This is a genomic window from Cryobacterium breve, assembly GCF_004402375.1.
GTDB classification, from domain to species: domain Bacteria; phylum Actinomycetota; class Actinomycetes; order Actinomycetales; family Microbacteriaceae; genus Cryobacterium; species Cryobacterium breve.
In genome coordinates this window covers 171739-227633 of sequence record NZ_SOGJ01000023.1, presented here as the reverse complement: position 1 = coordinate 227633, position 55895 = coordinate 171739, and the positions used below count along the sequence as shown (strand labels likewise).

General features: G+C 65.4%; 59 protein-coding genes, 1 tRNA gene and 1 pseudogene (2 of these 61 only partly in view). 26 read left to right on the top strand and 35 right to left on the bottom strand.

The genetic code is table 11. The annotated features are described in order from the left end of the window. The 4 genes in view from qcrB to ctaE are tightly spaced (at most 57 nt apart) and all read right to left on the bottom strand, a layout consistent with a single transcriptional unit that may run on beyond the window. On the bottom strand, positions 1–313 hold the start of the coding sequence (gene qcrB, locus E3O65_RS11025; protein WP_174722294.1) for a cytochrome bc1 complex cytochrome b subunit. The gene continues 1307 nt to the left of window position 1, outside the view; the window shows 313 of its 1620 coding nt (coding positions 1–313); its start codon is at positions 311–313; its stop codon lies off the left edge, out of view. Continuing rightward, positions 310–1383, bottom strand: coding sequence for a cytochrome bc1 complex Rieske iron-sulfur subunit (gene qcrA, locus E3O65_RS11020; RefSeq protein ID WP_134363762.1), 1074 nt, complete (start codon positions 1381–1383; stop codon positions 310–312). Before qcrA ends, qcrB begins: the two co-directional genes overlap by 4 nt. Positions 1384–1440: 57 nt before the next feature. Further along, a complete protein-coding gene (qcrC, locus tag E3O65_RS11015; protein WP_134363761.1) occupies positions 1441–2253 on the bottom strand; it encodes a cytochrome bc1 complex diheme cytochrome c subunit in 813 nt (270 codons plus the stop codon). A gap of 22 nt (positions 2254–2275) precedes the next feature. Next, positions 2276–2944: an aa3-type cytochrome oxidase subunit III gene (gene ctaE, locus E3O65_RS11010; RefSeq protein WP_134363760.1), complete on the bottom strand. Its 669-nt coding sequence runs from the start codon at positions 2942–2944 to the stop codon at positions 2276–2278. Positions 2945–3049: 105 nt separating this feature from the next. Between ctaE and trpD the strand changes: the two genes are divergently transcribed. After that, positions 3050–4102: an anthranilate phosphoribosyltransferase gene (gene trpD / locus E3O65_RS11005; RefSeq protein WP_134363759.1), complete on the top strand. Its 1053-nt coding sequence runs from the start codon at positions 3050–3052 to the stop codon at positions 4100–4102. A 24-nt stretch (positions 4103–4126) separates the two neighbouring features. On the opposite strand, the gene glpK is transcribed toward trpD, so the two are convergent. After that, the gene (gene glpK, locus E3O65_RS11000; RefSeq protein WP_134363758.1) at positions 4127–5641 is read right to left on the bottom strand and encodes a glycerol kinase GlpK; all 1515 of its coding nucleotides are present in this window, start codon (positions 5639–5641) and stop codon (positions 4127–4129) included. Positions 5642–5748: 107 nt separating this feature from the next. After that, entirely contained in the window at positions 5749–6513 is a 765-nt protein-coding gene (locus E3O65_RS10995) for an MIP/aquaporin family protein (RefSeq protein WP_277870392.1), read from the bottom strand. A 226-nt stretch (positions 6514–6739) separates the two neighbouring features. Between E3O65_RS10995 and dhaK the strand changes: the two genes are divergently transcribed. From dhaK to E3O65_RS10975, 4 genes are all read left to right on the top strand, one after another. Continuing rightward, complete coding sequence (dhaK, locus tag E3O65_RS10990; protein WP_134363757.1) at positions 6740–7741, top strand: dihydroxyacetone kinase subunit DhaK; 1002 nt, start codon at positions 6740–6742, stop codon at positions 7739–7741. Positions 7742–7755: 14 nt separating this feature from the next. Further along, the gene (dhaL, locus tag E3O65_RS17210) at positions 7756–8394 is read left to right on the top strand and encodes a dihydroxyacetone kinase subunit DhaL (RefSeq protein WP_134363756.1); all 639 of its coding nucleotides are present in this window, start codon (positions 7756–7758) and stop codon (positions 8392–8394) included. Position 8395: 1 nt separating this feature from the next. Continuing rightward, on the top strand, positions 8396–9091 hold the full coding sequence (dhaM, locus tag E3O65_RS10980; RefSeq protein WP_241985589.1) for a dihydroxyacetone kinase phosphoryl donor subunit DhaM: 696 nt from the start codon (positions 8396–8398) through the stop codon (positions 9089–9091). Between the two features lie 207 nt (positions 9092–9298). Continuing rightward, complete coding sequence (locus E3O65_RS10975; protein WP_166785727.1) at positions 9299–9895, top strand: HdeD family acid-resistance protein; 597 nt, start codon at positions 9299–9301, stop codon at positions 9893–9895. Positions 9896–9933: 38 nt separating this feature from the next. On the opposite strand, the gene E3O65_RS10970 is transcribed toward E3O65_RS10975, so the two are convergent. Further along, a complete protein-coding gene (locus tag E3O65_RS10970) occupies positions 9934–10713 on the bottom strand; it encodes an SDR family oxidoreductase (protein ID WP_134363754.1) in 780 nt (259 codons plus the stop codon). Between the two features lie 116 nt (positions 10714–10829). On the opposite strand from E3O65_RS10970, the gene E3O65_RS10965 reads away from it, so the two are divergent. From E3O65_RS10965 to E3O65_RS10950, 4 genes are read left to right on the top strand one after another with little or no spacing between them, the layout of a single operon-like run. After that, complete coding sequence (locus E3O65_RS10965) at positions 10830–11303, top strand: NfeD family protein (RefSeq protein ID WP_134363753.1); 474 nt, start codon at positions 10830–10832, stop codon at positions 11301–11303. Further along, positions 11300–12265: an SPFH domain-containing protein gene (locus E3O65_RS10960; protein WP_134363752.1), complete on the top strand. Its 966-nt coding sequence runs from the start codon at positions 11300–11302 to the stop codon at positions 12263–12265. Before E3O65_RS10965 ends, E3O65_RS10960 begins: the two co-directional genes overlap by 4 nt. Before the next feature lie 6 nt (positions 12266–12271). Next, complete coding sequence (locus E3O65_RS10955; protein ID WP_134363751.1) at positions 12272–13051, top strand: glycerophosphodiester phosphodiesterase family protein; 780 nt, start codon at positions 12272–12274, stop codon at positions 13049–13051. Between the two features lie 54 nt (positions 13052–13105). Then, the gene (locus E3O65_RS10950) at positions 13106–13471 is read left to right on the top strand and encodes an RNA polymerase-binding protein RbpA (protein ID WP_134363750.1); all 366 of its coding nucleotides are present in this window, start codon (positions 13106–13108) and stop codon (positions 13469–13471) included. 56 nt (positions 13472–13527) lie between these two features. Here E3O65_RS10950 and lnt read toward each other — a convergent pair whose 3' ends face one another. The 9 genes from lnt to E3O65_RS10905 form a co-directional block, all read right to left on the bottom strand. Next, a complete protein-coding gene (lnt, locus tag E3O65_RS10945; RefSeq protein ID WP_134363749.1) occupies positions 13528–15072 on the bottom strand; it encodes an apolipoprotein N-acyltransferase in 1545 nt (514 codons plus the stop codon). A gap of 9 nt (positions 15073–15081) precedes the next feature. Continuing rightward, a complete protein-coding gene (locus E3O65_RS10940) occupies positions 15082–17535 on the bottom strand; it encodes a DEAD/DEAH box helicase (RefSeq protein WP_134363748.1) in 2454 nt (817 codons plus the stop codon). A gap of 9 nt (positions 17536–17544) precedes the next feature. Continuing rightward, positions 17545–18297 (bottom strand): twin-arginine translocase subunit TatC, encoded by a 753-nt coding sequence (gene tatC / locus E3O65_RS10935; RefSeq protein WP_134363747.1) that lies wholly within the window; start codon positions 18295–18297, stop codon positions 17545–17547. A 47-nt stretch (positions 18298–18344) separates the two neighbouring features. Beyond that, positions 18345–18566, bottom strand: a complete 222-nt coding sequence (gene tatA / locus E3O65_RS17430; RefSeq protein WP_134363746.1) for a twin-arginine translocase TatA/TatE family subunit — start codon at positions 18564–18566, stop codon at positions 18345–18347. Positions 18567–18906: 340 nt separating this feature from the next. Continuing rightward, on the bottom strand, positions 18907–19932 hold the full coding sequence (locus tag E3O65_RS10925) for a helix-turn-helix transcriptional regulator (RefSeq protein WP_134363745.1): 1026 nt from the start codon (positions 19930–19932) through the stop codon (positions 18907–18909). Further along, positions 19929–20978, bottom strand: a complete 1050-nt coding sequence (locus E3O65_RS10920; protein WP_134363744.1) for a helix-turn-helix transcriptional regulator — start codon at positions 20976–20978, stop codon at positions 19929–19931. The genes E3O65_RS10925 and E3O65_RS10920 overlap by 4 nt, the downstream gene beginning before the upstream one ends. Positions 20979–21013: 35 nt before the next feature. Next, positions 21014–21982 carry an FKBP-type peptidyl-prolyl cis-trans isomerase gene (locus tag E3O65_RS10915; RefSeq protein ID WP_134363743.1) on the bottom strand — a complete coding sequence of 323 codons (969 nt, stop codon included), beginning with the start codon at positions 21980–21982 and terminating at the stop codon, positions 21014–21016. Between the two features lie 79 nt (positions 21983–22061). Continuing rightward, positions 22062–23093, bottom strand: coding sequence for a tRNA (adenine-N1)-methyltransferase (locus tag E3O65_RS10910; RefSeq protein ID WP_134363742.1), 1032 nt, complete (start codon positions 23091–23093; stop codon positions 22062–22064). A 26-nt stretch (positions 23094–23119) separates the two neighbouring features. Then, positions 23120–23839, bottom strand: a complete 720-nt coding sequence (locus E3O65_RS10905; protein WP_277870393.1) for an HAD family hydrolase — start codon at positions 23837–23839, stop codon at positions 23120–23122. Between the two features lie 82 nt (positions 23840–23921). Here E3O65_RS10905 and E3O65_RS10900 point away from each other — a divergent pair, with 82 nt between their 5' ends. Continuing rightward, on the top strand, positions 23922–24866 hold the full coding sequence (locus tag E3O65_RS10900; protein ID WP_241985590.1) for a proteasome assembly chaperone family protein: 945 nt from the start codon (positions 23922–23924) through the stop codon (positions 24864–24866). Positions 24867–25373: 507 nt separating this feature from the next. Here the strand turns inward: E3O65_RS10900 and mshC are convergent. Genes mshC through E3O65_RS10885 form a run of 3 tightly spaced genes read right to left on the bottom strand, consistent with a single transcriptional unit; the run spans position 25374 to position 28890 of the window. Beyond that, positions 25374–26678 carry a cysteine--1-D-myo-inosityl 2-amino-2-deoxy-alpha-D-glucopyranoside ligase gene (mshC, locus tag E3O65_RS10895; RefSeq protein WP_134363740.1) on the bottom strand — a complete coding sequence of 435 codons (1305 nt, stop codon included), beginning with the start codon at positions 26676–26678 and terminating at the stop codon, positions 25374–25376. Positions 26679–26691: 13 nt separating this feature from the next. Next, positions 26692–27546, bottom strand: a complete 855-nt coding sequence (locus E3O65_RS10890) for an undecaprenyl-diphosphate phosphatase (protein ID WP_134363739.1) — start codon at positions 27544–27546, stop codon at positions 26692–26694. A gap of 18 nt (positions 27547–27564) precedes the next feature. Further along, positions 27565–28890 (bottom strand): M20/M25/M40 family metallo-hydrolase, encoded by a 1326-nt coding sequence (locus E3O65_RS10885; RefSeq protein ID WP_134363738.1) that lies wholly within the window; start codon positions 28888–28890, stop codon positions 27565–27567. Between the two features lie 116 nt (positions 28891–29006). On the opposite strand from E3O65_RS10885, the gene E3O65_RS10880 reads away from it, so the two are divergent. Then, positions 29007–29089, top strand: a tRNA-Leu gene (locus E3O65_RS10880). A gap of 270 nt (positions 29090–29359) precedes the next feature. On the opposite strand, the gene E3O65_RS10875 is transcribed toward E3O65_RS10880, so the two are convergent. Together E3O65_RS10875 and E3O65_RS10870 are read right to left on the bottom strand one after the other, a co-directional pair. Continuing rightward, the gene (locus E3O65_RS10875) at positions 29360–30694 is read right to left on the bottom strand and encodes a class I SAM-dependent methyltransferase (protein ID WP_134363737.1); all 1335 of its coding nucleotides are present in this window, start codon (positions 30692–30694) and stop codon (positions 29360–29362) included. Then, a complete protein-coding gene (locus tag E3O65_RS10870) occupies positions 30691–32067 on the bottom strand; it encodes an FAD-binding oxidoreductase (RefSeq protein ID WP_134363736.1) in 1377 nt (458 codons plus the stop codon). Before E3O65_RS10870 ends, E3O65_RS10875 begins: the two co-directional genes overlap by 4 nt. 240 nt (positions 32068–32307) lie before the next feature. On the opposite strand from E3O65_RS10870, the gene E3O65_RS10865 reads away from it, so the two are divergent. After that, entirely contained in the window at positions 32308–33240 is a 933-nt protein-coding gene (locus tag E3O65_RS10865) for a cytochrome b/b6 domain-containing protein (RefSeq protein ID WP_338419184.1), read from the top strand. Between the two features lie 28 nt (positions 33241–33268). Here E3O65_RS10865 and E3O65_RS10860 read toward each other — a convergent pair whose 3' ends face one another. The 3 genes from E3O65_RS10860 to E3O65_RS10850 form a co-directional block, all read right to left on the bottom strand. Beyond that, entirely contained in the window at positions 33269–34294 is a 1026-nt protein-coding gene (locus E3O65_RS10860; RefSeq protein ID WP_134363735.1) for an agmatine deiminase family protein, read from the bottom strand. Next, positions 34291–35283 (bottom strand): nitrilase-related carbon-nitrogen hydrolase, encoded by a 993-nt coding sequence (locus E3O65_RS10855; RefSeq protein WP_134363734.1) that lies wholly within the window; start codon positions 35281–35283, stop codon positions 34291–34293. The genes E3O65_RS10860 and E3O65_RS10855 overlap by 4 nt, the downstream gene beginning before the upstream one ends. Before the next feature lie 149 nt (positions 35284–35432). Beyond that, positions 35433–36275, bottom strand: a complete 843-nt coding sequence (locus E3O65_RS10850) for an alpha/beta fold hydrolase (RefSeq protein ID WP_134363733.1) — start codon at positions 36273–36275, stop codon at positions 35433–35435. Between the two features lie 436 nt (positions 36276–36711). Between E3O65_RS10850 and E3O65_RS17200 the strand changes: the two genes are divergently transcribed. From E3O65_RS17200 to E3O65_RS10825, 6 genes and pseudogenes are all read left to right on the top strand, one after another. Next, positions 36712–36945: a hypothetical protein gene (locus E3O65_RS17200; protein ID WP_241985591.1), complete on the top strand. Its 234-nt coding sequence runs from the start codon at positions 36712–36714 to the stop codon at positions 36943–36945. After that, entirely contained in the window at positions 36917–37288 is a 372-nt protein-coding gene (locus tag E3O65_RS10840; RefSeq protein WP_241985592.1) for a MoxR family ATPase, read from the top strand. Before E3O65_RS17200 ends, E3O65_RS10840 begins: the two co-directional genes overlap by 29 nt. Next, positions 37281–37667 carry a hypothetical protein gene (locus tag E3O65_RS17195; protein WP_241985593.1) on the top strand — a complete coding sequence of 129 codons (387 nt, stop codon included), beginning with the start codon at positions 37281–37283 and terminating at the stop codon, positions 37665–37667. The genes E3O65_RS10840 and E3O65_RS17195 overlap by 8 nt, the downstream gene beginning before the upstream one ends. After that, a pseudogene (locus E3O65_RS17190) lies at positions 37652–37999 on the top strand (VWA domain-containing protein); the annotation flags it as partial. The gene E3O65_RS17195 and the pseudogene E3O65_RS17190, both read left to right, overlap by 16 nt. Continuing rightward, the gene (locus E3O65_RS10830; RefSeq protein WP_134363732.1) at positions 37999–38730 is read left to right on the top strand and encodes an SRPBCC family protein; all 732 of its coding nucleotides are present in this window, start codon (positions 37999–38001) and stop codon (positions 38728–38730) included. The pseudogene E3O65_RS17190 and the gene E3O65_RS10830, both read left to right, overlap by 1 nt. A 33-nt stretch (positions 38731–38763) precedes the next feature. Continuing rightward, on the top strand, positions 38764–39918 hold the full coding sequence (locus tag E3O65_RS10825; protein WP_134363731.1) for an XdhC family protein: 1155 nt from the start codon (positions 38764–38766) through the stop codon (positions 39916–39918). Positions 39919–39943: 25 nt separating this feature from the next. Here the strand turns inward: E3O65_RS10825 and E3O65_RS10820 are convergent, their stop codons facing one another. Beyond that, the gene (locus tag E3O65_RS10820; RefSeq protein WP_134363730.1) at positions 39944–40147 is read right to left on the bottom strand and encodes a hypothetical protein; all 204 of its coding nucleotides are present in this window, start codon (positions 40145–40147) and stop codon (positions 39944–39946) included. Positions 40148–40425: 278 nt separating this feature from the next. After that, a complete protein-coding gene (locus tag E3O65_RS10815; RefSeq protein WP_134363729.1) occupies positions 40426–40788 on the bottom strand; it encodes a hypothetical protein in 363 nt (120 codons plus the stop codon). 243 nt (positions 40789–41031) lie between these two features. Between E3O65_RS10815 and E3O65_RS10810 the strand changes: the two genes are divergently transcribed. Next, complete coding sequence (locus E3O65_RS10810) at positions 41032–41907, top strand: Cof-type HAD-IIB family hydrolase (RefSeq protein ID WP_134363728.1); 876 nt, start codon at positions 41032–41034, stop codon at positions 41905–41907. A 46-nt stretch (positions 41908–41953) separates the two neighbouring features. Here the strand turns inward: E3O65_RS10810 and E3O65_RS10805 are convergent, their stop codons facing one another. Next, entirely contained in the window at positions 41954–42889 is a 936-nt protein-coding gene (locus tag E3O65_RS10805) for a DnaJ domain-containing protein (protein WP_134363727.1), read from the bottom strand. 142 nt (positions 42890–43031) lie between these two features. On the opposite strand from E3O65_RS10805, the gene E3O65_RS10800 reads away from it, so the two are divergent. Beyond that, entirely contained in the window at positions 43032–43679 is a 648-nt protein-coding gene (locus E3O65_RS10800; RefSeq protein ID WP_241985594.1) for a DUF1345 domain-containing protein, read from the top strand. On the opposite strand, the gene E3O65_RS10795 is transcribed toward E3O65_RS10800, so the two are convergent. The 3 genes from E3O65_RS10795 to E3O65_RS10790 form a co-directional block, all read right to left on the bottom strand. After that, on the bottom strand, positions 43680–44525 hold the full coding sequence (locus E3O65_RS10795) for an SMP-30/gluconolactonase/LRE family protein (RefSeq protein WP_134363726.1): 846 nt from the start codon (positions 44523–44525) through the stop codon (positions 43680–43682). Between the two features lie 32 nt (positions 44526–44557). Next, positions 44558–44722, bottom strand: a complete 165-nt coding sequence (locus E3O65_RS16725; protein WP_166785726.1) for a hypothetical protein — start codon at positions 44720–44722, stop codon at positions 44558–44560. Positions 44723–44791: 69 nt separating this feature from the next. Beyond that, positions 44792–45505: an SOS response-associated peptidase gene (locus E3O65_RS10790; RefSeq protein WP_134363725.1), complete on the bottom strand. Its 714-nt coding sequence runs from the start codon at positions 45503–45505 to the stop codon at positions 44792–44794. Between the two features lie 104 nt (positions 45506–45609). Here E3O65_RS10790 and E3O65_RS10785 point away from each other — a divergent pair, with 104 nt between their 5' ends. Both E3O65_RS10785 and cspE read left to right on the top strand, forming a co-directional pair. Further along, the gene (locus tag E3O65_RS10785) at positions 45610–46494 is read left to right on the top strand and encodes a DUF3097 domain-containing protein (RefSeq protein ID WP_241985595.1); all 885 of its coding nucleotides are present in this window, start codon (positions 45610–45612) and stop codon (positions 46492–46494) included. Between the two features lie 244 nt (positions 46495–46738). Further along, positions 46739–46942, top strand: a complete 204-nt coding sequence (gene cspE, locus E3O65_RS10780) for a transcription antiterminator/RNA stability regulator CspE (RefSeq protein ID WP_035840308.1) — start codon at positions 46739–46741, stop codon at positions 46940–46942. A gap of 103 nt (positions 46943–47045) precedes the next feature. Here cspE and E3O65_RS10775 read toward each other — a convergent pair whose 3' ends face one another. Beyond that, the gene (locus tag E3O65_RS10775) at positions 47046–47525 is read right to left on the bottom strand and encodes an Lrp/AsnC family transcriptional regulator (protein WP_134363724.1); all 480 of its coding nucleotides are present in this window, start codon (positions 47523–47525) and stop codon (positions 47046–47048) included. Positions 47526–47643: 118 nt separating this feature from the next. Between E3O65_RS10775 and E3O65_RS10770 the strand changes: the two genes are divergently transcribed. Beyond that, a complete protein-coding gene (locus E3O65_RS10770) occupies positions 47644–48864 on the top strand; it encodes a trans-sulfuration enzyme family protein (RefSeq protein WP_134364097.1) in 1221 nt (406 codons plus the stop codon). Between the two features lie 16 nt (positions 48865–48880). Here E3O65_RS10770 and E3O65_RS10765 read toward each other — a convergent pair whose 3' ends face one another. Next, positions 48881–50770 (bottom strand): DEAD/DEAH box helicase, encoded by a 1890-nt coding sequence (locus E3O65_RS10765; protein WP_134363723.1) that lies wholly within the window; start codon positions 50768–50770, stop codon positions 48881–48883. Between E3O65_RS10765 and E3O65_RS10760 the strand changes: the two genes are divergently transcribed. After that, a complete protein-coding gene (locus tag E3O65_RS10760; protein WP_134363722.1) occupies positions 50753–51541 on the top strand; it encodes an SGNH/GDSL hydrolase family protein in 789 nt (262 codons plus the stop codon). The two genes, E3O65_RS10765 and E3O65_RS10760, sit on opposite strands and share 18 nt — an antisense overlap. 21 nt (positions 51542–51562) lie before the next feature. Here the strand turns inward: E3O65_RS10760 and E3O65_RS10755 are convergent, their stop codons facing one another. Next, positions 51563–52795 (bottom strand): D-alanyl-D-alanine carboxypeptidase family protein, encoded by a 1233-nt coding sequence (locus tag E3O65_RS10755; protein ID WP_134363721.1) that lies wholly within the window; start codon positions 52793–52795, stop codon positions 51563–51565. Between the two features lie 28 nt (positions 52796–52823). Beyond that, entirely contained in the window at positions 52824–53627 is an 804-nt protein-coding gene (locus tag E3O65_RS10750) for a TrmH family RNA methyltransferase (protein WP_134363720.1), read from the bottom strand. 101 nt (positions 53628–53728) lie between these two features. Between E3O65_RS10750 and E3O65_RS10745 the strand changes: the two genes are divergently transcribed. After that, positions 53729–54580, top strand: coding sequence for a Sir2 family NAD-dependent protein deacetylase (locus E3O65_RS10745; RefSeq protein ID WP_134363719.1), 852 nt, complete (start codon positions 53729–53731; stop codon positions 54578–54580). A gap of 46 nt (positions 54581–54626) precedes the next feature. Further along, the gene (locus tag E3O65_RS10740) at positions 54627–55226 is read left to right on the top strand and encodes a histidine phosphatase family protein (protein ID WP_134363718.1); all 600 of its coding nucleotides are present in this window, start codon (positions 54627–54629) and stop codon (positions 55224–55226) included. Here the strand turns inward: E3O65_RS10740 and E3O65_RS10735 are convergent. Further along, positions 55214–55895, bottom strand: partial view of a glycosyltransferase family 4 protein gene (locus E3O65_RS10735; protein ID WP_134363717.1) — the 3' portion only. Its footprint extends 443 nt past the window's final position; 682 of the gene's 1125 nt are visible here — the last part of the coding sequence; the start codon falls outside the window, past its right edge; its stop codon occupies positions 55214–55216. The genes E3O65_RS10740 and E3O65_RS10735 overlap by 13 nt on opposite strands.

Here is a 55895-nt window from a genome sequence, read left to right as displayed (position 1 = left end):
CCAGAGAGGACGCCATCGCCGCCGACATCTCCACGCCCTTAAGGGGCATGTAGGAGCCGTCGTATTCGACCGGCGTCATGGAGGCGTGGAAGAAGAACGTCAGGAATGACCCGGACAGCAGGATGATAACGAAGCTGTAAAGGGCGACCTCACCGAGCAGAAAAGACCAGTGGTCAGGGAAAATCTTGCGACCCAGTTCCTTGACCGCCGTGGAGATGCTCGTGCGCTCGTCGATGTAGTTCGCGGCAGCCCCGGTGAGGCCTCCGGACTTCTTTGTTTCGACCAGCTCAGTGGTCGTAGTTGCTGTGCTCAATTCCGCTCCCAGAAACTCGGCCCGACGGGTTCAGTGAAATCGCTCTGTGCTATCAGGTACCCCTCGGAGTCTACCGTGATGGGCAGCTGGGGGAGTGGGCGCTTGGCCGGCCCGAAGATGACTTCACACTGGTTGGTGACGTCGAACTGGGACTGGTGGCAGGGACACAGAAGCGTGTGCGTTTGCTGCTCGTAGAGGGCAACGGGGCATCCGACATGGGTGCAGATCTTGGAGTACGCGACGATGCCGTTATACGACCAGTCCTTCTTGTCGGCCGGCTCATTGATGTCCTCCGGCTTGAGGCGCATCAGCAGAACGGCGGCCTTCGCCTTCTCCTCGAGCTTGCCGTGTCCGAGATCCTGCAAGCCTTCGGGAATCACATGGAAGGCAGAACCCAGGGTGACGTCGGAGGCCTTGATCGGCGTGCCCGTCGGGTCGATCGCGAGCCGGGTGCCTTTCTTCCACATGGTGTGCTCCAGGAGCGCCGACGGGTTGGTATCCATCGGTCCGAGACCGCGGAACAGAACCACCGCAGGCAGAGGGAACGCGATCAAAGCACCGATGAGGCTGTTGCGGATGAGCGTGCGACGCCCGATACCCGACTCGACATTGGCCTCGTGGAAGATCTCCACTGCACGTTCACGAGTTTCATCAGATCCGCGTACGGGGTGCCGTTCGTCAACACCCTCATGGTCGAACATGAGCGCCTTGCCCCAGTGAACTGCACCGATACCGATGGCCAGGAGCGCCAAGGTCAGCCCCAGGCCGATGAAGAGGTTGTTCAACCGAACCGAGCTAGGGTCCTCCTCGATGATCGGGAACGCCATATAGGCGATGATCGCGAACACGCTTCCGACGATTGACAGGTAGAACAGCGTGTAGACAGTTCGCTCCGCCTGCCGCTCCGCGCTGGGGTTCAGGTCGGTGACCCGTGGGCGGTGCGGGGGGAACCCCGGATTGGCCACGGCATCGCGTACGACGACAGCCGTACCTGCAGGAGCCCCCTCATGCCCGACGGTCGACGAGTCAGCAGCGGTCAAGTCCTTGCCGCTGTTATCGTCCTTGGCCATTGTTCTCCTTCATCGGAATTCTCATAACAATAAGTTCGCTTCAGATTTGAGCGTCGGTCAGTTCGACTTCGCCGTGATCCACACCGTCAAGGCGACGATGGAACCCAGGCCGAAGATCCACAGGAAAAGTCCTTCCGAGACTGGTCCGAGGGCGCCGAGGGCAAATCCGCCGGGCGACGGGTTGTTGTCGAGGTACTTCAGGTACGTGATGATGTCGCGCTTGCTCTCCGGGGAGATATTCATGTCGTTGAACACCGGCATGTTCTGCGGGCCGGTGACCATGGCCTCGTAGATGTGCACTTCGTTCACACCACTCAGCGCCGGAGCGTACTTGCCCTGCGTGAGTGCACCGCCGGCCCCGGCAACGTTGTGACACATTGCGCAGTTGATCCGGAAGAGTTCGGCACCCTTGGCCGCATCGCCCTCGCCGTCCAGGAGTGACGCATCCGGTAGGGAAGGCCCTGGAGCCAACGAAGCAACATAGGCCGCCAAAGCGGCGGTCTGCTCCTCAGTGAACTGAACCGCCTTCTTTTCCGCCTGTGGGCCGTTGATCTGCATGGGCATGCGCCCGGTACCGACCTGGAAGTCCACGGCAGCGGCGCCCACGCCGATCAGGCTGGGACCGCTGCCGGTACCTTCCGCTGCCAGTCCGTGACAGGTAGCGCAGTTGGCAGCGAAGAGCTTCTGTCCTTCACCGACGGTCTGCTGTGACGCAGCGGTGGTCTCGGCGCTGGCGGTGCTGGTGCTGAAAGCGGCGTAGGCACCGCCCGTGAAGAGGAGGCCGATCGCAATGAGGGCGACGCTGGCAAGCGGGCCGCGGCGGCCGGTTTTGCGACCACCGGACTGCTTGGGTGTGCTAATCGAGGTCATACGTGGTGTCCACTCAGACTTTCTATTTAAGAACGTAAATGACGAAGAAGAGCCCGATCCAGACAACGTCGACGAAGTGCCAGTAATACGACACGACGATGGCGCTGGTGGCTTCCTTGTGGCCGAAGTTCTTGACGGCGAATCCACGCCCGATGACGAGCAGGAACGCGATCAGCCCTGCCGTCACGTGAATCCCGTGGAATCCGGTGGTGAGGTAGAACGCGGAACCGTACGCGTTGCTGGTGAGCGACACGCCCTCGGAGACAAGAGTCGCGTATTCGAAGACCTGCCCGGAGACGAAGATGGCTCCGAGGGCGTAGGTCAGAAAGAACCACTCGACCATGCCCCACTGGCTGGGCTTCCAGCCGGTTGAGCGGGACTGCAGGCGTTCGGCAGCGAAAACGCCGAACTGGCAGGTCACCGACGACGACACCAGGACTAGCGTGTTGACCAGAGCGAAGCTGAAGTTGTGCTTCTCCGTTTCGAACAACCACAATTCGGGCGACGTCGACCGAAGCGTGAAGTAGATGGCGAAGAGCCCGGCGAAGAACATGACTTCGCTGCCCAACCAGACTATGGTGCCGACAGCTACGCTGTTGGGCCGGTTAACAACGGGCGCAGTGGCCGTATAAGTAATTGATGGGCTCGTCACCGTTCCATTATGGCCGATATTCGGCGCTGTTTTTCTCATCCGAGCGGGCTTGTCGCCCATTTGCCGGAATGACTACCGGATTGAAACAAATACGCCTCCGGATGCGAATTCGGGACCGGCCAGTGAACTCGCTAAAATCGTTCCATGCTTGATATTCAGTCCTGGCCCAACGTCATCAGCGCGCTGCTTTCCGGCGAGGATCTGAGCGTGTCGGATGCCGCGTGGAGTATGGAGCAGGTCATGCTCGGCCAGGCCACCCCGGCTCAGCTGGCCGGGTTCCTGGTCGCCCTGAGGGCGAAGGGAGAAACCGTGGACGAAATCGTTGGATTCAGGGACGCCATTCTCGAGCATGCCGTGCCCCTCCCGGTGAATCCGATGGCGCTTGACATTGTCGGAACCGGGGGAGACCGATTCGGCACAGTCAACATTTCGACAATGGCCTCCATCGTGTGTGCCGGCGCCGGAGTTCCGGTAGTCAAGCACGGCAACCGGGCGGCGAGTTCCGCATCCGGGTCATCGGACGTGCTTGCGGCGCTGGGCATTGACCTGACGCTCTCCGCCGACAAGGTCGCGGCTATCCTGGACGCCGCCGGAATCACATTCGCCTACGCGGCCGCTTTTCATCCTGGCTTCCGTCACGCGGCCGCCGCCCGCTCAGAGCTCGGCATTCCGACCGTCTTCAACTATCTTGGGCCGCTCTGCAATCCTGCCCGGCCCGAGGCGTCAGCCGTGGGTGTCGCCAATCTCGATCGTGTCCCGCTGATCGTCGGGGTCTTCCAGACTCGCGGGGCGACGGCCCTCGTCTTCCGTGGGGACGACGGCCTCGACGAGTTGACCACCACCGGCCACAGTCACGTTTGGGAGGTTTCGCGGGGACTTGTCACGGAACACGACATCGACCCGCGCGATCTCGGACTGCGCCGTTCTTCGATCAGTGAACTCGTAGGCGGAGATGCCGACCACAACGCGAGTGTTGTGCATTCCATGCTGGCCGGCAAGGTCGACGCAGTGCGGGACATCGTGCTTCTCAACGCCGCCGCCGGGCTGGTGTCTTTTGACCTTGCCAATGATCCGTCTCACGCTCAGATCAATATTCTGGACCGCTTCCGCGACAAGATGGCCGTGGCCGCGGAGGCAGTTGACTCCGGTGCGGCCACGGCCAAGCTCGCCGACTGGGTTGCAGCCAGCCGGATTTGATCTGGCGGGCCGCGGAGGTGCTTGCTAGACGACGTCCTCGTCCACCCACCCGAAGGTTTTCGTGACTGCCTTTTTCCAGTTGCGAAGCTGGCGATTGCGTTCTTCCTCGTCCATCTGCGGGGTCCACCGGCTGTCTTCCTGCCAGTTGGCACGCAACTCATCGAGGTCGCTCCAGAACCCCACCGCCAGGCCAGCCGCGTAGGCCGCGCCGAGGGCAGTGGTTTCAGCAACCACCGGACGCACGACGGGAACGCCGATGATATCTGCCTGGAACTGCATGAGGGTGTTGTTGGCAATCATGCCACCGTCCACTTTCAGCTCAGTCAGTGGAACCCCAGAGTCGGCGTTGACGGCGTCCAGCACCTCCCGAGTCTGGAAAGCAGTGGCCTCAAGCGCTGCGCGGGCGATATGGCCCTTGTTGACGTACCTCGTCAGACCAACCAATGCGCCACGGGCATCCGACCGCCAGTACGGGGCGAACAGGCCCGAGAAGGCCGGAACGAAGTAGGCACCGCCATTGTCGTCGACCGTTTTGGCCAGTGTCTCGATTTCCTCGGATGTAGTGATCATTCCGAGGTTGTCCCGCAACCATTGTACGAGGGCGCCGGTGACGGCGATTGATCCCTCGAGTGCGTAGTGCGGAGCGTTGTCACCGAGTTTGTAGCCCAAAGTTGTGAGCAGGCCGTTCTTCGAGTGCACGATCTCGGTTCCGGTGTTGAAAATCAGAAAGTTGCCGGTGCCGTAGGTGTTCTTGGCCTCGCCCTGATCGAAGGCAGCCTGGCCGAACGTTGCGGCCTGCTGGTCGCCGAGGATTCCCGCGATCGGAACCTCCCGCAGCAAGCTGTGCTCGTTCACGAAACCGTAGACCTCCGAAGAGGAGCGAATCTCGGGCAGCATCGACCTTGGCACGCCGAACGCCGCGAGGATCTCGTCGTCCCACTGCAGAGTGCCCAGGTCCATGAACATGGTGCGGCTGGCATTGGTGACGTCCGTCGCGTGCACACCTCCCTCAAGGCCGCCGGTGAGGTTCCACAGCACCCACGAGTCGGTCGTCCCGAACATCAGGTCGCCGGCGTTGGCCTTGGCGCGCGCCCCCGGAACATTTTCGAGAATCCAGACGATCTTGGTGCCGGAAAAGTACGTCGCGAGGGGGAGTCCCACCTTTGCCTTGAACCGTTCGACGCCCCCGTCGGCGGCGAGCCGGTCCACGATCGGTTGGGTGCGAGTGTCCTGCCAGACGATGGCGTTGTAGACGGGAATGCCGGTGTAGCGGTCCCAGACCACGGCGGTCTCGCGCTGGTTGGTGATTCCCACGGCCTCGATGTCATGCCGGGTTAGATTCGCCTTGGACAGGGCCTGTCCGATGACCTCACGGGTGTTGTTCCAGATCTCCATCGGGTCGTGTTCGACCCAGCCGGCGCGAGGAAAGATTTGCTCGTGCTCATGCTGACCGACGGCGATGATGGACCCTGCCTTGTCGAAGATGATCGCACGCGAACTCGTCGTTCCCTGGTCGATTGCGATGACGTACTTGGCCATGAAATGCCTCCTTGTAGATGATCGATGGGTGCTGGGTTTCCGGGTTGCCGTCGTTCCGACAGCACAAAGCGGGCCGATTCAGACTCTGAACCGGCCCACTCACTGCATTAGGTGAGGATTGGCAGAAGGAAGAGCGAGGCCCAGCCGGCGAGGACACCGCCGATTACCGGCCCGACCACGGGTACCCAGGAGTATGCCCAGTCGGAGGGCCCCTTCCCTGAGATCGGCAAAACGAAATGGGCAATGCGCGGTCCCAGGTCACGGGCAGGGTTGATGGCGTAACCGGTCGGCCCGCCGAGCGAGGTGCCGATGACGAGAACGAGCAGAGCGACGGGCAGTGCTCCGAGTGCTGCCAGACCGCCATTTTCGCCCTGACGCCCGCCACCGAAGGCCAGGACGACAAACACGAGCACGAAGGTGCCGATGATCTCGGTGACCATGTTCCAGGCGTACGAGCGGATGGCAGGGCCTGTTGAGAAGACACCGAGCTTATTGGCCGGATTCGGTTCAGCGTCGAAGTGCTGTTTGTAGGCCAGCCAGCAGACGATGGCCCCGATGAACGCGCCGAGGAACTGGGCTGAGATGTACGTGAGGACGGACAGGAAGTTGACGGGAACACCCGAACCGAATTCCGTTGCACCCGAGGCAACGAGACCGAGGGTCACGGCCGGGTTGAGGTGGGCGCCGGAGTTGTAGGCCACGATGACACCGGCGAAGACAGCGAAGCCCCAGCCGATGGTCACCATGAGGAACCCGCCGCCCAGGCCCTTGTTCTTGGCCAATGCGACGTTGGCAACTACACCGGTTCCGAGGAGGACGAGCATTCCCGTTCCGAGAACTTCCGACAGAAAAACGACTCCAATATTGTCCACGTTGACCTTCCTTGGTGAGGCTGGAGGTGCCGGAGCAACCCTTCGCGGTGAGCGATCGGCAACAATATAGCGCGGCCATTTCAGTAGCGGAATGGGCAGGTAGTCGAGGAAATCCCGCCGCCCTATACCGGAAGCGGGCTGCGCGCGTAAGTTGAGGACCGAATCTGCTCGCTCCGGCCCGGCGCGTCGACCGTGCCGTTCGTCCATCCCGATCGAAGGAAGAGCCATGAAGAAACTGGTCAATGATCCCAAGAACGTCGTCATTGAGGCCGTTGCCGGTTTCGGCGCCGCCCACGCTGACATCGTGAGGGTCTCGACGGACCCGGTATATATTGCGCGTAGTGACGCCCCGATCTCTGGGAAAGTGGGTCTGGTCAGCGGAGGAGGTAGCGGGCACGAGCCTCTGCACGGCGGATTCGTCGGGTTCGGCATGCTGGATGCTGCGGTGCCCGGCGCGGTGTTCACCTCGCCGACGCCCGATCCGATCCTGGCCGCTACGAAGGCAGTAGATGGGGGAGCCGGGGTGCTGCACATCGTCAAGAACTACACCGGAGACGTCCTCAACTTTGAGACGGCCGCCGATCTCGCCTTGGCGGAGGGGATCGAGGTGCGGTCCGTTATTGTCAACGATGACGTCGCTGTGAAGGATTCCCTGTACACAGCGGGACGACGCGGGGTGGCCGGGACCGTCCTGGTGGAGAAGATCGCCGGTGCCGCAGCTGAACGAGGCGACTCTCTGGAAGCAGTGACTGCGGTTGCGGAGAGAGTCATCTCCCAGGTGCGTTCTATGGGCGTGGCGCTGACCCCCTGTGTGGTGCCGCATGCCGGCGAGGGCAGCTTCACTCTGGGCGAGGATGAAATCGAGATCGGGATCGGGATCCACGGCGAGCCCGGACGAGCGCGGATAAAGCTCGAGCCGGCCGACGCCATTGTCGACCGGCTTCTCGGTCCCATCCTGGAGGACATCCCTTTCGTCCGCGGGGACCAGGTCCTCCTGTTCGTCAATGGGATGGGCGGTACGCCGCAAATCGAGCTGTACATTGTTTTTCGCCGCGCTGCCGAGGTGCTCGCCGAGCAGGGGATAACCGTGGTCAGGACACTGGTCGGCAATTTCACAACGTCCCTCGAGATGCAGGGAGCGTCGGTCACAGTCCTGAAACTCGATGCTGAATTGACGTCGCTATGGGATGCACCCGTGCAGACGGCGGCGCTACGGTGGGGACGCTAATAGAAGGAGAAGCAATGAACTTGAACGCCACTTGGGCGAAAGCCTGGATTCGGAGCAGCGCGCAGGTCATGAGCCAGCACCGAGTCGAGTTGATCAATCTGGACCGCGACATAGGCGACGGCGATCACGGCGAGAATATGGATCGAGGATTTCAGGCGGTCCTGCTCAAGCTCGATGACCTTCCACCCGAGGCCAGCCCCGCTGACGTCTTCAAGCTCGTTGCGACCACGCTCATCTCCACTGTGGGCGGGGCCGCTGGACCGCTCTACGGAACCGCGTTTCTCAAGGGGGCCGCCGCTGTCGCGGGATCGGCCGAACTGGACGGCACAGCCCTCGTGGCCTTCCTGACAGCCGCACGAGACGGCGTTGTCCTGCGCGGGAAGGCGGAATCGGGGGACAAGACCATGGTTGACGCCTGGACCCCAGCCGTCGATGCTGCGGAGGCGGCCCTTGCTGGTGGCGCACACGATCGGGCAATCCTGTCGGCCGCGGCGGTCGCGGCCGAGGCAGGAGCGCTGGCGACGGAACCGTGGATCGCGCGTAAGGGACGGGCCAGCTATCTCGGGGAGCGTGCCATTGGCCATCGAGATCCGGGCGCCCAATCCTCTGCCCTGCTGTTGCGCGCCGCCGCTGACACCGCTGCGACGGCCTGAGGTGGCCGCGGCTGAAGGCCGAGTCGGCCTCGTTTTCGTTTCACATAGCGCAAAAATCGCCGAGGGCCTCGTCGATCTCGCGCGTCAGATGGCGCCCCACGCGCGAATGATCGCGGCGGGAGGAACGGATGACGGGGGGATCGGGACCAGCTTCACGAAGGTTCTCGGCGGCATAGAACAGGCCGACCTTGACGATGGGGTTGTTCTCCTCTGCGATCTGGGGTCGGCAATTCTGACGTCCGAGACCGTCCTGGACTTCCTTGCTGATGATGTGCGCGCCCGTGTGCGCATCGTGGACGCGCCTCTCGTAGAGGGCGGCATCGCTGCTGCGGTCGCCGCCGAAGCCGGGGGAGACCTCGAATCCGTGGTGCGTGCGGCACGCTTGGCCGCCGGAGCCGAACCAGCAGATCCGGCAGTTCCCTCGGGACCAGCGGCCCCCTCGATGGCCATCCGTACGGTCACATTGGTGAACAAGGACGGCCTGCACGCACGCCCGGCAGCCGACTTCGCGAAGCTGGCGAGCACGTTCACGGCCAGGGTGACCGTGAACGGGAAGGATGCGTCCAGCCTCCTGGCCGTTATGTCACTCGGACTCACCCGCGGCATGACCGCGGAGATTTCGTCCACGGACGAGAACGGTGCAGACGCCGTGGCTGCTCTGGCAGACCTTCTGCAGTCCGGTTTTGGGGAGAAGTAGTTCCATGCGGGGGCGGGCGGAAGAGGCAAAATGCTTCCGGCTCGGACGATCGCCGAAGCACATCTCCTGACATAATGTGCATTATCGGTCATGTGTGAGACGGGGCTGGACGGGCCGTTCCTGGCCGACTACGTTGTGGAACACAGGTTTCCGACGGGCACATCACCGCTGTGGTGGTGCACGCTCCTCACCCGAGAGGCGGCTGAAATGTCCGACAGCGTCACGACCTTCGATCTCTCGATGAATTCGAGAGTACTCAGTGACGGCGAGATCACCGTGGTTCGCCTGGGAATAGCCGGAACTGGCTTGCTCGCTCTGGTCGTCGGCATCCTGATCCTGGTCTGGCCGGACACCACGGTCGCCATCCTCGGCGTACTGTTCGGCCTGTACTTCCTGATCAGCGGGATCGTGCATGTGGCCAGAGGACTGTTGTTACACGGGGCATCCGGCGGCAGCCGGGTGCTGAACATCCTGCTGGGCGTGCTGCTGATCGTCGGCGGAATCGTAGCCATCCGGAATCCACTGAATTCGCTCGCCATCCTCGGGATGCTCATCGGCATCTCATGGATCGTCGAGGGAGTCGCCGGACTGGTAGAAGCGGCGCCGGACTCCAGCAGATGGTTCGGCACGGTCTTCGGTGCCGTCGCCATCGTGGCTGGCGTTGTGGTGCTCTTCTCCCCCGTCGAGTCGGTGACCGTTCTGGTCGTGATCGGCGGCGTCTTCCTCGCCCTGTCCGGGATCGTCCAAATGGTGCAGGCCATCATGTTTGGCCGAGGTCAGCGCGCCGCGCCCGACCCGGTCTAGCCGCCGTCCGTCGACTGATCAGGTCAGATCAGGTCAGGTCAGCCCTGGACGGCTGCTTCGCCGACGTAGTCCGCGATGTCCCCGACGTAGCGGGTGTTGTTCTCCGGAATGGCTTCTACGGCGGCCAAGGCGACTTCGGCCCCGAATTCACTCACGTTGTACAGTCGCCCGGCCGCGTCCTTGCGTGCGTTCATGGTCCCCGGGCTGGCCCGCTCGAGGAGGACCGCCGTGACCGTTCCCTCAATGATGTCCCCGGAGACGACGACGAATCCGATACCTGACTCGGCCAGCTCGGGGATGAGCGCGCGCAGAGCGTCCTCACCCGCGCGCTTGCTGCGTGCGACGGGCTCGTACTCGGCCATCGTTACCGTCGTTTCGACGAAATGAGCTTGGTGGCTGGTGACGAAGACCACGCGGCCTCCGGGAGCCAGCAAACTACGTGCGGCGGCAAGCAGGTTGGTCTGTGCATCCCGGTTGAGCTGCATGGCGTAGTCCTCGGCCATCCCGCTTTCCATACCCCCGGAGGCGTTCATGACGAGGATGTCGAGGCTCCCGAACTCGCTGCGGATAGTGTCGAACATCGCCGCGACGGACTGCGCGTTCGTCAGGTCTGCACCGACCGTGATGGCCGTGCCGCCCTGTGCCCTGATGGCGTCCGCGACCTTGATCGCACGTGCCTCCTTATTGCGGAAGTTGATCGCCACACTCGCACCGGCGGCGGCGAGATAGCCCACCGTCGCCGCACCGACGCCTCGCGACGATCCAGTGACGAGAACGCGCTTGCCGTCCAGTGAACCTGCTGCAAGTGGATTGATCACGCGAACTCCTAAAAAATAGCTGACTGGGTCTAGCTGACGACCTTACCAAGAAGCCTCCCTCCCCCGGTCAACTCACCTGCTAGTTTCGAAGGAGTAGACATGTCAGGAGGGACGCCATGGACGCATTCGCAACGGACTACGCGTGGATTGTGTGGCTGGTCCTGATCCTCATTTTCGTCACCATCGAGATGACGACCCTGGACCTGACGTTCCTGATGATGGCCGGCGGCAGCCTTGGCGGACTCCTCTCCGGGCTCGTGGGCGCACCGTGGTGGCTTCAGCTCCTCGTGGCTGCCTCGCTCACCATGGCCCTTCTCTTTGGAATCCGGCCTCCTCTACTGCGTGCTCTCAGGCGGGGCGGCGACCCCGCGAAGTCGAACGTGGATGCACTTCTCGGTATGGACGGACACGTGGTCAGCACGGTCGGTCGATCCGGTGGACAGGTTCGCCTGGCCAATGGGGAGACCTGGACCTCCCGCCTATCCCCCGAACTCGAACAGGCATCCGTCGAGCCGGGCGTACGAGTGCTCGTCACAGCTATCGATGGGGCGACCGCTGTAGTCATCCCCGCGGAAAGGAACGTCACATGAACAATCCAGGATCGATCATCGTGCAGGTGATCGTCTTCGCCGCTCTGGCGGCAGTTGTTCTTTTCGTCATCGTCACGCTCGTGAAGTCCCTGCGCATCATCCCGCAGGCCCGTGCCGGCGTCGTGGAGCGCCTCGGGCGCTACCACAAGACGCTCATGCCGGGGCTGAACATCCTGATTCCCTTTGTCGATCGGCTGCGACCGCTGATCGACATGCGCGAGCAGGTGGTGTCCTTCCCGCCGCAACCCGTGATCACCGAGGACAATCTCGTGGTCTCGATCGATACCGTCGTGTACTTTCAGGTGACGGATGCACGCGCGGCCACCTACGAGATCGCAAATTATCTGGGCGCTGTCGAGCAGCTCACCACGACAACCCTGCGCAATGTGGTTGGTGGGCTCAACCTTGAAGAGGCTCTGACCAGCCGGGACAACATCAACGGGCAACTGCGCATCGTGCTGGACGAGGCAACCGGCAAGTGGGGAATCCGAGTGGGCCGGGTAGAGCTGAAGGCGATCGACCCGCCCGTTTCCATCCAGGACTCGATGGAAAAGCAGATGAGAGCCGAACGCGACCGGCGCGCCGTCATCCTGACAGCCGAGGGCACGAAGCAATCGGCTATTCTGACGGCCGAGGGCGCGCGGCAAGCGGCCATCCTGTCGGCGGAAGGTGATGCGAGGGCGGCTGTCCTCCGCGCTCAGGGTGAGGCCGAGGCCATCGCGACGGTATTCAAGGCCATCCACGACGGTGACCCGGATCCGAAGCTCCTTGCCTACCAGTATCTCCTGACGCTCCCGAAGCTGGCAGAGGGCAGCGCGAACAAGCTGTGGATCGTGCCCAGCGAGCTCACCGCTGCGATGAACGGCATCGGCGCGGCATTCGGTCACGCCACTGCCGGCAGCTCGGACGCACCCCCACCTGCCGCCACCGCCCGTCCCTCCCCCGCCACCATGGAGCCCTAGGCAAACATGTTCCTCGAGGGGGTCGGGCCTCGGGTATTCGCCCATCGCGGCCTCTCCCTCGACGCGCCGGAGAATACTCTCCTGGCTTTCCGGCATGCCCTCATGGCCGGCGCGACCCACATCGAAACGGACGTTCACGCTAGCGCCGACGGAATCGCCGTCCTCAGCCACGATGCGGATTGCAACGTTGCGGGTACGCGCATCCGCCTTGAACGGCTCACAATGGAGGAGCTGCGCCGGGTCGGCCTCGGCAAAGGCCAATCGTTCTCCTCCCTGCGCGAGGGACTCGACGCGTTCCCGGATGCCCGATTCAATATCGACGTCAAATCGGCGGCAGCCGCGCAGGCCACAGCTGCCGCGGTCAGTGCCGCCGGGGCCATCGGCCGGGTGCTGATCACGTCTTTCTCAGAGAATCGACGCCAACAGACCGTCGGGTTACTACCCGGGGTTGCCACCTCCGCATCCGCCTCAGTCATAGGGCGTTCCGTCCTGGCCGCCAGACTGGGCATGGCCGCTCCGCTCCGGCTTTTCCTGAAGGGCATTGTCGCCGTACAGGTGCCCGAGTCGGTGCGTTCACTCCGAATCCTCACGCCGCGGTTCATCCGCGCCGTGCACGCCGCCGGAGTCGAGGTGCATGTCTGGACCGTCAACGATCCGGACGACATGAACCGGCTTATGGATCTGGGAGTCGACGGCCTCGTTACCGACCGGTGCGACCTTGCCGTGTCGGTGATCGCCGCCCGAACCTGGGAGTCCCCTCCGAGAAATGACGTAACGGAAAGATAACGTCCAGCTTGATGGTTTATACCTAAGAGTTGCATCGCGAGAGGAGACCACACGATGGCGGATCGCAGTTTGCGTGGCATGAGGTTAGGCGCACAAAGCCTTCAGAGCGAAGAGGGTGTCACCTTTTCACCACGAGTCAGTCACACGTACCTGTGTGCAACGTGCGCACGGGAGACGGTCATGATCTTCTCGGCAGAGGCGGAAGCCCCTGACGAGTGGGAATGCCGCTTCTGTTCACAGACAGCAACCCGGCTGGTTGATTCCAAGCCGGTAGTCGTCGACCATTCCGACGAGAAAGTACCGCGCACACACTGGGACATGCTCCTGGAACGTCGCACTCGCGCCGAGCTCGAGGAACTCCTCGAGGAACGTCTGACGTTCTTGCGCGAACGTCGCGGACAGCAGAAGATCGGCGCCTGATCGGCCCTCTCTCGACCCAACAGATCCGGCCTGAATTTCCAGCCTGATCCATCAGTTCACAGCCTACGCGCCCGATCTGTTCGGGCGCGTAGTGCGTTAACGGAACACAGTACCAAGCCGGCCAGTCCGAGGCCGGATACCAGCCATTCGATTCCCCGCCCGGCAGCCATGGCCGGCGTCACCGTATCGCTGAGCGGCACCGTTTGCACCATCGCACCGGGTAGCCAGGTGGGCAGGCTGTCCAGGGTGGCGCCGTCGGGGGTGATTATGGCACTTGTCCCGACGGTTGAGATGTTCACGACGGTGCGTCCGGTCTCGATGGCGCGCAACCGTGCAATGGCCAGCTGCTGAACGCTCTCATCGGTGCGGCCGAAGTCCGCGTTGTTGGTTTGGGCAAGGATGATTTCCGCCTGGTCGTCGACCATCTCGTTCACCAATTGATCGTCCGCGATATCGAAGCAGATTGCGATCCCCGCCATGATCCCGTCGATGTCGAAGACGTTGTCGCGCGTGCCGATGGCGTAGTCCCGGGCGACCAAATCGATCAACTCGGGGGCGAACGGGCGCCAGAATGCCCGGTCGGGCATGTACTCAGCGAACGGAACCGGGTGCACCTTGTCGTAGATGTCCACGGCGCCCTCCCCCGAATTCCACAGCAGGGAGCTGTTGTAGATCTTGTCCTCGCGCTCGGTGATCGTGCCGACGACGAAGGGAACATCCATGGCCCGGCTGAGATAGTCGAGGTTCCTCGCCGCATCCAACGAACGGAGTGGGTCGATGTCGCTCGCGTTCTCCGGCCACACCACAAAATCAACGTCCTCGTCAATCACGGCCAGGGTTGCCGACGTGTGGTCGGACAGGATCTGGCCGGGCGAGTAGCGCGCGAACAGGCCCGCATCGGAGGCCCCCTGCACGGCGGCCAGGCGTGCCTGACCGCTCTGCACGGTGGGCCAGGCCGGGACGACCAGCAGGAAGGCGCAGGCGGCCACGGCGATGCCTCCCCGCAGCGGGACGCGCACGGAGGCCTCGCGCACCAGTTGCAGGCACAGGGCGCTGAGCCAGACCAGAAGGAAACTGAGTCCGGACATGCCGACCCAGGCAACCAGAGAGTTGAACGGGCTCTCCGACTGGGAGATGGCCAGGCGCCCCCAAGCGAAGCCGCCGTAGGGCCAGACCGACGAGATCGCTTCCCGCGCGGTCCACAGCCCTGCCACGACCACGGGAACCATGCCGAGGCGCCCCCAGGCCGACGGCCAGACCCGGGGGCCGGACTGCAGCACCACGCCGATCAGGGCGAGGCTGATGCCGAAGAAGATGGATTGGAGACCGGCCAAGGCCAGCCATGGGACGGGACCCAAGTACAGTGTCAGCCAACTTATGTGAATCAGCCAAAAGGACGACCCGGACACCATGCCGATCAACAGCCCCGACCACAGACTGCGACCAAGCAGGGTCAGAAGCATCAGGAAGACTGCAATCGGGGCCAGAATCCACCACGAACGGTCCGGGAATCCCGCATCGAGGATGGCCCCGGCAACCGCAGCGAGCAGGATGGCGGCCGGCAGCGGCAGCGCCAGCCGTCGTTCGGTACCCGGGATCACCTCACCAGCCTAAGCGACCGACGAGTAGGCAACGATTCCACGGCGAATGGCGTCCATGGCCTTGCGAGCAGTGTGACCGACGGGATCATCGGCCACGACCGAGAGCTGGTCCAGCAAGTCGATGGTCTGCTTGGTCCATCGTACGAAGTCTCCCGCGGCCATCTCGGCCTCGTCGAGGACATCGACGAGCGAGCCGGCCCTGGCCCACTTCCACATAGCCAGGCTGAGCCCGACCGCCAGAGGGTTGCTACCCGGAAGTTTATTGTCGCGTTCCAGGTCGTCCAGGCGACTCCACAGTTCCTGGGTCTCGTGCAACGCCTCCCGGAACGGGCCCGTCGGCAGGTAGCGATCGTCGATCAATCCTTCGTCACGACGCGGCTCGAAAACCAGTGCGCAGGCCATCGCCGCGATGCCAGCCGGATCTAGGTCGTTCCACAAACCGCGGCGCAAGGATTCCGCGACGAGCAGGTCCCTGTCCGCGTAGATGCGCCGGAGAATGAGGCCGCTCGCGCTTAGGGCCACCACTCCCGCGGCGCTTTCGACCAGGTACCCGTACCCGAGGAGGACATCGGTCACCCGGTCGAAGACGCGGGCAACGGCACCGGTGCGGGTCGAGATCTGCTGGCTGAGCGCATCCGTGTCGCGCTTCAGCTTCCACCAGCGTTGCCCCCAGCGGGCGTGCTGCTCCCGCTCGGGACAGCTGTGGCAGGGGTGCTCGCGCATGCGCTTGCGCAGGCTCCCCAACTCACGTTGGCGCCGTTCACGGGCAGCCCGGGCGCCGGTCTCCCCCGCTGCACTCTGCCGTTCTACCTCGGTGAGGGCGCGACGGATGGCTGAATACTCGGTGAAGTCGCCCAGGTGGCAGGCCATGGAGCGGGCGAATCCAGTGAGGGACTCCTCCTGCTGACGCACCTTGCGGGCCAAGTCGACCACGGCCCGGTCAGCTTGAAACTGGGCAAAGGAGGACTCGAGAACGTCTCGGGTGCGGTCCCGCCCAAACTGCTCGATCAGGTTGACCGCCATGTTGTACGTCGGCTTGAAGCTGGAATTGAGGGGATAGGTGCGGCGGGAGGCGAGGGAGGCGACCGTCTGCGGGTCGAGCCCGGACGCCCACTGGATGACCGAGTGGCCCTCGATATCAATGCCGCGCCGGCCGGCGCGACCGGTGAGCTGGGTGTACTCCCCCGGCGTGATGGGGACCCGCGCCTCGCCGTTGAACTTCTCGAGCTTGTCGAGCACCACCGTGCGGGCCGGCATATTGATGCCGAGAGCCAGGGTCTCCGTGGCGAAGACAGCCTTGACCAGCTTCTTCTGAAAGAGTTCTTCGACTACCTCCTTGAAGGCCGGCAGCAGTCCCGCGTGGTGGGCGGCGACGCCGCGTTCGAGGCCGTCGAGCCACTCGAAGTAGCCGAGCACGCCCAAATCTTCGTCGAGGAGGGTGCGGCAGCGGTCGTCGACGATCTGCCGGATTTCCTCGCGTTCCTGCGCGTCTGTCAGGCGAACACCGGCACGCAGAACCTGTCGGACAGCCTGATCGCACCCGACCCGGCTGAAGATGAAGAAGATGGCCGGGAGGAGGTGCTTGCCCTCTAATAGGCGCACGATATCGGATCGGTCCATGCGCCCGGCCTCGAAGCCGCCTCGCGACTGGGTACCGCGCCCGCGGTCACGATCACCACCGCGGCGCCCGTTGCCCGAGCGTGCTGCCACGGAACGCCCACCCGACTGGGCCAGTCGAACCAGTTCCGGGTTCACTCGGTGTGTCCCGGCGAGGCCGGACGCGTCGAAAAGGTCCAGCATCTTGCTTTTGACCAGCACATGCTGTTCGAGCGGAACCGGTCGTTCTTCGGACACGATGACGTCAGTCTCGCCCCGGACGGCCTGCAACCAGTCGCCGAATTCCTCGGCATTGGAGACGGTGGCGCTGAGCGAGACCATGCGCACGTCCTGCGGAAGGTGAATGATCACCTCTTCCCAGACTGCGCCGCGGAAGCGGTCGGCGAGAAAGTGCACCTCGTCCAGCACGACGAACGCGAGGTTGGTGAGCAGATCCGAATCGGCGTAGAGCATGTTGCGCAGGACCTCGGTTGTCATGACCACGATGCGGGCCTGCGGGTTGACGTTCGTGTCTCCCGTGAGCAGACCCACCTCGTCCGACCCATATTCGGACACCAGCTCCTGGAACTTCTGGTTACTGAGCGCCTTCATCGGCGCGGTGTAGAAGACCTTCTTCTTCGCACTCTGCATCGCGAGGTAGATCGCGAACTCGGCGATGAGGGTCTTCCCTGCTCCCGTGGGCGCGGCGACCAATACACTGTTGCCGTCTTCGAGGGAGGCACAGGCCGCCACTTGGAAAGGATCCAGCTCGAAGCGGAGCCCGGCCCGGAACGCCTCCAGGCGAGGCCTTCCGGCACGGGATCGAGAGGCTGCGTACCGTTCGGCGGGCGATTGAAGGTAGGTCATCTGGTGCGCTTAAAGCGCCAACTCCTGTTCGATGGTGCGGGTACGCCGGGCTGCGCGCCGATCGTGGAGGAAAGCGATGGCGTACGCGGCGAAGTACAGCACCACCATGGGGATGGCCAGCAGGAACATCGACACCAGGTCGGCCGCGGGGGTGGCAATGGCGGTGAAGAGCGTAATCAGGAGGACAGCAATCCGCCACGATTTGATGATCGACTGAGCACTGATCACACCGGCGAAGTTGAGCAACACGATGAAGACCGGCAACACAAACGCCACACCGATGGCGATCATGAGCTTGAGCACGAAGTCGAGGTAGTTCTGGGCCACGATCAGCGCGGCGTCCTCCTGAGGCGCGAAACTGGTCATCAGGCCCACGAGATTCGGCAGCACGAACCAACCGGCCGCGCAGCCCGCCAGAAACAACGGAATAGCCGTGAAGATGAACCCGAAGGTGTACTGCTTCTCGATACGGGTGAGGCCCGGAACCAGGAACGCGAAGATCTGGTAGAGCCAGACGGGGCTGGACAGGACCAAACCCACGTAGAAGGAGATCTTCAGCTTCAGATCGAAGGCACTTGTGATATCCGGGTAATTCAGCTGGGCGGTTCGGTTTTGAGCCTCGATGATGGCGTAGATCGGCTCACGCAACGCATCCCAGACGAAATCGGAGAGGAACCATCCGACGATCGCACCCACGAGGATTCCGGCTGCAGCAAGGAAGAGTCGTTTGCGCAGCTCAAGCAGGTGTTGCCCCAGCGACATTTTCCCGTCAGTGGCCGTGCGCCGAGGAATTCGCCCCGCCACGGGACTTACGACTTCGTCGAGGGGTCGGCTGTGCCGGCTGCCTTCGAAGAGTCGCCAGCGGTGCCGGTGGTGTCGGCGTCGTCCTTGTCGCTCTTGATCTCGTTCTTAAAGATCTTCATCGACTGCCCGAGGCTCCGGGCGAGGCCGGGAAGCTTGGGCGCACCGAACAGAAGCAGAACGATGACGAGGATGATCAGGAAGTGCCATCCGGTCAGGTTGTTAAGCATCAGTGTCTGTCCTCTGGGTCACGGGTCGGGTGGATAACAGTTTACCTCTAGCGATCAAGGAATCCCGCCGCCGCTGCCGACGCTGCGCACGTTCGATCCGCCGGAACTCGAGTGCGGCGTAGAGGGCACCGGGATCCTGGAGGACCGCAGATCGGAACGTCGCCAGTTGCGGCGCCCCGGAGCCCTGGCCAACGGCGGCGATGCGGTCACTGAGTTCAGCGAGCGCGGCGACCGTCGCCATGGCCTGTCTGAACAGCCTGAACCCGAACCAGACCAGCGAGCCGATCAAGGTGAGGACCAGGCCGGTCCAGATGAGAGGCCACGACCACCAGGGCATTGTCTACGTCCCCACGATCATCGGGTCAGGCTCGTCGGCGTCGACGTTGTCGGCGTCCAACTCGTCGTAGCGGGCAATCCCCGCGGCAGCCCAGTCGCGCACAACCACCCGCGCCTCAACCGGGGCGACGACCGTCACGACACCGGCGAGACCGGCGACGAGGCGTTTGAGGCCGTGGTAGTGCGCCACTCGAAGCGTTCTGCCAACGCGATCCGCACTCCGTCCGCCGGCACCCTGCGGCGCGTAGTCCGCGAGCAGAGACACGGCCGCCGAGGGAAGCTCGACCGTCACCTCGAGGTCGGAGGCTGAGCCCTCGAAGAGCGCTTCGGGCTGTTCCGCCTCCAGACGCCGAGGGCTGCTCGGTTGCGTCGTCACGTGCAGTCCACTCATTCGATCAAGCCGGAAGGTGCGGGCCGCCTCGCGAAGGTGGCACCATCCGCGCAGATACCAGTCGCGGTCCACGGATTGAATCCGCCAGGGCTCGACCAGGCGCTGCTCGTGCTCGCCACGGGCGCTCAAGTAGTCGAACTCGATCAGCACCCCATCGCGGACAGCGGCCCGCACGACCGCGATGGTGGTGCCGGCATCCGTGCCCGAAACGGCGACCTGGCTGGGGGCTTCCGAGGCGCTGCGCGTGAGCTTCGCCATCAGTGAGGCGATGGCGTCGACGTCGGCGTTCTCGGGTAGTGACGACAGATACTGCAACCCGGCGATGAGGGCCGCCGCCTCCCGGGCGGAGAAGCGCGGGGAATCGTCGATGGCGACGAGGTGGGTGAGCACGATGAGGTCGTTGACTTCGAGTTCATCCCACTGGATGTCGAAGAGGTCGCCGTGCAGGTACTGGCTCGTCTCCCCCGGGATACCGGAGATCGCAATCAGGTTGACAGCTTCGCGGACCCGCTCGGACGATACCCCGAAGTGCTCGGAGACGGCCGTCACGCTGATGCGGTCGTGGTCCATCAGGAACGGGACCAGCGACAGCAGGAAGGTCAACTTGTCGGATGCTCCGAAGGCCGGACCGGCGCTCATTCGCCCTCCTCCGTCAGTCCGATCGTGGGCGCGTCGGTGTGGGATTCCCGCACCGCTATGAGGCGGGACCGCACGGCAGAGCGCAGCGCAGCGGGCGAGCGCACCAGAACCTCCGGGCCGAAGCCCGCGAGCTCGTCCGCGAGCACGTTCAGGTCGGTGTAGTGCAGGTACACGGCAGTGTCGAGCTCGTGCAGCCGAACCGAGCCCGCCGAGTGTCGCTTGGACAGGCGCACCGCGGCATCGCTGCCCGACTGCACGCTGACCGAGGCGATGTTGGCGTTCCACAACGCATCCAACTCACCAATGGCCTCCTGGGCCTGGCCTTCCCCTGGGGGAACAAACGTCGCCCCGGGCACGGCCACCACCGGGCCGGCGATGCGGGAGAGCAGGAAAGTACGGTTAGCCGCGGCATCCCGGTCGGTGCCGAAGAGGTGCCACCGGCCGTCGTAGAGCACCACAGCCCGGGGCTCGACCTGTCGGCGGCGCGGCGCGGCCTCACCGGGCTTCAAATACAGGAACGCGACGACTTGACCGCGATCCATGGCCTTGCTGAGGGGCTCGAAGGATGCCTCGCGCACTCTCAGAGACGGGGAATAGCCGAGGACAGGGTCGCTCGCGTCGATCCCGAGGGCGTTGAGCTTCGTCATCGCTCGTCGCGACTCCGCGGAGAGCGATCCTTCACGCCAGACCGTGGCGGCGAGCTTGAGGAGCATCAGTTCATCTGCGGTGAAGGACACGTCGGCTGGGAGGTCGTAGAGCCCCTTCGGGATGCGATAACGCAGGTGATGGTTGCTCCCTGGATCGTCCGGCGGCTCCACCACTTCGAGCGGTATCCCCAGTTCGCGGATGTCGTCTTTGTCCCGTTCGAACTGGCGCTCGAGGCTGGCGTTGTTCCCCCCGGGGACATAGCGCTGGCGGTATCCCTGAACTGTGGACAGGATGTCCGCCTTGGTCAGACCGATCTCCGTGGCGATGAGCGCGAGTACGAGGCTGAACAGGCGCTCTTCGACGGAGACGCGACTGGTCTTCTCAGTGGTGGACGACACGCTGCAAGTCTATCCGTCGGGCGACCCGTCGCGGCTTAGTTGACCCCGAGGATGTCGATGACGAACACAAGGGTTGAACCTGCGGGGATCGTCTGCGACGCCTGATCGGCGTAGGCCTGATCAGGCGGGAGGACGGCGATGATCTGCGAACCCACCGTCTGGCCGATGAGGGCCTTGGCGAATCCGGGGATCAGTCCCCCCTGAGTCTTGGAACCATCCACGACCAGGAACTGCGCCGGCTCACCCTTCGCCCAGCTGGAGTCGAAGACGGTCTTCTCGTTCCACAGGACGCCGGTGTAGTGCAGGGAGGCCGTGTCACCTTCGGCGACCGTCTCGCCGTCGCCCTTCTTCAGAACGCCGATCTGAAGCTCGGTCGGCGGCTTGCCGGAGGGAATGGTCACGCCGGGTGTGCCGTCAACCGCCAGGACGACAGACGGGAGACCGCTTGCCACGGGCTGGTTCGTGCCGTCGGCACGAGCCAGAACGGACTTCACAACGTCGATCACGATGACCAGGGAATCGTCTGCGCCGATGCCGCTGTTCGCGTCGCCGTCGGCCGGTCCGAGCCCGTCGTCCGGAGAGACAACGAGGGACAGTCGGGAACCGACCTGGGCGCACTCCAGACCGCTCACCAGCCCGGGCAGGGTCTTTTCCTTGTCCAGAATCAGAGTCGTCAGCGCGGTGCCGTCGTACGTGGCCTCACTGATCACCGCACCGGTCGTCCCGTTGTAGACGCTCAGGTCTAGAAGCGCGGATTGACCCGCACGGAGCACGGCACCTTCGCCGGCGATGTTCTCGGTGACCTGGGTGGTGTCGGTTTTCACGGGGGTCGGGAAGTCCACCATCGGCGCGGAACCGAATTCACCCGACACCGAGACGAGCTTCGAGGCTGCCCCCTCCCCGACCGGTGCTTCGCAGTCCGCGGCGTCGCCGGGCGCGCTGCAGCCGGTGAGGACCGCGACCAGCAGGCCGGCAGAAGCGATGAGTGCAGGAGCTCTACGCACGGGATCTCATTTCAGTGTGGGGCAAGTGAATATGCGGAACAGAGGCAATTTTGCGGCCAGCCGCGGGCCGAAGCCAATCCTAACGGGCGTCGGGTGTCAGAGCGTCGGGCTCGACCGCATCGAGCTCGCGAGCCTTGGAGATGGCCGCCCCGGTCTCGGCTATCCGAACGCGCTTGCGCATGACCTTGGAACTGACGCTGCGCTCGCCCAGAGCGCCGGGCGTCCAGGCCTCGACGTCGGCATCAGAGAAGTCGGACTTCGACGGCCGGCGCTTCAGCTCCGGCAGAACCGTGTTCGGTGCGAGGCGGCGCGCCGTGATCAGGAATCCAGTGTGGCCGATCATGCGGTGATCCGGTCGCACAGCGAGACCCTCGACGTGCCAGCCTCGAACCATGGTCTCGTTGGAGTCCGGGTTCGTGTACAGGCCCGTGCCACGGATGGCCTCCGCCACCCGCGAAAGCTGGGTTACCGTCGCCACGTAGCAGAGCAGCACCCCGCCGGGCTTGAGAGCGTCCGAGACGACGCCCAGGCACTCCCACGGCGCGAGCATGTCGAGCACGACCCGGTCGACGCTCTGGGCGGACATCGTGTCGGGCAGGGTGTCGGCCAGGTCACCGAGGGTGATGCTCCAATTGGCGGGGTCGGACCCGAGGAACGTGGCGATGTTGTCGCGTGCGACATCCGCGAATTCGCTGCGGCGTTCGAAGGAGGCCAAGCGACCGGCCGGCCCGATGGCACGCAGCAGCCAGAGGGACAACGCCCCAGAGCCGACGCCGGCCTCAACCACAGTTGCGCCCGGGAAGATGTCGGCCTGTGCCAGGATCTGGGCGGCGTCCTTGGGGTAGATGATGGCGGCGCCGCGCGGCATGGACATCACGAAGTCGTTCAGCAAGGGTCGTAGCGCGAGGTGCTCCACGCCGACGTTGTTGGCGACAACCGATCCGTCGGGTAGGCCGATGATGTCATCATGGGCCAGGATTCCCCTGTGCGTGTGGAAGACCTTGCCGGGTTCAAGGGTGATCGTGTTCAGCTTGTTCTTGGGTCCGGTCAGCTGCACCCGGTCGCCGATTCGGAAGGGGCCGCTGTTCTGGATGACCTGATTTTCACTCATGCGTGGAATACGTCCTTGTTCGTGGGTCATTCGGAATCGGGCAGAGTGAGTGCGAGGGCGCCGGGACCGCGTCGAGCGCTGAACAGGTCCGTGAATCCGTCGAGGGTGCGACCCGACAGAGTCGGCCACAGGTCGTAATGCGCGCTGGCGGGCAGGTCAACCATATGGGGCACGCCGAGGACGACAGCGCCCGACGCAACCGCCGCGGCAATGCCCGGAACGGAGTCCTCCACAGCCATGCACCGCTCACTGTCGACGCCGAGCAGAGCGGCCGCCGTCAGGTAGGCCTCGGGATGCGGTTTGCTGAACTCAACCATGTCCCCGGCGACGATGACGTCGAAGGCGGCGAAACCGACGAGGTCAGCGATCTGTCGGGCCATCCGCTCGACTGAGGACGTGACGAGAGCCAGCGGAATGCTCGCGGCCTTGAGCTCGGTGAGCATGTCGAGAGCTCCCGGGCGCCATGGTGCGCCGAACTCCTGAAGGAGTTCCTGCACCCGGCTGGTCAGTGTCTGAACGATCGATTCGGCGTCTAGGTTGACTCCGCGACCCTGCAGGATGGAGGCCGATCCCCACAGGCCCGCACCCACCAGCAGCATTCCGTCGTCATGGCTCCACACCCCGCCGAAGGACTCGACCAGTTCCGTTTCTGCCCGCATCCAATACGGCTCGGAGTCGACGATGGTGCCGTCCATATCCCAGAGCACGGCTGCGGGCAGGGGGAAATTGGTTCGGATCGCGTTCACGGAGATCAAGTGTAGAGGGCACCGCCTATCCTTGACTGATGGTGCGCCACGCGGGGCACCCTGCCGAAAGAGGTTTCAGACAGTGACAGAGGCTAATGGGTTCCTCAACGGGCGTCTCCTGGTGGTGGCGTTCGAGGGTTGGAATGACGCCGGCGAGGCGGCTACCGGTGCAGTGGGCACTCTGAAGGATCTGCTGCACGTCGCACCCCTACTGGAGATCGACCCGGAGATCTATTTCGACTACCAGTTCAACCGGCCCACGATCTCAGCCGGCGGCGAAGACGGCCGGCGGACGCTCGAGTGGCCCGATGCGGTGCTCTACGGCCCCACCGTCCCCGCCGAGGCAGGGACTTCGCTCGCCGCGGACGCGCAGCTGCGTGTGAGCGGTACGAATGCCGGCAACATCTACCTCTTGCTCGGCACCGAACCGTCCCGGAGTTGGAAGAGTTTTGCCGCGGAGATCATCGACGCAGCCCTGGCGGCGGATGTCGGGGGCATCGTGTTCCTGGGAGCGATGCTCGCCGATGTTCCGCACACCCGCCCGATTTCCATTTTCGTCTCCAGCGACAACCCGCAGGTGCGGGCCGAACTGCAGATCGAGCGCAGCACGTATGAGGGACCGGTCGGCATTCTGAGCGTCCTGGCGATCGCTGCGGAGGAGGTCGGCATTCCCACCCTGTCCATTTGGGCATCCGTGCCGCACTACGTGCACAACGCGCCCTCGCCGAAGGCGATGCTGGCGCTGATCGACAAGCTCGAAGAGATCATCGACGTGGTCATTCCGCGCGGCGAACTCGTCTCCGAGGCTGAGGAATGGCAGAGCGGGATCGACACTCTCGCCGCCGAGGACGACGAGATGGCCGCGTATATCGCTCAACTAGAGCAGGCCCGCGACACGGTCGACTCCCCTGAGGCCAGCGGCGAGGCCATCGCCCAGGAATTCGAGAAGTACCTGCGCAAGCGCGGGGATGGCCGGGACGGCCCCGGCGAGGGCCGCCCGGGGCTCGACGGGCCTCGACAGCCCTAGAAGGTCGTTGATTCATCTGATGGTCGGGGCGCGCCTTCGTCGGTTTCGGTCGTCGTGCTTCTGACTCGATGTCTGCAGAGCCGTGGTGGTCGTCACCGTCAGTTGTTGGATGTCGGTGCGCTGCCGGGCAAATGTCGACGGCTGGGTCGGTGTACGCGTTCAACGCTGAGTTCCGGCATGAGGTGTTGCTCGATGACGCGGATGCGAATTCTATTCGTCAGCTCGAGGCCGCCCGTCGACTCCTGCAGACCTGATCGCACCCATGATGGTGTTGTAGACCCTGCGCCCGTTGTCAGAACGGAGCAGCCGGGAAGGCCTAATAGGTCACGGGATGAATCGACGGCCCGGGGCGAACGTGATCCGCTCTCGTCACGGACGTGTTGGAGTCGCTAGCCGCAATCAACGCAGCGAACCGCCCGACACACAGCCACACACGACCCAGAAAACAGTCAACCCTGCTCAACGGGCGCACTGCGACCACCACAATCAGCCGGTTCCTCGGGCACGTCAGCCCCGAGGTGATGAATCCTTGAAGCGCTGGAGCGATACACCGAGCAGCGCGTCGACGGCCAAGGCAACCAGGGCAGGGTCGTCCACCCCTCCGCCGGCGACCGCGTCCACTGCCGCCAAGGCGGTGGGTGTGTCGAGGTCCGCCGCCAGGGCCGCTCTGAGCTGGTCGAGGACGTGCTGGGCGTTCCCGGTACCGGCCGTGGCGGCTGGACCGAAGGCTTCAGTCCAGGACGCGAGCCGTGATTCGGCCGCGCGCAGGTGGGCATCAGTCCATTCCCAATTGCTCCGATAGTGCTGGCTCAGCAGGGCTAGGCGAATGGCACGCGAGTCGGTGCCACCGGCACGCAGCACGGACACGAGCACGAGGTTGCCGAGCGATTTGCTCATCTTCTCACCTCGATAGGCCACCATGCCGGTGTGACTGTAGACGCCGGCCAGCGGATGCCCGGAGAGAGCCGCCGCGTGCCCGGCGCTCATGTCATGGTGCGGGAAGATCAGGTCGCTGCCGCCGCCCTGCACCGTGAAGTCCGTGCCGAGTTCCTTCAGGGCGATCACCGAACATTCGATGTGCCAGCCGGGCCTTCCGGCGCCAACGCGGGAATTCCAGGACGGCTCACCGAGCCGGGTGGAACGCCACAGCAGCGGGTCCAGCGCGTCCCGCTTGCCGGGGCGGTCGGGGTCTCCCCCGCGCTCGGCGAACAGGGTGTGCATGGTGTCGGCATCGAGGTTGCTCTCGTCGCCGAGGGACCACGAGGTGGAGCGTTCGGCGGCGGCGATGTCGAAGTAGATGTCGGAACCGGCGGCGACCGTCGGCTCGGGAGCGTCGGGCGCGGGTGCAACGACGGGTACCGCGTAGGCGAGACCGGCGTCCCAAAGCCGGGACACGGCCTCCGCGATCTCGTCGATGACCTCGGTGACGGCGACGTAGTCGTGCGGGGGGATGATTCCGAGGGCAACCATGTCGCTGCGGAACAGCTCCACCTGGGACGCGGCGAGCACTTCCCAATCCACGCCGGTGGCGGCGGCACGCTCGAGGAGCGGGTCGTCGATATCCGTCACGTTCTGCGCGTAGTGCACGCGGTAGCCACCGTCCAACCACACGCGCTGCAGCGTATCGAAGGCGAGGTATGTGGCGGCGTGGCCGATATGTGTGGCGTCGTAGGGGGTGATGCCGCACACGTACAGGCGGGCGACATCGTCCGGCTTGGCCTCGATCAGGCCCGCGGAGGCGGTGTCGTGCAGCCAGGGTGCACCGGACTGACCGGGGAGTCGTGGAATTTGGGGTCGGTTCCAGGCACGCATCCTTTCAGCTTAGCTAGGCCGGGATGGTGTTGGTCACCAGCAGACCGATGAGCACAAGACCGAGCAGGATGCGGTAGATCACGAACGGCAGAAAGCTGCGCTTGGATATGTAGCTCATGAAGAATTTGATCACGAACAGGGCGACGACGAAGGCGAGGACCGTGGCCGCCAGGGTGTCCCACGGCCCGAAAATCTCCGGTGTGCAGTTGGTCGCGCCCTCTTGGCATGGCTTGGCGATCGACTTGTACATCTGGTAGAAACCGCTGCCTAGTACGGCGGGGATGGCGAGCAGGAAGGCGTAGCGGGCGGCGGCGGCACGCTCATAGCCCATGAACAATCCCGCGGTGATAGTGCCGCCCGAGCGGGACACTCCGGGGATCAACGCAAGGGCCTGAGCTAGGCCGTAGACGATTCCGTGGGGCACCGTCAGGTCGCCCAGCCTGCGGCGCTTGGCCCCGACGTAGTCGGCGATGCCGAGCAGCACACCGAAACCGATCAGCACACTCGCGGTGATCCACAGGTTTCGAAGCGAGGACTCGATCTGGTCCTGGAAGAGCAAGCCGAGCACCACGATGGGCAGGGACCCGAGAATGATGAGCCACCCCATTCGCGCGTCAGGATCGGCGCGCGGGACCTTGCCGACGAGGGACTTCGACCACTGGCCGATGATGCGCACGATGTCACGCCAGAAGAAGATCACCACGGCAGCCTCGGTGCCGATCTGGATGATCGCGGTGAACCGGGATCCCGGATCGCCCCCGGTTCCCAGAAATTCTCCGACGATTCGGATGTGGGCGCTGGAGGAAACCGGGAGGAATTCGGTTAGTCCCTGCACGAGTCCCAGGATGAGTGCGTCGATGAAGTTCACAAAAAACCCTTTTGCTGATCAGTAGTTCGAGAGCAGGTCGGTCAGGACCTGCCTGCCAAACACTAACGCGTCGAGTGGGACACGTTCGTCGACGCCGTGGAACATGGCCGGGAAATCTAGGTCGGCGGGGAGTTTGAGCGGTGCAAAACCGTATCCCTTGATGCCCAGGGTGCTGAGCGCCTTGTTGTCGGTGCCGGCCGAAAGCAGGTACGGCAGCACGGGGGCACCTGGATCGTGCTGGCCGAGGGTTTCGATAACAGCGTCGACGAGGGGCCCGCCGAACTCGGTTTCCAGACCGATGTCACGGTGCATGATCACGATCTCGATCTCAGGCCCGACCAGTGCGGCAACCTCGGCGAGCACGGCGTCTTCGTCACCCGGCAGAGTGCGAATGTCGATGAGCGCCTCGGCACGGTCGGGGATCACATTGTGCTTGTACCCGGCCTGCAGAACGGTGGGGTTCGTCGTGGTGCGCAGACTCGCTTGGATGAAGCCCGAGGCGGTGCCCGTGGCGAGGGCAAGGTCGTCGGGGCCGACGCGTTGCGGGTCCACGTCGAGAACCCGGGCCAGTTCGGCCAGCAGCTGAGTGGTGGTGTCGGTGAGCCGGATCGGCCACTCGCGACGACCGACCTTGGCGACCGCCTCGGCGAGCCGGGTAACGGCGTTGCTGTGGATCAATCGGGATCCGTGGGCCGCGTCGCCCCGCGCTACCAGCTTGATCCAGATCAGGGCCTTTTCTCCGGTTTGGAGGAGGTAGGCGCGCTGGCCCCCGAGTGTGATCGAATACCCGCCGACCTCGCTGATGGCTTCGGTGGCGCCGTGGAAGAGCTCCGGGTGGGTGTCGACAAGGTAGTGCGAACCGAGCACTCCCCCGGCTTCCTCGTCGGCGAAGAAAGCAACGACCACGTCGCGTGCGGGTTGGCGGCCGGCCCCGAGGATATCCTGGAGGGACGCCAGAATCATGGCGTCCATATTCTTCATGTCAACGGCTCCGCGACCCCAGAGCAAGCCCTCCTTGATCACGCCCGCGAACGGGTCTACCGACCAAGCCTCGGGGTCTGCGGGAACAACGTCGAGGTGGCCGTGGACCACCAGTGCCCCACGGCTGCTGTCACGGCCGGGTACGCGTACGACGACACTCGTGCGGCCCGGTTCAGAATCGAACAGCTGCGGGGCGAGGCCGAGAGCCCTCAGGTTGGCCTCGACATACTCGGCGGCATCCGTTTCGCCGTTGGAGCGGCCTTCGCCGTAGTTCGTGGTGTCGAAACGGATGAGGTCGCGAGCGAGTGTGGCCGTGAGGTCCAGTGCAGCGTCGGCCGGGGTGTCTTCAGCAGAGGTAAGCATGCCTGTCACGCTACCGGGACTCGTGGCCGACCGGAGACGATGGGCGCGGCGGAAGGGGCTCAAAATCCGTGCTAGATTATCTATTCGGCGGCCGGGAACGACTGCTGAAACACCCGGCCCGGGTGGCGGAATGGCAGACGCGCTAGCTTGAGGTGCTAGTGCCCTTATGGGCGTGGGGGTTCAAGTCCCCCCTCGGGCACAGAGAGAAGTTCGGAGCATTTCGGACTGGTTTGAGAAATAGGTCGTGACAACGAAAGCCTTGTTGTACGGCCTTTTTTCATGCCCGGATGCGGACGCCTGACGCTGCGATGACCCCTGCGTGGTGTATTCTAGGAACACCTAGCCATGGTTCAGAATGGCGGCGACACATCCACCACCACTACCTGCCTGAACGCATGACGGGCGACGAGTGAGACGGCAGCTGAATCCGATCCGGGTGCGACGCCCGGTCCGCGCGGTCAACGGCATGTCAGGGAGTCCACCACGGCCGGAGCGGCATCTCACCGGCGCCGCCGTCGTCGGGCCTGACCGCCAGAACCTGATGCAGTTGGATGCCCCCGGTCTCGAACGCGAGCCGCGACCCGGCCATGTACAGTCCCCATACCTTCGCGGTGTTCAGTCCCACCTCCGCGACCGCCTCATCCCAGTGCTCAACGAGGTTGGCGGACCAGTCACGCAGTGTCAAACCGTAGTGCTGGCGCAGGTTCTCCTCGTGCACAACCTCTAAGCCGACATCCTGTGCGGCGCTGATGATGCGCCCCGACCCGGTGAGCTCTCCGTCGGGGAAGACATAACGGTCGATGAACCCGCGAGTGGAGGGTTCGGATCGATTGTCCGGCCGAGTGATGCAGTGGTTGAGTAGCAGTCCGGCGGGGCGCATCCGCGATTGCAAGAAGTCGAAGTACGACGGATAGTTGCGCACTCCGATGTGCTCAAGCAACCCGATCGATGACACGGCGTCGAAGCCTGTCTCCGGGACCTCGCGGTAGTCGCCGTAGCGGACCCGGGCCAGGTCCGTGAGGCCCTCGTCGGCGATTGCCTGCCGCGCCCAGGCGGCCTGCTGCTCTGAGAGCGTCACGCCGGTGGCGTCGACTCCACGGCGGGCGGCGTAACGCACCAGGCCGCCCCAGCCGCACCCGACGTCGAGCAGCCGGTCACCCTCGTGAAGCCGCAATTTCTCGAAAACCAGCCGGTACTTGTTCTCCTGGGCCTCGTCCAGCGAAGCGTCGGGGTTCGGGTAGCACGCGCAGGTGTAGGTCATCGACGGCCCGAGCACCCAGCCGTAGAAAGTATTCGAGACGTCGTAATGGTGATGGATCGCCTCGGCGTCCCTCGCCTTGCTGTGCCGGAGTCCCCCGACGACGCGGCGCCAGCGCGGTGCCCCCTCCTGCGGCGGCGGTGCGATCGGGCGAAGGTGCCGGGTGCCGATGGAGCGGATGATCTGGGCCGTCACGCGCGGCGGAGGCAGGGTGAAGATCAGTTCGCCGGTGAGCGCCTTGAGGAGCTCGTAGGGGTTACCGGGATGCACACCGTGCATCTCGAGGTCGCCGGCGATGTAGGCGCGGACCAGGCCCAGATCGCCTCGGCCGGTAGCTAGGTAGGTGGTGCCCCGGGGCGTTCTCAACTCCAATCCGAGCGGTGCGTCCGGCGGACCGGCCGAGCTCCCGTCGTACGCTGTGAAATTCAGCGGGAGCCGACCGGCGACGAGTATCTCCACGACCTCGGCGAGGGTCAGTTTCCCCTGTGCCTCTGATTTTCTTGCCGTTCTTGCCTTTTTCGGAAAGCGGTCCTTAAACGTGGTCATCGTCGCTGCACCACCTTCGCATACAGATCGAGGAGACGCGCGTCGGGGTCAAAGCGTTTCTTCACCCGCCGATATGTCTCCCCGCCATAGAGCTCACTGAATTCCTTCTGGGAGTAGTACGCGTCGGAATATAACGACTTATGGCCGCGAACCTCGGTGACCTTATGTTCGATCAACCGGTTCGTCTCTCCCTCGGTCGCCCCCACGGGCACCGTCGACCAAAAGCCGACGTTGACATAGGTTTGCAGGGGCCGAAGCGGGTAAAGCGGCCAGGCGTCCCCCCGCAACCGGAGCGGGCAGAGCCAGATCGGCGCGATCGGGACGGTAGTCAGGAACCAGTCCAGGTATTCCGCACACCGATCGATCGGCACCTCGACGTCCTGCACGACGCGTTCCCGGGGCGGACGACGGCCCAGCCTCTCGATCCGATCGCCGATGTCGAATCGCCGCTCGAACCGCATCAGCTTTCCGTAGAAACTGCTGCACCGAAGCGATCGCGGCCAGAGCCGGCGGATCCACGGAAGTTGCGCGCCGAACGTCGCCGAGCACCAGAACCAATCCGTGTCCCACCGCCACAGGTAGTCCCGAACCGTGAGGCGGTCGTGCGTGATGCCGTCATCGTGCCGGATGGACCGATAGTAGATCTGCTGGCCGGTGTAGTCGCTCACCGGACCGGATTCCGCGGTCCGCGTGCCCGCGCACAGGTAGCTCTCGCCCGCACTGAACACCACGCCGTCGAGGTAGTCCACACGCTCACCGTCCAGCGCGGGGGTCTGGACGATGCGGTCCATCGCCGACACCAGATCGGCGATCGAGTGGAACCTCAGGTGCCGCAGAGCGACGAACGGTTCGACCACCTCGAGTTCGATGCGCAGCCGTACCGCGTAGCCGAGCGTGCCGTACGAGTTCGGGAAGGCGCGGTACAGGTCATCATTCTCACCGGGCGAGGCCGTGACCACCTCTCCGGCTCCGGTGAGGATGTCCATCTCCAGCACGGACTCGTGCGGCAGGCCGTTGCGGAAGGCGGTCGACTCGATGCCGAGGCCGGTGACCGCACCCCCCAGAGTGATCGTCTTCAGTTGCGGCACCACCAACGGTGCCAATCCGTGGGGCAGTGTCGCCGCGACGAGATTCTCATACGTGCACATCCCGCCCACGTCAGCCGTGCGCGCTTCCGGGTCGACCGCGAGAACGCCCACCAGACCAGACGTCACGAGTCCCCTGGCGTTCGGTTTCACGCGAGTCCGGAACAGGTTGGAGGTGGGCTTGGCGAGTCGCACAGAAGCCGTCGGCGGCACGGCCCGGTAACTCTCGAGGAGGCGCTCCACGCCGGCGGCGTGGGTGGACCGTGGGTCGATCACCGGAGAGGACACGCCCTTAAGCTAGTCCTCGGGCCCTCACCCCGCATCGGCTGATGGTAATTTCGCCGCTCAGTGTGCACCCCTGACGACCTTTGCTCAGGTTGCGACTCTTTACGTCCGTGACCACAGGGCTCGGGAAATGGTCGATGATGGCAGAGCCGCGATTGAACGGGTTGACACCCGCACGGCTGACTCCTGACCAGAAAGACATACCCCCATGCCGCAATACGCGTTCGCCCTCCAGGGCGACCGGTGACAGCCACGAAGCCCGGCCGGATTCTTCCAGGCCGAAGCCTCTGGATCACGCTGGCCTGGGTCGTTCCCCTTGCGACCATCGCCCTTGCCGCCGCCGTGCTGGCCGCCCAGAGCATTCGTGCGCTCCCGACCGTGCAGTCGTTCCTGGTGCAGTTTCCAGGCGCCTCCACCCTGCCGGAGTGGGCACCAATCGGGTTTCCTGCTTGGCTCGCCTGGCAGCACGGCCTGAACGCTTTTTTCATTCTCTTCGTCGTGCGCTCGGGCTGGCAGATCCGCACGGCCGGACGACCGACCATGTTCTGGACACGGCGCAATACGGGCCTCCTTCACACCAGGAACGCCCCGACCCGGATGAGCATCAATGTTTGGCTTCATATCGCGCTCGATGCGCTTTGGGTAATCAACGGCCTACTGTTCTACGTACTCCTCTTCGCCACCGGGCAGTGGGTGCGCATCGTGCCCGTCAGCTGGGACATCTTTCCCAACGCTCTTTCCGCAGTGCTCCAGTACGCTTCCCTGGACTGGCCGGTCGGTGACGGCTGGGTGAACTACAACGCCGTCCAGACATTGAGCTACTTCAGCATCGTGTTCGTGGCCGCTCCGCTCGCCCTGGCCTCCGGCATCCGCCTGTCACCCGTGTGGACTTCACGCCGTCTCCGTCAACTGCTTCCGCTCCGCGCCACCAGGGCCGTACACGTGGGCGTGATGGTTTTCTTCCTGGTCTTCATCGTGGTGCATGTCACTCTGGTCTTCGCGACCGGCGCCCTCCGTAACCTCAACCACATGTACGCAGTCTCGAGCGACGACGGCTGGACCGGTTTCTGGATCTTCGCCGCGTCCCTGGCCGTGATGTTGGTGGCCTGGTTCGCCGCGGGCCCCCGCCTGCTCAAGGCGGTCGCCTCGATCGGGGGCACCGTCACCACGCGCTGACGGGCTCACGCGCCATTTTTCTGCAACGTCACCGGGCCGACGGCTGCTGCTGTGTGATGCAGTGGATGCCGCCGCCCCGCGCGAACAGCGGCCGCACCTCGACGGTCACGACAGTTCGACCTGGGTACACCCCGGATAGGACCTCGCGTGCGGCCCCGTCGGCCCGTTCCTCACCGAAGCCGCAGGCAATCACACCGCCGTTGACGACAAGGTGGTTCACGTAGTTGTAGTCCACGAAGCCGTTCTGGTCCGTGAGCGTGGCCGGCGCCGGCAGGTCCACGACAGTGAAGGTGCGGCCCGCGGCATCCGTCGATTCGGCGAGCACGGCACGGAGCTCGCGCGTCACGGCATAGTCGGGGTGTGCCGGGTCATCCTGGGTATGAACAAGCACCGTTCCCGGTGAGGGGATGGCCGCCACCATATCGATATGGCCCCGGGTGCCGAAGCGCTGCTGGTCGCGGGTCAGGCCGCGCGGAAGCCAGACCACGTGAGTGGCGCCGAGAGTGCGGGCGAATTCGGCTTCGACCCGCGACCGGTCGGCATAGGGGTTACGACCGGGGTCCAGTTGCACGGTCCGGGTGGCCAGCACCGTCCCTTCGCCGTCGGTGTGAATGCCGCCGCCCTCGTTCACGAGCACCGAGGAGATGGCGCACGCGCCGGACGCGCCGGTGACGACCCGGCCGATCTCCACGTCCTTGCCCCAGCGCGCCCAATCCTGGGCACCCCAGCCGTTGAACGTCCAGTCCACCGCCCCCAGCCGGCCGTCGTCGCCGAGCACGAAAGTCGGGCCGATGTCCCGCATCCAGGCATCGTCAAGCGGCGCCACGACGATCTCGATCTCCGCGGACAGGTACCGACGGGCTGTCGCCACCTCGGCCGGGTCAACGACCATTGTGACGGGTTCGAAGTCAAGGACCGCGTGGGCCACCGCGGACCAGGTGCGGCGCGCTTCATCGGCGAAATCCGCATCGGTGCCGAGTGTGTATCCGGCCACCGGAAACGCCATCCAGACCCGGTCCTGCGGCGCCGTCTCCGCCGGCATCCGCCAGGTCACGCCGGCACGGCCGTCCCGGTCGCACCGAAAGGATGAACCGGGTCGACCGGCGCGATCAGCCCCGCGTAGCTGTCCGGCCGACGGGTGGCGAGGAAGGGGAACAGGGTGAGCCACTCCTCCCGCTGCGCCAGGTCGAGGTCGGCGACGAGCACCGCGGATTCGTCTCGGGGAGCTTGCACGAGCACTCGTCCGTATGGGTCGGAGATGAAGGAGGAGCCGTAGAAGGTCAGATGACCCTCGTCGCCGTGGCGATTGGGCACCACCATGAACAGCCCGCTGGTGATGCCGTTGGCCACGATTACCGTCTGCCAGAGGGGCTGCGTGTCGAATGCCGGAAAGCCGGGCTCCGAACCGATGGCTGTGGGATAGACCAGTAACTGGGCCCCGCCGAGCCCGTACAGGCGCGACACTTCCGGAAACCACTCGTCCCAGCAGGTGGGCAGCCCGATCCGGGCCCCGCCCAATTCCTCCGGAGCGTAGACGGGGTAGGCGTCCCGGGCCGGTCCCGGCCGAAACCAGGTGTCTTCGTAATAACCCTCGGTGACCGGAATGTGCAGTTTACGGGTGCGTCCGAGCAGCCGCCCGTCCGGCGCTACCAGGATGGCCGTGTTGTACCCACGCGGGTCCCCCGGAGCGTCGTCACCGCGCGGCCGCTCGAAGAGGGAGGCATGCACAACGACCCCGCGCAGCCCAGCCTGTTCCGCCGCGAAGGCCAACGTTGGTCCGGTCAACAGATCCTCCGCCGACTGCTTCGGCACACCCTGGGCCCTCGTGTGGGCGGGGTATTTGAGCAGCGTCAATTCGGGCAGGAAGACGACGCGGGCACCCTGTTCGGCGGCCAGACGGATGCCGTCGGCCAGCTCCGCGCGCAACGCGTCCTCGTCGGCGTGCCAGCGGTGCTGCACGAGAGCGACCCGAAGCGGCGTCCCGTTCTCGCCCGACGTGCGGGTCAGCGCATCGACGATGCCGGGGGCGTTGATCACAAGCATGATGAGACCTCTCTACGGGATGAATCACTGCCCTGTATGCTGAGTCACAGACTTCCGGCCACTGTTTTACTGTGACCGGACGAGCGCTGGTTGAGACAGTGCACAAGGCCCCGGCGATTCGTCTCCGGGGCCTTCTCGTATTGTGGCGGCTAACGGGCCAGGAAGGCCAGCAGAATCCGGTTGATGTCGTCCGAATGGGTCCAGAGCAGTCCGTGCGGCGCTCCGGCGATCTCCACGTATTCCGCTTCAGGCAGCGCTGCGTGGAAGGGGCGCCCAGTGGAGTCGATGGGCAGGATCCGGTCGGCGTCGCCGTGCACGATCAGGGTCGCCAGCTGAGACGCTCGCACCGCGGCCACATCCGGGCGGAAGTCCTCGTACCAGGTGGGCACGACGGCGTAGGCCGCGAGGGCCGCGCTCCGCGCGGCAGCGTTCCAGCTTGACCGCACGGCCTCCTCGCTGACACGGCTGCCGAGGTTCTCGTCGAGATTGTAGAAGTTCCCGAAAAAATCGGTGAACCATGCGTACCGGTCAGCCGTCGCCGCGCCGACAATCCCATCGAAGACGGATTTCGGCACGCCGGACGGATTGTCATCGGTCAGCAGCAGGAACGGCTCGAGGGAAGCGAGGAAGGCGAGCTTCGAAACCCGGCTCGTTCCGTAGGTGCCCACGTACCGACCGAGTTCGCCGGTGCCCATGGAAAATCCTACGAGCACGACGTCCCGCAGGTCCAACGTCGTCAGCACCGTGTCGAGATCGGCCGCGAAGGTGTCGTAGTCGTATCCCGCCGTGGGCTGGCTAGACGCACCGAATCCACGTCGGTCGTAGGTGATGACGCGGTAGCCAGCCTCGAGGAGCACCCTGGACTGCTTCTCCCAGGAATGACCGTCGAGCGGATAGCCGTGAATCAGAACGACGACCTGGCCAGTGCCGTGGTCCTCATAGTAGAGCTCGATGTCCGTGCTGTTTTCCTGCCCGACCGTGATGAATGCCATTCGTCTTGTTCCTTTCCCTGGTGGTGGAACGCCGATCCGAATTGAGCGGCGCGACATCAGCCTGTCAAGGCCGAAGACAATACTCAAGGGCCTGCGGCGTGGAGCCCGGCGACCGGCTCGCCGGCAACTCGGAGAGCGCACCGATTCGCGTTGACACCCCGCAGGCCCCGGAGCACTATGACTTTCAATTCCGCGCCCGTCCCTGCCGCCGGCCCCCTTATTGAGGTGGAGGCCCCTGTGCAGATTCCAGCTCCCTTCGACTTTGTGCGCGCCAGCACTGTCGACGATGCGATCAGCCTTTTGGAACGTCACGGGCTGGAGTCCCGGGTCGTGGCGGACCGATCCCTCTCGAGATCGACACCGAGGCGAATTATCAGCGGGCGCTCGCCGAATCGGGGCAGGCACGGATGGGGCAGGCACAACTAGGACGGAAACAATGAACGGCGCCGCTCGTATGGGTGCCGAGGACGATGTTCGCCGGCTGACGCGGGTGCTGGACACTCCACTGTTCCGGCTGCAGTGCTCTGAGGGCATCGATACGGGAGAGGCCCTCTACGAGTGGACCTACCCCCGCCAGTTGCTGGGAATCAGGCTGGCCGAGGCCCGAGCTGGGCACGGTGCGGGCCACGCATCCACCGATCGTGATCCTGACCTCCACTCGAACCCGTGACCTGCACGATGCCCTGACCCGGCGGTGCCTGTACCACTGGATCGACTATCCGACGCCGCAGCGGATCGCCGAGATCGTGCGCTGCCGGGTGCCGGACAGCGCCGCACCGATCGCACTGCAGGCGGCGTCGGCCATCACCCGGCTGCGCTCCCTGGACCTGGCGAAGCCGCCCGGCATCGCCGAGGCCATCGACTGGGTCTCGGCCCTGACCGTGCTCGGCGTCGACCAGCTCGACGCCGGCGGTGTGGACCGTACCTGGGGGTCGGTCCTGAAGAACCGCGACGACCTCGACCTCGCTGTCGGCCGGGGAGCCGCGTGGCTGGTCGGGGGTGATCATGGCTGACCGGGGATCACCAGGAATCCGGCGTGCCCATCCAGCCGGGGCAGGCCGGACGAGCGTCGAAGCAGCGGCGTTGGCGGCCGGGTTCAGCGCGGCACTGCGCCGCGCGGGCGTGCCGGGTTCTCCGGATCGGGCCGCCCGGTTGGCTGAGGCCCTCCCACTGGTTCCGCCCCACGCCCGCGACCCGTTGTCTTGGACGTGCCGGGTGGTCTTGGTCTCCTCCCGGGAGCAGGTGTCCGTGTTCGACGCTGTCCTCGACGCCGTGCTCACCAGAACGCTCGACCCGTCGGACTTCCGCGGTGACCAGAACGCTCCGCCGTCGACCGGTTCCGAGCCTCGCACTCGGCCGACCGCCGTCGAGCGGCGGGCGGCACGCGGCTAACGGAGAGCATCCGTCAATTCGTAGATGCCTGGGGCCGGCGCGCACTCGCCCGCGGGGCGGTCATCGTGATCATCTCGGACGGGTGCGCCCTCGACGACCCGGAATTGGTGCGCGCCCAGATGGCGAGGCTGCGTCGCCCTTCCTACCGCATCGTCTGGGTCAACCCGAGGAAGGGCGCCGTGGACTACGAACCGGTTGTGGGCGGAATGCAGGCCGCATTGCCCTCCCTGGACGCGTTCGTCGGCGGGCACAGTTACGCGGCCCTGGCAGAAGTAGCGGCGGCGATCCGCGCCGACCGCTCGGAAACACTCGAGAATATGAGGACCCGATAATGGACATCAACAGCACGTTCTCCGTCGTCGCACCGATCGACGAGGTGTGGAAGACTTTGATGGACTCCGAACGTGTTGCCGGCTGCGTACCGGGAGCACAGGTGCTGAACAAGCTTTCGGACGACGCCTATCAGGTGGGAATGAAAGTGAAACTGGGTCCGGTGACCATGCAGTACAGAGAACAGCTGACGGTGGTCGAACGTGATGCGTCCGGTCATCGGGCCGTGTTCGAGGGGCGCACGCAAGAAACCCGCGGCCAGGGGACCGCGCAGGGCACAGCCGCGCTCACGCTCGTCGAGGCGGACGGCCAGACCCAGGGCACGGTCGCCGATGTCGCCCTCTCCGGCAAAGTGGCCGCAATGGGGCGCAGCATAATCGGCAGCGTGACAGACCAGATGATGACCCTTTTCGCCGAGAACCTGCAGGCCATGGTCGCGGGTCCGGCAGCCGAACCGGCGGCGGGGCAGGTCACCGAGTCGGTCGCCGAGACCAGGACCGCCTCGGTGCAGCCACCGGTAGCGACCCCGGATGACGCAGCGAAGTCCACGACCGCCGGGTGGGCACCCGAACCCAGCGCACCGCAGCCGGCCGCCGAATCTAGCCTGAGCGCCCTCGATCTGGCCCGGGGCATCGTCATAGACCAGCCCAGCAGCCTGCCCAAGCTCCTCGGGCTGATCGCCGCGGTGGCGTTCATCGACCATCACATCGGGCGCCGAGCGAGCAGCCGGTAGCCCGGATGAGCCAACCTGGAAAGGTCTCCACTTGTGCGTGAGGTTCTGAAACCGCTTGTGGCGGGATGGCAGGACGGCGCCGTCGTCGGCCTGGCGACCGTTGTGCGGACCTTTCAGTCCGCCCCCAGGCCTGCGGGAGCGTCGATGCTGGTCACCGCGGACGGAGAGGTGGTTGGGTCGCTGTCCGGTGGCTGCGTGGAGGGTGCCGTCTACGATCTCGCCGCCCAGGTCATCGAGCATGGCGTTCCGGTGCTCGTGCGCTACGGCATCAGCGACGATGAGGCCTTTTCCGTGGGACTGACCTGCGGCGGCGTCCTCGATGTCTTCGTCGAGCCGGTCAGCCAGCAGAGCTTCCCAGAGCTGGCTGAGGTGGAGCAGGACATCGCCGTATCCGCTGCGGTAGGGGTCGCCACCGTGATCGAGCACCCCGATCCCAGCCGACTGGGCCGCCACCTGATCATCCGGCCGCACGGTTCCGACGGGGATCTGGGCTCGGAACGAGCGAACCGGGCCGTGAGCGACGATGCCCGCGGACTGCTCGCTGCCGGGAGCAACAGCACCCTCACCTACGGCCCCGACGGCGAACGGCGCGGTGAGGGGATGCGGGTCTTTGTCAACAGCTACGCGCCGCGGCCACGGATGCTGGTGTTCGGCGCCATCGATTTTGCCGCTGCCCTGGCCCGGCTGGCTTCCTTCCTCGGCTACCGCGTCACGGTGTGCGACGCCCGGGCGGTCTTCGCCACTCCAGCCCGGTTCCCGGAGGCCGAGGAAGTCATCGTCGGGTGGCCGCACCGCTATCTGGCTGAACAGGTCACGGCCGGGCTCGTGGACGAGCGCACGGTCATCTGCGTGCTCACCCACGACCCGAAATTCGACGTGCCGCTCCTCGAGGTGGCCCTGACCCGTGGCCCGTTCGCGTACATCGGCGCCATGGGGTCGCGGCGCACCCACGAGGACCGCCTGACCCGGCTGCGCGAGGCCGGTCTAGCCGAGACTGACCTGGCGAGACTGCACAGCCCGATCGGGCTGGACCTCGGCTCCCGCACGCCGGAAGAAACGGCGGTGTCCATCGCCGCGGAAATCATCGCCGAGCGGTGGGGCGGTAGCGGTGAGCCGCTGAGCAGGCTGGCCGACCGGATCCACCACGACGACCTGGACGGGCAGTCCCTGTCCGTCGGGCGGGATTGACCGGCGAATCCGGCGTAACCGCCTTCTACACGCGCCTCCCGAAGCGAGCGTGGATCGGATGCCTCCACCGGGGCGCCCACCACGGGCCCTTCTCGAAGTCGGGCCGGTCGTACCGGATCTCCCGCACGACGGCCGGACCCTCGCTCTGCTCGACGCCGACCCGTGACACCCCGTAGCCGTTGACCTTCAGCGGCGGTGTCGTGCCCGTGACGTTCAGCAGCGTCGCCACCGCCAAGGCCAGGGCCGCGTTCCGGAGCTGACAGGTAGACCCCGTGGATGAGCAGGGACAACGACTCCGTGTCCTTCCCGTCATCACCCCGCAGCAGGTCGGCGGCCCGGCCTGCCTCACCCTCCACCGTGGGTCCGGCGCTGGAGAGCCGCTGGAAGAGACTCTCCCCCGTCGCCCCGAACAGCGCCGTCGGCACGCATGCGGCGATCGTGATCGCCCAGACCTCAGCTCGTGAGCGTTCCCCGGCTTTCGCCGCGCTCGAATGTCCGGGTGAGAGTTCAGGGTGCTTCGTCGACGATGCCGATAAAGGCGTTGCCGATGCCGTCGACCTCGGTGCGACTCAGACCGGCGGCAGGACCTGGGAGCTCTTCGGGACCGTGGTAGTCGCAGGTCAGGTACGTGAACGCCGGCCACCATTTCTTGGGGCGCGCGGCCTCGGAGAACCCGCAGACTTCGCAGCGAAGTTCCACCCAGACCGGCTTCCTGCCGGTGCGGTTGGCACGGGACTGAACGAGCCACGCCGGCGGGGTGCGCTCGATCTCAGCCAGCTCGGCCTCGGACATCCGGGCGGGCAGATCGTGGCGCTGCGCCATTTCGAGCGGAATATCGAGGCGCAGTGCAGCCATTCGTCGCGTAATCATCTCGGATAAGAATAGTTGCTCCCGCACCGGTCGCGGTTACTCTCGTGGACAAGGCCGCGCACCCTGCAGGTCGACCGCCAGGAGGACTGCCACCGCTCCAGACACCCGCGCCCGCAGAGCGGTGCCGCCCAGGGACTCGACCACGAACGGCACAGTGACGATGGAGGTACGCTGATCCCGGCGCCGCGCGCCGAGCCGGACCGGCACGGCGCGCAGAAATCTCAGCCCGTGAAAGACTGAGGCATGCGCGATATTGTCTCCCCTCTCGGCCTGCTCCTCGACGTGGACGGGCCGATCGCCAGCCCCGTCACCCGCACCATCGCCACGCCCAGCATCATCACGGACCTCATCCGGCTGGCCGGAGCCAACGTTCCCATCGCCTTCATCACCGGCCGGTCGTCAACCTTCATCCGCGAGCAGGTTGTCGCGCCGCTTCGGGCTGCCGGCCTTCCTGAATCGATGCGAATGTACGGCGTCTGCGAGAAGGGCGCCGTCTGGTTCCCGATCACGGCCGAAGGCATAGGCGACATCGTCATCGACGAAACAGTGGCCCTGCCCGTTGCTGCCGTCGAGCTGCTGCGCACCCTCGTGGCGGACCGTTTCGCCGACACGATGTTCTTCGACGAGACGAAGCAGGCCATGGTATCCGTCGAGCAGCGCACGGATGCCGATGACGCCCGGTACCAGACGGCCGCCGCCGAGTTCACCGAGGCCGCATTCTCGGCGCTCGTGGGACTCGGGCTGGGCATCCGTTTCGGTGATCGCATCGTTTCGGACGCTGCCGGCGCCGTGGGGTTTCGGATCGACCCGACCATCATCTCCACCGACATCGAGTCGGTCACCCTCGACAAGGACCGCGGTGCGGAGCGGGCCCTGGCCTTCTTCTCCGAATCGGGTTCGCTCCCCCTGGTCTGGCGGTCGGTCGGGGACTCGCGTAGCGACTACCTGATGGCGGACCATCTGCACACCGCCGGGTACGACGTGGCTCACGTGGACGTGCGGCCGTCCGACGGCATCCTCGACCGCCCCTACCCAGTGATCGTTGAAGGGGACTTGATCCACGATGCGGCGGGTGCCAAGTTCCTCCGCCACTGGGTTGACAAGCTCGGCCTGCGCTGAGGCCTCCGCTGCGGCTAGCGCTGCGACTTACGGACACGTGCCCGGGTCAGTCGGAGGTGAACCGGATACCGTCCTGCAGGCGGCTGCGCACCTCGAACACCTTCTCGAAACTGCCACGGTCCATCCCGGGTAGCCCGCTCCGGAGCACTCCGATCAGTCGCGACCGGGGCAAGGTGATGACCGTCGGTCGGCGGCCGCGTCCGGGAACGGCCAGCGGCTCCGTGAGGGCATCGTCAGGCAGCACGATCAGGACCGCTGTGAATCGGATCCGGAGCGACTTCGCAAGGGCCCGCACGGCGCCTTCGACCTCCTCGATGGGCCGATCGTCGGGCCCGAGGGCCTCACCGACGAGCTCTCCGCGGCGAAGCTGAACCGCTCCGCCCCAGTCCTCGGAGAGGACCGCGAACAGTCCGGCCGGTCCGAGGACGACGTGGTCCACCTTCGCCTGGTGAGTGCCTGCCACCACGTCGTGCCAAGCCGTGAAGCCGATACCAAGACCCGAGACGAGCTGCGCGGTCGATTCCTCGGCCAGCGCCTTCGCCAGACAGTGCCGGATCTCCCGAGGCGCGGAACGAATCAGCGCGGGTTCGTACGGGTCGTCAATGGCGCGCCCACGCCCGACCCACTCCCGGAGGAGGTCCAGGTAGCGCTGGCGCGCCTCACCGCCCGGATGGCCGTACATACGTGCGCGCGGTCCGGCCTGGGTGGCCGGGCTGCGCCCGGTACCGGACGCGTACGCGGTTCGCACCGGCTCGGCCGTGGATTCCGGGTACCGACGGCGGTCGTAGTCGGCCCGGCTTCCCGGACTTCCGATGCGTTCCCACGCAATCTGCACGGCGTGGAAGGAAGCGGCGTCTCCGCCGACATCCGGATGCGTGTGGCGGAGCAGACGACGGTAGGCACGACGGAGTTCGTCGTCGGTTGCCGACGGGCTGACGCCGAGCACCTCGTAGGGCGACGCCGCGGTCGGGCTCTCTGACATCCAGCGATCTCTTTCAGCGTTAGTGCGGCCTGCAGTGGAACCGCCGTTCATTCGTTACCTCACACTACCGACCCAGGCTGGCATCTCGCCTGACGGTCTTGGCGCGTCCCGGGACATCACGCATACGTGGCACGATCGGCATATGACAAGGCAGAATCGTCGGCTGCACCGCTCGAGCACCCGATTGCTCGGCATGTTCTCGGTGGGTGTCGTAATCGGCGCTGCAACCGGAGTATCCGCGGATTGGACTCTGGCTCCGATCGTCGGCTGGGCGGCAGCGTGCGTCACCTACGTCTCCTGGGTGTGGTTGACCATCGGACCGATGGACATCGCGAGCACGGCCCGCCACGCAGCCGGGGAGGATTCATCCCGGGGCGCGGCCGACATCCTGATCCTTCTCAGCAGCCTCGGAAGTCTCGGCGCCCTGGTGGTGCTTCTGGTTGGGACCCAGGCCACAACTGGTGCGCAGCGCGGCATGCTCGCGGCGGCAGCCGTTCTCAGCGTCGGGCTCTCCTGGACGCTGGTGCACACCCTCTTCACTCTCCGGTACGCGTCGCTGTACTACTCGGGCACGCCCGGCGGTGTGGATTTCAACCAGGCCGAGCGGCCGAGCTACGGGGATTTCGCGTACCTCGCGTTCACCATCGGGATGACATTCCAGGTGTCCGACACGACCTTGCAGTTACACGCCATCCGGATGACCGCCCTACGCCACAGCCTGCTGTCGTACCTGTTCGGGTCTTTCATCCTGGCGACCCTGATCAACCTTGTGGCCGGTTTGCTGCGCTGATCAGCCCGCAAATTTCCGGACCGGGCGGCCGGCCACGCCGACGTCGGCCACGAAGAGTGACCCTGCCAACGGGTCCTGCCCCGGCCTGAGGTTCTCTCGCGTGGTGGTGATGATGAGCTGCTTGAGTTCTTTGCCGCCGAACGTGCACGCAGTCACGTTGGTGGCGCCGACGTCCACGATTCCGTCGAGCCGGCCGTCCGGCGTGTACCGGCGCACAGCGCTTCCTCCGTAGAGAGCCACCCACACACCTCCCTCGCTGTCAACGGTCAGGCCGTCGGGAAACCCGTCTTCGGATGGGATCTCCGCGAAGCGGCGCAGCCCGGTCAGGCCGGACTCGCGGCAGTAGTCCAGCACGGCGATCCGACCGCTAGGGGTGTCGTTGAAGTAGGCGAGGGAGCCGTCCGGGCTCCACTCCAACCCGTTCGAGATGGTGAGGCCCTCCAGGACGACAGTCACCGTGCCGTCCGGATCCAGCCGGTACAACCGTGCCGCCCCGGGCGACTGGTCGTAGGCCATGGTTCCGCAGTAGAAGCGACCATGCGGGTCGCAGCCACCATCGTTCATCCGCAACCCGGGGTCAAGCTCCAGCGCACCGAAATCGGTGATCGTGCCCGCAGCGTCTTCCAGTGCGAAACCGCTCTCAAGAGCGATCACGGCACCGCCCGAGCGCCGTGGACGAAGTGCCGCCGCAATACTGCCGACGTGCCGGCGGCTGACAGTGTCACCCTGCAGGGAGAGCACATCACCGGCGTACAGATCAACCCAGCGCAGTCCGCCCCAACTCTCGGACCAGACCGGACCTTCACCGTGGAAGGCGACCGGGTCGGTCCTCTGTGTGGCGTGCACGGATGCTGCTGTCCGGCCGGAAAACGAAGGTGTCAGTCGCGGAGAACCTGGACCGGAATGGCCACGGCCAGGGAAACGCAGAGGATTCCGCTGAGGAAAATGGGCAACTGCCAGGCCGTCACCTCGAATGCGAACCCGAACAGCCAGAGACCGAAGACGAAAATGGCCATTGCGACGGTGAAGGCGACGGCGTTCATGGTGCGATCCTTTCGAGCGATGCCCGCACGCGGTGCCGGGCCGATGAATCGAGCGTACCGGTTCGCTCGTCAGATGGTAGACGGCTCCCCGACGGGCTCGATCAGTTCCGGTCCATCGCCACGCACGGGAGCCACCTCGTGGTACCGCAGGCTTTCTCCCGATTCACGGGATGCGGCCACTGCCGCGTTCACCAGGTCCTGGTCTCCGACCGTATGGGGGTCGAGCCACTGGTCCCACCACTCCTCGCCGACGATCACCGGCATGCGGTCGTGCAGGGCCGCCAGCGATCCCTCAGCGTCCTGGGTCAGTATCGTCGCCGACAGAACCCAGCGGGCCGGATCGTCGTCGGACAGTGCCGGATTTCGCCACCACGAGTACAGGCCGGCGAAGGAGAGCGGCAACCCGTCATCCGAGTGGATGAAGTACGGGGTCTTCACTGTGCCGGACGTGCGCCACTCGTAGTAGCCGGTGGCAGGCACGAGTGCTCGTCGGGAGGCGACCGAGGTGGCGAACGTCGGCTTGGCCGCAGCGGTTTCTGAGCGCGCATTGAACGTGGGGAAGCCGCCCTGGAGCTCGGTTGCGAATGCGGGAACGAGGGACCACCGCGCGGATTCGAGACGCCGCACGACCGACCCTGATTTCGCCGACTCGAGCACGATGGGGATCTGTTCGGTGGGCTTGATGTTCCACGACGGTGCAGGGAGATTCTCGCCCTCGTGCTCGACGTCGAACATCGCGGCGAGATCGGACGCCGTATCCGTGATGATGAATCGACCGCACATAGCGCTTAGGTTACTACCGCCCGCCGACACCGGTTCGATTGCGCCGGGCATCCGCTAGCGTCGATTCCGGCGTCGGCACGGCGCAGGAGCGAGATTGGCCAGGAATGGACGAGCGGAATATGCAGGAACGTCACGGCGCGGACCAGTACGGCGCAGATCGGTACAGCGCGGATGTGCTCTCCCCGGGTTGGCGCGAGAGCGGTCGAAAGGTCATTCCGAACCGGGAGGCTGTGACCGATCTCGTTGTCGAAGAAGTTGCAACCGGGTTCTGTGGCGCCGTGGTGCGGGTCGAGAAGAAGATCGTCACCCTGGAAGACCGCCATGGCAAGCTGCGGCTCTTCCCGCTCGGGGGCGGCTTCCTGATCGACGGCGAGCCCGTGGTCCTCGTCGTACCGGCACGCTCCACTTCGCACAGCCGTGCACGCACGGCATCGGGATCCTTAGCCGTGACGGATGCTCCGGCTCGCATAGCCAGGGCCAGCCGCATCTTCGTCGAGGGCCGGCACGACGCAGAACTGGTCGAAAAGGTTTGGGGCGCTGACCTGCGCATCGAGGGCGTCGTGGTCGAGTACATCCAGGGCGTGGACAACCTCGAGGTGCTCCTGAAGGAATTCCGTCCGGGACCCACCCGACGCGTCGGGGTATTGGTCGATCACCTCGTCGCCGGCTCGAAGGAGAGCCGGATCGCCCAGGCCGTGGCGCACGGGCCAAACGCACGCAATGTGCTGGTGGTCGGACATCCGTACATCGACGTCTGGCAGTCAGTGAAACCGGAACGCCTGGGAATGGCAGCCTGGCCCAGCATTCCGCGCAGCATCGAGTGGAAGCACGGTATCTGCGAGGCCCTCGGCTGGCCCCACGAGGAGCAGGCCGACATTGCCAGGGCCTGGCAACGGATCCTCGGCCGGGTGCGCACCTACGCCGACCTTGAGCCGCAGCTTCTGGGCCGGGTCGAGCAGTTGATCGACTTCGTCACCACAGAGAACTGAGCACTTCCACGGATTTGGGCAATTCTTGCAAGAAACGTAACGCTTTGGAACCGAATCAGCGCAGAATCCGGGTGCAACCGAGCGATGTGGGCTAGAGTTATCCCAGTAGTTGTAGTGCTTGCACGTCTTAAAACGTGGTGACTCCGGTTGCCGCGGCGTATTCCTTTCGGAAGCGGACGACGAATACCGCGACGAACGGCCTCGAAAGTCGGGGCCTTTCTATTACTCCTGGAGGAGTTTCATAATGGCAACAGGTACCGTGAAATGGTTCAACGCTGAAAAGGGCTTCGGCTTCATCGCTCCCGACGACGGAAGCGCTGACGTGTTCGCGCACTACTCCGCGATCGCTTCGAACGGCTACAAGTCGCTCGACGAGAACCAGAAGGTCGAGTTCGAGGTAACCCAGGGCCCCAAGGGTCCTCAGGCCGAGAACATCCGCGCCCTCTAAGCTGCGGAACTGCGCGCACAGCGCAACTGCTCACCGAGCCTCACAGCTCACGAGCTTCCAGAACGCCCCTGCTTCGGCAGGGGCGTTCTGTGCGTCACCGGCCCTACTTGACGAGATCCTGCCAGCCGTCGCCATCGACATACTCGAAAATGAGGTTGGTTTCAGTGTGGGCGACGGCCGGATGCTCTGCGAGATGCTCGAGCACGAAATCGCGCAAGTCAGAGGCGTCCGCCGCGGCCACGTGCAGCAGGTAGTCATCGGCACCGGCGGTGTGGAAAAGGCCGATCACGCCCGGCCAGTGCGGCGCCGCAGAACGGAAGTCGTCGATCTGCACTCGGGCGTGCTTGACCAGTCGCACCGAGATCAGCGCCTGTAAAGATGCACCCAGCGCCGCGAGGTCGATATTCGCCCGGTAGCCTCGGATGTGTCCCAGCTGCTGGAGCCGCCGCAGGCGCAGCGACACGGTCGATTCGGCGACGCCGATCTCAGCGGCCAGTGCTGCGCCGGAGGCACGCGCATTGACCGACAGGGCACGCAGCAGTGCACGGTCGACCCGGTCGATTTCTGTTTTCTTCGGTTCCATCGCCACACTCTTTCTTCCTTGAGCAGCTTATGCGATTCAACGACTTGTTTCGGAAGGGTCTTCACTCCATCTTGCGCATCGCCACAGATTCTGTTTTTGTCTCTTCATGATGCCAACGATGCCACTGCTGCCGATCGACGAGACCACCCCGCGTACGCTGACCCCGCACCTGGACACAATTGCCGTGCACGGCGGCATGACGGGGGTGACCGCATCAGGATCACACGTGCCCGTGATCGACCTCTCGACGACCAACCCACTGGCGGGCGTCGAATGCGGCGGCGACTCGTATGAGAATCTAGCGACCGGCGGCACAAAGCGAGAGGGTGACTCCGCGGTATACCAGAGGCTCTGGCAGCCGGGTGTAGCCCGATTCGAAACGGCCCTATCGGCGTTGGAGGGCACCGAGGGCACGGTCGCCTTCGCCAGCGGGATGGCCGCACTGGCGGCAGTGCTGATCGCTTCCGTTGCCGCCGGCACGCCACACGTGGTGGCGCTGCGACCGATCTACGGCGGCACCGACCATGTACTTGCCACGGGTCTGCTGGGCACGACGGTGACTTGGGTCGACACTGACGGGGTCGCGGCGGCGATTCGACCCGACACCGGGCTGGTCATCCTGGAGTCCCCGGCTAACCCAACGCTCTCCCTGACCGACATCGCGGCCGTGGTGGCATCAGCCGGACGTGTGCCGGTTCTGGTCGACAACACGTTCGCCACCCCCGTGCTGCAGCGTCCGTCAGAGTCAGGCGCAACCCTCGTGCTGCACAGCGCGACCAAATTCCTGGGCGGCCACGGGGACGTGATGGGCGGCACGGTCTCCGGTCCCGAAAGCTGGATGGCGCGCCTGCGGCAGGTGCGCGCGCTGACCGGCGGCGTCCTGCACCCGTTCGCCGCCTATTTGCTGCATCGGGGTCTGCGCACGCTGCCGGTGCGAGTGCGCGCCCAGCAGGCAACCGCCGGCACGATCGCGGATCGCCTACTCGGACATCCGTCCGTCGCCCAGGTGCTGTATCCGGCTCTGCCCGGGCAGGATCCCCTGGGGCTTCTGGGCCGCCAGGCCAGCGGTGCCGGGTCGATCATAGCCCTGGATCTGGCCGGCGGATTCGACGCGGCCGTGCGGTTCACCGAGGCCTGCTCTCTGATCACCCACGCGGTCTCCCTCGGTGGAGTCGACTCCCTGGTGCAGCATCCGGCCTCGCTCACCCACCGACCGGTGGAGGCCGGCGCCCGCCCCGGGGCTGGAATCGTGCGGCTGTCCATCGGCCTCGAGCACCCCGACGACCTCCTCGACGACATCCTCACCGCCCTCGACGTGGCGCGGGAAGCCGTCGTCTGAGTCGGCTGCGTCCGAGTCAGCTGCGGCCGAGTCGGCGGCGGAGCAGGTCGATTCGGTTCTGCAGTTGGGTCACGCTCGCCTGTGCCACCGCGGGGCCGCCGCACTCGCGGCGAAGTTCGGCGTGCACCATTCCGTGCGGTTCCCCGGCCAGCTTCGACCACATGCCCACGAGGCTCGCCAGCAGAGTGCGCTGCTCCTTGAGGGTTCGGTACAGCGGCGGTGGCTCCGGTGGGGAAACCTCGCCCGTGACGGGGTCCTTGCGGCGGTCGGTGGAGCGTTTGGCCTGCCGGTGCTGGCGCTGGCGCAACAGCTCCGAAACCTGCTCGGGTTCGAGCAGCCCGGGGATGCCGATGAAGTCGAATTCCTCGTCGGTGCCCGGCTCCGCCAACTCGCCGAACTCGTCACCGTTGAACATGACCATGTCGAAAGTGGCCTGAGAATCAATGGCCTGCCAGGTGAATTCCTCGCCGAGGTCGTCGGAGGCCTTCTCCGACTTGTTGGCGTCGGCGACCATAGCGTCTTCAGGGTTGTACATCCCGTCTTCGCCGTCGTCGCGGTTGCTGCGGTCGAGGGCGTGGTCGCGCTCAAGCTCGAGCGCATTCGCCAGGCTGAGCAGGCTGGGAACATTGGGCAGGAAAATGGACGCCGTCTCACCTCGGCGTCGGGCGCGAACGAACCGGCCGATCGCCTGGGCGAAGAAGAGCGGGGTGGATGCGCTGGTCGCGTAGACGCCTACGGCGAGGCGAGGCACGTCGACGCCCTCCGACACCATCCGTACCGCAACCATCCACCGCGAGGTGTTATGCGAGAACTCGTCGATCCGGTCGCTCGACTCCTTCTCGTCGGAGAGCACCACGGTGACCGACTCCCCCGAGATCTCCTGAAGGATGGCCGCATAGGCGCGCGCCATGGTCTGGTCGGTCGCGATCACAAGACCACCGGCATCCGGGATGCCGTGGCGCACCTGGGTCAGGCGCAAGTCGGCAGCCCGCAGAACGGCGGGGATCCACTGACCGGTGGGCTCCAGAGCCGTGCGCCAGGCCTGGGACGTCACGTCCTTGGTGTTGCCCTCTCCGAGCTTGGCTTCCATCTCGTCGCCCGCCCGCGTGCGCCACTTCATGTGCCCGGCGTAGACCATGAACATGACCGGGCGCACGACGCCGTCTTCGAGGGCGCGACCGTAGCCGTAGTTGTAGTCGCTCTGGGACAGACGAATGCCGTGCTCGTCGGGCAGGTAACTCACAAAAGGAATGGGCGAGGTGTCCGAGCGGAACGGGGTGCCGGTGAGCGAGAGCCGGCGGGTGGCCGGTTCGAACGCCTCACGGATCGCGTCGCCCCAGCTCAGCGCGTCTCCGCCGTGGTGCACCTCGTCGAGGATCACGAGGGTGCGGCTGGACTGGGTGAGCTGCCTGTGCAGGGCCGCCCGGCTGGCCACCTGGGCGTAGGTGACTGCGATGCCGTGGTAGTGCTTACCGTAGCGGCCGTTGGCGTTCTTGAAGTTCGGGTCAAGCCGGATGCCCGCTCGTGCCGCGGCATCCGCCCACTGTCGTTTGAGGTGCTCAGTGGGAGCGACCACGGTAATGCTGTCGATCAGCCGGCGGGCCTTGAGCTCTGCGGCGAGGCGCAGGGCGAAGGTGGTCTTGCCTGCGCCCGGCGTCGCGGCGGCGAGGAAATCACGCGGCTGGTGAACGAAATACGCTTCCAATGCCTCTGCTTGCCAAGCCCGCAGCTTCCCGGCTGTGCCCCATGCGGCGCGCTCTGGGAACGACGGCGAGAGGTGTTCGGCTGCACTCGTCCCCTGGGCAGGACCGAAGGGGGGTGGAGTATTCACTTCATAAGAACTTACCCGCTGCGCGGACGCCTGTGGGTCCGGGGGGAGAATGGAGCCATGACGACGACGATGCATCCGTGGTCCCGCTATGTCGCCCTGGGCGATTCCTTCACCGAGGGCGTGGGTGATCCGGAGCAGAACAGCCCGGGTGGCAACCGGGGCTGGTCGGACCGCGTCGCCGAGGTGCTCAGCCAGGGCGCACCGGACTTCGCCTACGCCAACCTTGCCGTGCGCGGCAAGCTGATCGACCAGGTCATAGCCGAGCAGATCGACCCGGCACTGGCACTGCGCCCCGACCTGATCACCTTCTCGGCGGGCGGCAACGACGTGCTCCGGCCCGGGTCGGACCCTGATGCGATCGCCGCCCGGTGCGAGGAGGCGGTTGCCCGCCTCAGCCGGGACAACGCGACCATCGTTCTCTTCACGGGCGCCGATGTGGGCTTCTCCCCCGTGTTCCGCGGCATCCGCGGCAAGATCGCCATCTACAACGAGAATATGCGCGCGGTGGCGGCGAAGTACGACTGCATCGTCGCCGACCTCTGGTCGCTCACCGCGATCCAGGATGCCGGCATGTGGTCCACGGACCGGCTGCACCTGAATGCCCTCGGTCATCACACGGTGGCTCGGACGGTGCTGTCCGTCCTCAACGTGCCCAATTCACTCCAACCTCAGAAGCCAGAACCTCTGCCGGTCCGTACCTTCCGGGAGGCCCGAACCGAGGACATGCAGTGGGCGCGAGAATACTTGCTGCCCTGGGTGCTGCGTCGCATCCGCCACCAGTCGTCCGGCGACCATGTGCTGCCCAAGCGCCCCGACGCCGCGCCGTTCAGCCAACCGCGCCACTGAACCCGTTGGGATGCAGGTCGCTCAGCCCGCGGCTAGCGCCCCCGGGTGGGTAAAGCGCCAGCCGGGACCTGGGTCGGTCAGTTCGCGCTCGAGCACCAGCGGCACGCTCACGGTGGTGTCGCCCACCTGGAAGTCCACGGCGCCCGCCTTTTCGCCGGCCTCGCCAAGAGTGACCGGGCGGGCCGTCGAAACCGCCGTGATGGGCGTGTCGGACCACACGACGGCGGATGCCGACTCGGCCGCAACCGCCCGGCTCGTCTGACCCCACTGTGTGTCGTAGGACGCATACGCGGCCCCCTTGTCCGCGAGGGTGACCTCTCGGAAACCGGGTTCAACGCTGTCGAGCAGGTCCACGATCGATTCGTTCAACTCGGTGTGCGTGTCACCGCCGAGCATGACGCCGACCAGGGTGACGGTTTCGTCGCCGACGGCGAATTCGGCCGAGTACAGCAGGCAGGCGCCGGCCTCATCCGTGGTGCCCGTCTTCAGCCCGGTCACCCCGTGCGTGCCGATCAACTTGTTGGTGTTGACGACGGTTCCGATACCGGGCAAATCGGATGTCTGCATCGCGACGATCGAGGCCAGCACGGGATTCGCCAGTGCGAGCTTCCCGATCGTGACCAGGTCGCTCGGACTGCTTACGCTGGCGGGCGACAAGCCGCTGGTGTCGGCCACGGCAGTGTCCGTCAGGCCGTTCTCAGCCAGCCACGAGTCGGCGGCGGTCAGATAGGCCTCCACGGAACCGTACGCCCAGATCGCCAAGGAAATGCTGTAATTGTTGGCGGAGGGCAGCAGCATGGCCTCGAAGGCCTCACGCTGGTTGAGCACCAGACCGTCCGAGACGGGAGCGACCGATCCGTCTTCGGCGATCACGTCGTAGTAGATGTCGACGTCTGCCTCGGTGAAGGTGATGTCCGGGCCCGACTCGTCACCGGTCAGCGGCTTCTCCTCGAGCAGCACGAGGGCTGTGACCATCTTGGTGATGCTGGCGATCGGCATCGACTCCTGCTCGCCCGCGTCCCCGAGCAGATCCGGGTAGCCGACCGCACCGATGGCGCCTGCCCCCGTGTCGGGCCAGTCGAGTTCGGCGGCCGGCTGAGTCAGTGCGGCCGGTTGAACCAGCTCCACAGCCGCGGCCGGCACCGGCGCGAGCCCGGTGCCGGCCAGGTAGCCGATTCCGCCTACTGCGACGACGAGGGCGGCTACGACGGCAACCCGACGGCGGAGGAACATTTGGCGTCGGGACAGTGGCATCCGACGACTCTACCAAGCACCCCGTGGTTCAGACGCGCAGGGCATACAGCGCGACGGCGCTGGCCGAGGCCACATTGAGTGAATCGACGCCGTGCAGCATCGGTATCGTCACGACCGTGTCGGCGGCAGCGAGGGCCTGCGTGCTGAGCCCGTCGCCCTCCGCCCCGAGGATCAGAGCCAGCCGTTCCGGGATGTTCGCGGCGAACCGGTCGAGGTTCACGGCGTTGTCGGAGAGTGCCAGGGCGGCTAGGTGGAAACCGGCCTCATGCAGCAGCGGGGCAGCCTCACTCCATTCCGGCAGCCGGGTCCACGGGACCTGCAGCACCGTGCCCATGCTCACCCGCACGCTTCGCCGGTAGAGCGGGTCGGCGCAGCGGGGTGTTATCAGCACGGCATCCGCCCCGAGCCCGGCGACCGAGCGGAAGATGGCGCCTACGTTGGTGTGGTCGACGATGTCTTCAAGGATGACGATGCGCCGGGCGTCGCGGATCACCTCGTGCACCGGCACAAGGGCAGGGCGGTGCATGGCCGCCAGGGCGCCGCGGTGCAGGTTGTAACCGGTCAGGCGTTCGAGCACGGATGCCTCTCCGACGTACACGGGCACGTCCGGCCAATCCGCAAGCAGCGGGATCACGTCTGGAAGCCACTGCTCTTGCAGCAGAACGGACCGGGGACGGTGCCCGGCCGCGAGGGCACGCGTGATGACCTTGCTCGATTCGGCGATGTAGAGGCCGCCGGCCGGTTCGCTCACACGGCGCAGCGCCACGTCCGTCAGTCGGGCGTAGTCGACAAGACCGGGCAGGTCGAGATTTTCTATGGGGACGATCTGCACAGCGGGGGCGCCTTTCACGAGGAGATCTGACCAGCCTGCCAGTTCCCTGTCCAACTCGAAAACTCACGAGTTTAGACTCGGTGTACACAGGATGGAGCACCATGACCACCAAGACGATTCCGGTCGCCTCCGTCGCCCCTGCCGCCGCGCTGGACGCCGTGGCCGAATTGCTCCGCGGCCGCCACACCGCGGTTCTGACCGGTGCCGGCCTCAGCACCGACTCCGGCATCCCCGACTACCGCGGCAAGGGCGCCCCCGTGCGCACGCCGATGAACTTCGACACCTTCATCAACGACGAGCGTGCCCGCAAACGCTACTGGGCAGGCAGCCACGTTGGCTGGCACCGGTTTCGCGCCGCCGAGCCCAACCTGGGACACCGGTCCCTCGCCCGACTCGAGCTCAGCGGGCTGATCAGCGGCGTCATCACCCAGAACGTGGACGGCTTGCACACGCGCGCCGGGTCGCGCCACGTCGTGGACCTGCATGGGTCCCTGGACCTCGTCGTGTGCCTGGACTGCGACCAGGCATTCGGCCGCGACAGCGTCGCCAGCCGCCTCGAAGCCGCCAACCCGACTCTGGGAACAGCGGACGCCGTGAACACCGCCCCTGACGGCGACGCGGACGTCTCCGACATCGACGGCTTCACCATCCCCGACTGCTCGGTCTGCGGTGGCATGCTCAAACCCAATGTGGTCTTCTTCGGTGAACTCGTGCCCACGGTTAAGTTCACCGAGGCCACGGCCCTCGTCTCCGGTGCGGAGGCCCTGATCATCGCCGGCTCCTCCCTGTTCGTCAACTCGGGCATACGCCTTCTGGAGCAGGCCCGCCGGCGCAAGTTGCCGATCGTCGTCATCAACCTCGGCGAGACCAAGGGCGACGGACGGGCGATGATCAAGCTGGAAGCGGGCACGTCGGAGTCGTTGGCCGGGCTGGCCGACCGGCTCGCCGGCTGACCGGCCTGCGCGACCAGACTTTCCCGGTGACAACAGGAACGGCAGAATGACCAGACTTTCGATTGTGCGACACGGACAGACCGAGTGGAATCTGCACACCCGCATCCAGGGCAGCACCGATATCCCACTCAATTCGACGGGACGAGCGCAGGCCGCCGAGGCCGGGCTGCGACTGCAGTCCCGCAGCTGGGATGCGATCGTGACCAGCCCGCTCGGCCGAGCGCACGAGACGGCCCGGATCATCGCCGGGGAACTCGGTTTGCCCAGCCCGGAGGTCATCGCAGAGCTCACCGAACGCCACCACGGCCAGATCGAGGGCCTGACCTTCGCCGAGCGAAAGCTCCGCTTTCCCGACGGCGTCACCGTCCCCGGCCTGGAGACCAGGCAGGAAGTGCTCGACCGGGTGCTACCGGCCTTCGAGCGCCTCTCCGCGGCCCGCCGTGGCCAGTCGGTGCTCGTGGTCTGCCATGGCGGCGTGATCGGCACCCTGCTCCGTCACGCTACGGCGGGAGAGCGACCACGCCAGAACGAGCTCATCGCTAACGGCTCGGTGCACGACTTCGTCTGGCGAGCTGGCCGGCTCGAGCTCACGCACTTCGACGCGACCCTGCGTGGCGAGGCCGAGAACACGCACTACACAGGCTGAGTCGGCTCAGGGAGGGCGATGCTGCGGGGCGGGTCGCTGATCCGACCTGGGTCGACGTCCGGCTCCGTGAGCAATGCCAGGAGCCGGGCCGCGGAGTCGCGCCAGGTGAACCGGGCGGCCTCGTGGACGGATGCCGCGGACCGGGCCGCCCACTCCCCCGCGCCGAGCCGGCGCACGGCCGCGACCAGCGCGTCGCTGCTCGTGGGCTCGAAGTACAGCGCGGCGTCGCGGCCGATCTCCCGGAAGATGGGGATGTCGCTCACCACGACGGGAATTCCCAGGCTCATCGCCTCGACGAGCGGGATGCCGAAGCCCTCGTCGAGCGAGGCCGTGACCAATGCGGTCGCCGAGCTCAGCACCCGTGCATATTCCTCATCGTCGACTCCGTTGTGGAAGACGAGCCTCGCCTGCGGCACCAGGGTGGTGAGTCGTTCGCGTTCCTCGTCACTGATCCGGCTCATCAGGTGGAGTTCGTGGTCCGGCAGCTCGGCCGTCGCCCGCACCAGCGTCTCCACGTTCTTGTAGGGCATGAACGACCCCATATAGACGAGGCTGCCCGTGTCTGGAGCCGAGCGCGGGGTCGGCGGTGTCGAGAATGAGTCCGCGGCATTGTGGATGACCGTGACCGGCCGTCGGGTCAGCCGGTTCGCCTCGATCAGGCGGCGAGTG

What these genes read in the sequence shown, in the direction of transcription:
- cspE (WP_035840308.1), top strand. Translation starts at nt 46,739, where the DNA reads ATGGCAACAGGTACCGTGAAATGGTTCAACGCTGAAAAGGGCTTCGGC.
- E3O65_RS10830 (WP_134363732.1), top strand. Translation starts at nt 37,999, where the DNA reads ATGGACATCAACAGCACGTTCTCCGTCGTCGCACCGATCGACGAGGTG.
- qcrC (WP_134363761.1), bottom strand. Translation starts at nt 2,253, where the DNA reads ATGACCTCGATTAGCACACCCAAGCAGTCCGGTGGTCGCAAAACCGGC.
- E3O65_RS10910 (WP_134363742.1), bottom strand. Translation starts at nt 23,093, where the DNA reads ATGAGTGAAAATCAGGTCATCCAGAACAGCGGCCCCTTCCGAATCGGC.
- E3O65_RS16725 (WP_166785726.1), bottom strand. Translation starts at nt 44,722, where the DNA reads ATGAACGCCGTCGCCTTCACCGTCGCAATGGCCATTTTCGTCTTCGGT.
- qcrA (WP_134363762.1), bottom strand. Translation starts at nt 1,383, where the DNA reads ATGGCCAAGGACGATAACAGCGGCAAGGACTTGACCGCTGCTGACTCG.
- E3O65_RS10770 (WP_134364097.1), top strand. Translation starts at nt 47,644, where the DNA reads ATGCCACTGCTGCCGATCGACGAGACCACCCCGCGTACGCTGACCCCG.
- E3O65_RS10765 (WP_134363723.1), bottom strand. Translation starts at nt 50,770, where the DNA reads ATGCATCGTCGTCGTCATGGCTCCATTCTCCCCCCGGACCCACAGGCG.
- E3O65_RS10975 (WP_166785727.1), top strand. Translation starts at nt 9,299, where the DNA reads ATGTCCGACAGCGTCACGACCTTCGATCTCTCGATGAATTCGAGAGTA.
- E3O65_RS10810 (WP_134363728.1), top strand. Translation starts at nt 41,032, where the DNA reads ATGCGCGATATTGTCTCCCCTCTCGGCCTGCTCCTCGACGTGGACGGG.
- E3O65_RS10775 (WP_134363724.1), bottom strand. Translation starts at nt 47,525, where the DNA reads ATGGAACCGAAGAAAACAGAAATCGACCGGGTCGACCGTGCACTGCTG.
- E3O65_RS10745 (WP_134363719.1), top strand. Translation starts at nt 53,729, where the DNA reads ATGACCACCAAGACGATTCCGGTCGCCTCCGTCGCCCCTGCCGCCGCG.
- E3O65_RS10885 (WP_134363738.1), bottom strand. Translation starts at nt 28,890, where the DNA reads ATGCTTACCTCTGCTGAAGACACCCCGGCCGACGCTGCACTGGACCTC.
- E3O65_RS10940 (WP_134363748.1), bottom strand. Translation starts at nt 17,535, where the DNA reads ATGACCTACCTTCAATCGCCCGCCGAACGGTACGCAGCCTCTCGATCC.
- E3O65_RS10955 (WP_134363751.1), top strand. Translation starts at nt 12,272, where the DNA reads ATGTTCCTCGAGGGGGTCGGGCCTCGGGTATTCGCCCATCGCGGCCTC.
- E3O65_RS10760 (WP_134363722.1), top strand. Translation starts at nt 50,753, where the DNA reads ATGACGACGACGATGCATCCGTGGTCCCGCTATGTCGCCCTGGGCGAT.
- tatC (WP_134363747.1), bottom strand. Translation starts at nt 18,297, where the DNA reads ATGTCGCTGGGGCAACACCTGCTTGAGCTGCGCAAACGACTCTTCCTT.
- tatA (WP_134363746.1), bottom strand. Translation starts at nt 18,566, where the DNA reads ATGCTTAACAACCTGACCGGATGGCACTTCCTGATCATCCTCGTCATC.
- E3O65_RS10785 (WP_241985595.1), top strand. Translation starts at nt 45,610, where the DNA reads ATGGACGAGCGGAATATGCAGGAACGTCACGGCGCGGACCAGTACGGC.
- dhaL (WP_134363756.1), top strand. Translation starts at nt 7,756, where the DNA reads ATGAACTTGAACGCCACTTGGGCGAAAGCCTGGATTCGGAGCAGCGCG.
- E3O65_RS10855 (WP_134363734.1), bottom strand. Translation starts at nt 35,283, where the DNA reads ATGCTTGTGATCAACGCCCCCGGCATCGTCGATGCGCTGACCCGCACG.
- E3O65_RS10925 (WP_134363745.1), bottom strand. Translation starts at nt 19,932, where the DNA reads ATGAGCGCCGGTCCGGCCTTCGGAGCATCCGACAAGTTGACCTTCCTG.
- trpD (WP_134363759.1), top strand. Translation starts at nt 3,050, where the DNA reads ATGCTTGATATTCAGTCCTGGCCCAACGTCATCAGCGCGCTGCTTTCC.
- glpK (WP_134363758.1), bottom strand. Translation starts at nt 5,641, where the DNA reads ATGGCCAAGTACGTCATCGCAATCGACCAGGGAACGACGAGTTCGCGT.
- E3O65_RS10800 (WP_241985594.1), top strand. Translation starts at nt 43,032, where the DNA reads ATGACAAGGCAGAATCGTCGGCTGCACCGCTCGAGCACCCGATTGCTC.
- E3O65_RS10950 (WP_134363750.1), top strand. Translation starts at nt 13,106, where the DNA reads ATGGCGGATCGCAGTTTGCGTGGCATGAGGTTAGGCGCACAAAGCCTT.
- E3O65_RS10790 (WP_134363725.1), bottom strand. Translation starts at nt 45,505, where the DNA reads ATGTGCGGTCGATTCATCATCACGGATACGGCGTCCGATCTCGCCGCG.
- E3O65_RS10815 (WP_134363729.1), bottom strand. Translation starts at nt 40,788, where the DNA reads ATGATTACGCGACGAATGGCTGCACTGCGCCTCGATATTCCGCTCGAA.
- E3O65_RS10805 (WP_134363727.1), bottom strand. Translation starts at nt 42,889, where the DNA reads ATGTCAGAGAGCCCGACCGCGGCGTCGCCCTACGAGGTGCTCGGCGTC.
- E3O65_RS17195 (WP_241985593.1), top strand. Translation starts at nt 37,281, where the DNA reads ATGGCTGACCGGGGATCACCAGGAATCCGGCGTGCCCATCCAGCCGGG.
- E3O65_RS10965 (WP_134363753.1), top strand. Translation starts at nt 10,830, where the DNA reads ATGGACGCATTCGCAACGGACTACGCGTGGATTGTGTGGCTGGTCCTG.
- dhaK (WP_134363757.1), top strand. Translation starts at nt 6,740, where the DNA reads ATGAAGAAACTGGTCAATGATCCCAAGAACGTCGTCATTGAGGCCGTT.
- mshC (WP_134363740.1), bottom strand. Translation starts at nt 26,678, where the DNA reads ATGCGTGCCTGGAACCGACCCCAAATTCCACGACTCCCCGGTCAGTCC.
- E3O65_RS10850 (WP_134363733.1), bottom strand. Translation starts at nt 36,275, where the DNA reads ATGGCATTCATCACGGTCGGGCAGGAAAACAGCACGGACATCGAGCTC.
- ctaE (WP_134363760.1), bottom strand. Translation starts at nt 2,944, where the DNA reads ATGAGAAAAACAGCGCCGAATATCGGCCATAATGGAACGGTGACGAGC.
- E3O65_RS17200 (WP_241985591.1), top strand. Translation starts at nt 36,712, where the DNA reads ATGAACGGCGCCGCTCGTATGGGTGCCGAGGACGATGTTCGCCGGCTG.
- E3O65_RS10875 (WP_134363737.1), bottom strand. Translation starts at nt 30,694, where the DNA reads ATGACCACGTTTAAGGACCGCTTTCCGAAAAAGGCAAGAACGGCAAGA.
- E3O65_RS10740 (WP_134363718.1), top strand. Translation starts at nt 54,627, where the DNA reads ATGACCAGACTTTCGATTGTGCGACACGGACAGACCGAGTGGAATCTG.
- E3O65_RS10755 (WP_134363721.1), bottom strand. Translation starts at nt 52,795, where the DNA reads ATGCCACTGTCCCGACGCCAAATGTTCCTCCGCCGTCGGGTTGCCGTC.
- E3O65_RS10960 (WP_134363752.1), top strand. Translation starts at nt 11,300, where the DNA reads ATGAACAATCCAGGATCGATCATCGTGCAGGTGATCGTCTTCGCCGCT.